Source organism: Streptomyces sp. SudanB182_2057 (assembly GCF_964272715.1).
Taxonomy (GTDB): domain Bacteria; phylum Actinomycetota; class Actinomycetes; order Streptomycetales; family Streptomycetaceae; genus Streptomyces; species Streptomyces rubradiris.
In genome coordinates this window covers 8,257,189-8,313,787 of record NZ_OZ186798.1, presented here as the reverse complement: position 1 = coordinate 8,313,787, position 56,599 = coordinate 8,257,189, and the positions used below count along the sequence as shown (strand labels likewise).

Here is a 56,599-nt window from a genome sequence, read left to right as displayed (position 1 = left end):
CGAGGGCCAGGGCCGCTCCGACGACTACTCCTTCCAGCAGGTGGGCATCCCCACCTCCGGCTACGCCACCGGTGCCTCGGCCGTGAAGTCCGCCGCCGAGGCCGCCAAATGGGGCGGCACCGCGGGCCGCGCCTACGACTCGTGCTACCACTCCGCCTGCGACACCACCGCCAACATCAACGCCACCGCGCTGAACCGCAGCGCGGACGGGATCGCGTACACGATCTGGAAGACGGCCGTCGGTGACGCGCCGGCACCGGCCGATGACTTCTCGATCTCCGCCAGCCCGGCCGCCGGCACGGTCTCGCCCGGCTCGTCCGCCACGGTGACCATCTCCACCGCCACCACCAGCGGAAACGCCCAGAGCGTCAGGCTGTCGGCGTCCGGCGCTCCGGAGGGTGTGAGCGTGTCGTTCAGCCCGTCCTCGGTGACCTCCGGCCAGTCCTCGACCGCCACTGTGCAGGTCGCCGCGGGGACGCCGGGCGGCACGTACACCCTCACCATCACGGGAACGGGCGGCACCAGCCACACCACCACCTACACCCTCACCGTGCCCGGCGATGGCGGCGGCGACACCACTTGGCAGGTGGGCGCCACCTACGCGGCCGGTGACGTCGTGACCTATGACGGCGTCAGCTACCGGTGCCTCCAGGGCCACACCGCCTACCCGGGCTGGGAGCCGCCGAACGTGCCCGCCCTGTGGCAGCGCGTCTGACGGTCGCCACCCGGCAGAACGCACACGCACGACCGCACACCCCGGCCCCGGCCGGTCCCCGTGGGACGGGACCGGCCGGGGCACGGTCACGCGCGGCCGCGACAGCGCGGCCGTTCCGGGCGATCTCCTCTGCGCCGGCGCGTGCATCGCCGTTCGGCGAGGTGACGGGCGGAGAGATGAGAATGAACCGGCCTGTGCACAGTGACCGTTCGGCAGAGCGGACGGGCTCTTCGTTCATCCGCTGTGCCCTTCCCTCACGGCGGTTCCTGCGGCAGAGTCGCGCACTGAGGCGATACACGAGATCTCGGTCGAACGGATCCTCATGCGATACATCACCGAGCCCGGGCGGAACACCGGCACCGACCGCGAACAGGCCCGGCCCGGCAAGCCCGTTCAGGGCTCCGGCGCGCGTGCGGCCGCCCTGCAACGGGCGGTCGGGAACGCGGCCGTGGCACGGATGATCGAACGCGAACGGGACCGGGAGGGTACCCACCGTGCCGCCGTGCAGGCGTCCGGGGGCGGCGAGGCGATCCGGGACGAGGCCGTGCGGGAGGCCGCGAAGACCGCCGGGCGCGGCGGCAGCCGGCTGCCGGACGGTGTGCGGGCGACCATGGAGAACGCCTTCGGCACCAAGCTCGACCACATCAGGGTCTCGGTCGACGAGCAGGCCGCCGCGGGCATCGGCGCCACGGCGTACACCGTCGGCGACAACATCGTCGTCCAGAGCGCGGGTGTCCTGCGCGACGTCGAGACGATGGCCCACGAGATCCACCACACCACCCAGCACGACGCCCCCACCGGCCTCAGCGATCCCGGCAACAGGTGGGAACGCGAGGCGTCCGACGTCGGAGCCAGGGTCGCCCGCGGCGAGAGCGTCCACCACCGCGCCGCCGACGGCGAGGAAGTGCCCGACGGCACCGTGCACCGCACCGCCGTCCAGCGCCGTGTGGGCTTCGAGTTCGAGTCGCAGTGGCGTGTGCGCGATCACAACGGCCTGACCCCGGAGGACGAACGGAAATACCAGAACGAGGTTTCCGAGCGGGACGCCGCCATCGGTGTGCAGGTCTTGGTGCGCATGGCCGATCTACGTCAGAACAGCGCTCTCCTGGACGAGACCGAGCGGAGCTCGACCAGCGAGAGGTTGAAGGAGAAGTGGCTCACGGGCAAGCCGGGGAACTACCAGGCCACGGACGAGGGCAGAGCACGGCTCGAGCGGGCACGGCGGGAATCCCCCGCCGTGTACGCACAACACATGGACTTCGCCACCCTGCCCCTGCTCCAGAACGGCCTGATCCGGGAGACCCCCATACCCGGCCGAGACGTCCCCAAGATGGGCACCGTCGGCCGCGGTACGGGCTACCGGCTCACCTCGGACGTCAGCCCGACGGGCGGCTCGGCCCTGGAATGGGTGACCGATCCGCTCACCACGAAGGACGAACTGCTCCGGGTCATGAACGAGATCACCCAGGTGTCGAGCGCCTTGGACGCCCGGAAGGACCGGGACTCCTTCCCGCTCCAGGAGGTCGACCTCGGCGGTTTCGAGGCCGTCCCCGGAATGATGGTGTATCCGCTGAACGGCGTTCTCGTCTACGCACCGCAGATGACCGCCGGGTTCAAGCTGGACGAGCTGCCCCGGCTGGTGAAGTACCTCGAAGTACCGGACAAGCGGCCCCTGCTCACCCTGCCCGGCGCCTTCGAACAGCGCAAGGAGGCGAAGCAGGATCTGCACCAAGTCAGCCTCCGCATGGTCGACAGGATCCGCCGGAACGCCAAGGCACAGGCCAAGGACCTCCCCAAGGAGGTCACCGGAGGCGGACCCACGGACGGGCTGGTCGGTCTCGTCACCTTGACCGGCAGCTATCTGAAGTACGGCGAGGACCTCGGGGACCGGGCGAACTCCAAGTCGATAGCGGGCGGTCTGATGTCGCGCACCTCCTTCGCCCACAACTTCACGCTGCTGCCCCCTCCCATGGTGCTCTACTACAGCGAACACCCGGCGGAGTTCGCCGCGTTCGTCCTGAGGGCGGCCGATCTCGACCCGGCCGACGAACAGGCCCTGGTGTACCCGAGGAGCGTCGAGCACGGGGACGCCGGGCACCGCGCCAAGCGGCAGATCCCGCTGACCCGCCACCGGTGGCTGATGGGCATACCGGCCGGCAAGGACCTGCTGCGGAACTACAAGCACCTGGACGACGAGGAGAAGACCGAGGTAGAGGGGAACGCGGAGGACTGGAAGCACATTCACCGCTCCCTAGGCGCGCTGGGCTCGGTGGACGACCGGGTGGGCAGGCCGGGCAAGGAGAAGGGCGCCCTGGTGGCCGAGCTGCGCCGGATGAAGGACGGGCTGCGCACCGCGGAACTCACCCCTCTCACGCTCGCCGCCTTCGACCTCGTCGAGCGCTTGAACGAGGGCAGGTCCCTCACGTACAAGAAGAAGAGCCGGTAGTACCGCGCAGGCAACTCTCCTGATATTCCGGTCCGTTCGGTGGTGCGTCGGCGAGGTCGGAGGTACGGTCGGCTCCGTGTACGGGGCCACGGCTGTCCGATCCCCGCGGCCGAGCCGGGCCACGTAGGCAGCCCCGACCACGCCGGCCTCCCGGGCCTCCCGCGGGTGGACGCGGCCAAGGTGCTCCGTGACCGCCGGCAGCGCGGCTACGGCGTCCACCACCGGCCCGGTCCGCGCCGCTCACACCGTCCAGGCCGTCGCCCGCATGCGTATCACCCTCGGCTGCCCACCCCCGGCGGGTCCGGTCAGCCACCGACTGCGCCGGGCACGCGCCGAGGTCGCCCCAGGCTGCCGGAGGACGCACTTCCCGGACCGCGGTCGACGGTGCTCCGGCTGATGGCGGTTGCCGTCGAGGCGTCCCGTGCCCGGTTCCGGTGACAAGGTGCGGCACGTGACGCGGGGGATCCCGCACTCCGCGGGGTGCTCCGTACCGGTCACGCGCGGGAGGCGGGGTGCCGCCAGTCGTTCCACATCTCCAGCCGCTCGCGACAGGCCGTCTCGACCACCGGATAGGGGTAAGCGCATCGATCACGCCGCGCCAACGATCAGGTCCTGCGACAGGTCCCACAGGCGCCGCGCGCCCGCCGGGTCGACGGCGTAGCGGGCCACGCCGTGCAGGGTACCGGAGCGGCGGTCGACGATCTCGGTCTCGTCGCAGTCGACGAAGTAGCGGCCGCCGATGCCTTCGAGCAGCGGTGAGGTGGCCAGGAGCGCTGACGTGGCGGCGCCCTGTTCCACGGTCTTGATCAGCTCGGCGGGGACGCGGCCGCTGCCCCGGCCACCGGTGTGCCGCTGCAGATTCGTGTAGATGGCGCCCGGCATCAGGGCGTTGGCGGTGATGTTGTCGTCGGCCCAGCGGCGGGTCGCCTCCACCGCGAACAGGACGTTGGCCGTCTTGGACTGTCCGTAGGCGAGCCACGGGTCGTAGGGGCGGAAGGCGAAGTTGACGTCGTCCCACACGATCGGTGACTGCTGGTGGCCGGAGGAACTCACCACGACGATGCGGGCGTTGCCGTCCGCGGCCAGCGCGCCGTGCAGGCCGGTGGCGAGGGCGAAATGGCCGAGGTGGTTGGTGGCGAACTGCCATTCCCAGCCCTGTTCGGTGTACCGCTCGGGGCAGGCCATGACGCCCGCGTTGTTCACCAGGACGTGCAGCGGGCCCTGCCAGGCGGCGGTGAAGGCCGTGATGGACGCGGGATCGGTCAGATCGAGGTGCGCGGCCCGAACGTCCTGGTTGCCGGTCGATCCGGTGATGTCCTTGGCGACGCGTTCGCCCGCCGCCACGTCCCGCACGGCGAGGGTGACGGCCGCGCCGGTCGTCGCCAGGGCGCGGGCCGTCTCCGCCCCGATGCCGGAGGAGGCGCCGGTGACGATCGCGCGGCGGCCGGTGAGATCGGTTCCCGACACGACCTCGTCGGCGGTGCTGGCGAAACCGAACGGGGTGGTGAGGGCACTCATGAGGGGGCTCCTTGCTGAAAGGGCTGGATGTCGAAGCGGACAGGGGCGCTGCGGGCGGGCGGAAGCAGGTGCGGTCAGGGGACGAGCATGGCGTCCTGCTCGACCGGAGGCGTCCCGTCGTGCCAGGGCAGGGCCTTGCCGAAGCGCACCAGCTCGCCGTAGAGCTCCGGGTCGACGTGCTCGGCGAAGACCAGATCGAGGACGGCCTCAGCGGCCCGGGCCGGCGACTGGGCCTGGCTGTAGTCACTGAACCACGGGCGTGAGGTCGCCGTGTCGACCATGCCGGGGCAGATGGCGGCGACGAGCGTGTCGTCTGCCAGGTCCCGGGCGCGGCGTTCGGCGGCGACGGCGCGCACGGCGGCGACCTGGGCCACCTTCGAGGGCACGTTCAGCCACAGCGGCCAGCCCGCTTCCTGCGCGGTCTTGTGGTGGATGGCGTCGCGCCACGACTCCACGGCGTACTCGACCTGGTCCAGGCTCGCGCCGTCGAACAAGTGGTGCAGCCGGCCGTCGAGGTGGCCGAGCGTCCCCAGGCTGCTGGCCACGACGAGCAGGCGCCCACCGGGACGCAGCACCGGGCCGAAGGAGCGCAGGATCGCGTGCGTGGCGGTGTTGGAGACGTCGATGAACTCATCGGCCCGCTCGGACTGCGATTCCTCGGGGAGCAGCCGGGCAACCGCGTTGGAGATGACGACGTCCACCCCTCCATGGCGGACCCTCAGGTGCTCGGCGAGACGGGCGATGGCCTCGGTGTCCGTGACATCCAGGACCCGGCCCTCGACCCGGGCACGGGTGGCGGGCAGCTGGGTGACGTCCCGGGCGGCGTCCGCCACACGCTGCTGACTGCGACCGGTGAGCAGGACCAGATCCTGTGAATTCATGCGGGCCGCGAGTCCCTCGGCGAAGGCCCGGCCGAGCCCCTGGTTGGCGCCCGTGACGAGAGCGATGCGTGAAGTGGTCATGCCTCCACGCTAGGAACCCGCCACCCATGCGTCCAACGAAAGTTTGGAACAGCTAGCATGCGTAAACATCATGGACTTCACTGATGTGTCACTGACTGCGTTGCGCGTCCTGCGGGCCGTGGCCGAACAGGGAACCTTCACCGCGGCCGCGGCGTCGCTCGGCTACACCCAGTCCGCGGTCTCCCGGCAGATCGCCGCGATCGAGCGCGCGGCAGGCACCGAACTGGTGGAGCGGCGGCGCGACGGGGCCCGGCTCACGCCCGCCGGCCGCGTCGTCATGCGCCGCGCGACGGTCGTGCTCGACGAGATCGCCGCGACCGCCAGGGAACTGTCGGGCCTGCCGGAGCAGACCGGAACGGTCCGGCTGGGATGGGTGCCCAGCGCCGGTGCCGTGCTGCTGCCCCGGGCCCTTGCCGCACTGCGTGAAAGCGATCCCGGACTGGAGGTCGCCGGCCGCGAGGGCGGCACCCCGGCACTGGTCCGCGCGCTACGGGCAGGGAGCCTGGACCTGGCCCTGCTCGCCTCGGCGCCACCCTTCCGCGCACCGGACACCGAGTCGCCCCCACTGGCCCTGCGGACACTCACCGAACGCCCGCTGCTTCTCGCGGTGCCCGCCACGCACCCCCTCGCCCGCGGCGCGTACGTGGACGTGACCGACCTGCGGGGACAGCGCTGGATCGCCGGGCCCTCATCAGGAGAGGACCGCCTGATGGGCGTGTGGCCGGGTCTGGACGAGCGTCCCGAGATCGCTTTCACCGCCCGCGACTGGCTGGCCAAACTCCACCTCGTCGCCGCAGGGTGCGGACTGACCACTCTTCCCGCCTCACTCGTCTCCGCGGTACCCCCCGGCGTGCGGGTCCTCCCCGTCCGCGGCGGCCCGCAAGAACAGCGGCGCCTGCTCCTGGCCCACCTGCCCGACCCACCCACGCCGGCCGTGACACGGGTGGCCGCCGTCCTCCGTGCGACGGCACTCGACGTCCACACGCCCCATCCCCCCGCTTGAGTGGTGCCGTGCCGCACCGGCCCGACGCGCACCACTCAGGACGTCTCGATCAGTTCCAGCAGATCGCCCGCCGGGTCGGCGACGTACGCGTGGCGCATGCCTTCACTGGCGCCGGGACAATACCCCTCAGATTCAGGCTTGTTCGGCTGGAGCGCGTCTCCGGGCGGGGGGAACAGCGCCTCGGGTACGACAAGAGGAAACCCTGCTCACGAGGTGGTGCGGGGGAGCTGACGCGCGGGTCGGAAAGTGACGGGCCGATCAGCCGACGGAGTCGGCGCGTGCGCCCCGAACGGGGGCAAGCAGGCGTGGTGCTCGCACTGCACCGCTGCCAGGGGGGTGGAGGCTGCTCAACGAACGGCCAGCAGGCCGTACAAGAGGGGGATCCTCGGCTCGGGCAGGCGCCACCAGCCGGAGTCCGTACGGACCATCCGCGGCCAGCGCGGCCAGGGAAGCTCGTCGCTCTCCCGTAGTCGCCGGACGGCCAGCCCCGCATCCGTCACCGCGTTCACGACCTCTCCCAGTCCGTGCATCCACTCGTAACTGTCCGTGGCGCCCTCGACGGCCGGGCCGTCGGTGTAGGTGTGGGTGGCATCCCGGCGCACCGGACCGGAACCCTCCAGGTAGTCGTGGCGCAGCAGCAGCTCCGGTCCCTCACCGGGGCCCGGTGTCGGGCCGAGCGCGTTGAGCAGCGGGTGGAACTCCACGACGTACAACCGCCCGCCCGGCCGCAGAAGCCTGGCCACGACATCCGCCCACCGGTCGAGGTCGGGCAGATAGCACAGGGCGCCCTTGCCGGTGTAGACGACGTCGAACCGCCGGCCCTCGAGCGCCGTCACGGCGTCGTACACGTTGGCCTGGACGTAGGTGACGTCGAGGCCCGACTTCGCGGCGAGGTCCCGCGCGGCCGTCACGGACGCCGTCGAGAAGTCCAGGCCGACCGCCCGGGCTCCACGCCGGGCGAGGGCGAGCGTCTCCGTGCCGAGGTGGCACTGCAGGTGCAGCACGTCCCGGCCGGACAACTCGCCGAGGTCCTCCCACTCGAACGCCGCGAACCAGCGCTCTGGATCCAGGCCCTCGTCCAGGCCGTAGAACCGGCTGGCGACGTGGACCGGAGTACGGGCGTCCCAGTTCGCCTGGTTGGCGCGCATCAGCCGCGCGTGCTCGGCGGAAGTCATGAGGACATCCAACCGCGCCCCGGCCGCGCGCGGGGAGGAAAACCGGAAAAGTGCCGCCAGGGTGACGACCTGGCAGCGGCACGCCCGGCGACATCAGCGGCCGGGGTGGCGTGGGCGGTGGCGGGCACGAGCAGGGCCGGCGAGGGCGGCGGCCCGGGCGAAGCGCACGACGAAGCCCTTCCGGAGATCACTGGTCGTGGTCAGGGCCGACCGCCCTGGCCTCCCAGGGCCTTCAGCGCTTCGTCCGTGAGCCGGTACACCGCCCACTCGTCCTGGGGGCGGGCGCCCAGTGCCTCGTAGAAGTCGATCACGGGCCGGTTCCATTTCAAGACCGACCATTCCAGGCGCTCGTAGCCGCGTGCCACACAGATGCGGGCGAGCTCCGTCAGCAGGGCCTTGCCGTGGCCGCCACCGCGGGCCTCGGGGCGGACGTACAGGTCCTCCAGGTAGATGCCGTGCACGCCCCGCCAGGTGGAGAAGTTGAGGAACCACAGCGCGAAGCCCACGACCTCGCCGTGGGCGTCCTCGGCCACGTGTGCGTAGGCGGCCGGGCGCTCGCCGAACAGGGCCTCGGTGAGCTGTTCCTTCGTCGCCTTGGCCTCGTCGAGTGCCTTTTCGTACTCGGCGAGCTCGCGAATCAGCGTATGGATGACGGGAATGTCGGCGGGGGTCGCGGTACGGATCATGCCCCGAGTCTCACACACGGTGCCCGCCGGGCCCGTCGGCCGGGTACCGCCCGGTCCTGGGCGGACCGGCTCCGGTGGCCTGAGCCCGCATCCGGCCGGCAAGCCCGCCCGGCACTCCGTGCTCGACCTCGCCGCTTGCCCGCCGCACATCCGTGCCCTCGCATGTGCCGTGGTCCTGCCCGCGCGGCTCTGGCAGGGTGCGGTTCGTGCGGGTATGACGGAGAGGTGATCGCTTACCCGTCGGAAGGATCATGATGCACGCCCATCAGCCGGAACGGACCACCGACGATCGCGAAAGGGCCAGGGGCCGGGTGACCGCGGCGCCTGCGAACACGCCCATGAGACCGGGATCCGATTCCCTGGCCGGGCTGCAGGGTGCCGTCGGGAACGCCGCCGTGGCGCGGATGGTGCGGCGCGCGGCACCGGACAGCCATCGGCACGAGGCGGGCTGCGGTCACGAGGAGGAGCCCGGGGTACAGCGGGAGGCCACCCGCGAGGCGGTGCGGCAGGCACCCGTGCACGACGTACTGCGCGGTGCCGGGCGGCCGTTGGACGAGCCGACGCGTACGGAGATGGAGAGCAGGCTCGGTGCCGACTTCTCCGACGTACGCGTGCACACCGACCGGGCGGCGAGGGACTCGGCGTCGCAGATGGGAGCCCGTGCCTACACCTCCGGCAGTCACATCGTGATCGGCAAGGGGGGCGGCGACAAGCACACCCTGGCTCACGAGCTGACGCATGTGATCCAGCAGCGCACCGGGCCGGTCGCCGGTACGGACACCAGTCACGGCTATTCCGTGTCCGATACTCGGACCGCTTCGAGCGCGCCGCGGAGGCCAACGCCCGCAAGGTGATGTCCGGACCCGCGCCGGGCGTGCGGCGGAGGCCCGATGACGGGGCGGGGGACGCGGGCGCGTCCCGGCCCGCCTCCGCCGACGCGGTGCAGCGGAAATCAGGCTCCGTGACCACGGAGGACGCGATCGTCTCGTCCTAGCCCCCACCAAGGAGGGCGCGGAGCCCCTCCGGGACCTGCCCATCAAGCGCCCCAAGGTGGTGAGGGGCGAAATCGAGAAGAAGGACACCAAGGGCCGCCCGCCCGCACCGGACCCGCTCGCCGTCATCAGTCTGTACGACGCGTACGTGGACAAGGCGGCGGAAGGCGCCGCGAAGCCGCAGAGGACGGACGTATGGCGGGACCTGTTCGGGGGCGCGGGTTACGACCGCGGGCACGTGATGGGCCTGGAGGTGGGCGGCGAGGACGAGAGCGAGAACATCGTCCCGCAGTGGTCGCTCAACCAGGGCACCGGCGTCTGGCGAAAGATAGAGCGGAAGCTCGCGGATCTGCGGAAGGGCACGCTCGAGTTCCACGTCGTCTACGCGAGCAACGCCGGCAACCACCGCCACGTGATGATCCCGGTCATGATCGACGTCTACCTCAATGGTGCCGTCTACGAACAGTGGGAGAACGGCCCCGACCCCAACGACCTGATCCGCTCCGGTGCCGACCCGAGCGACGCGGCCGAGTTCTACATGGCGACCAAGGCCGCGCTCCAGGGCCACACCACGCTGACCGAGGACGAGATGCAGAACTTCGCCTTGGCGGCGCTGAGCGCGGACAAGGCGGCCTTCATGGCCCTGGAGGACTACGTCGACAACGCGGCGCGGGGCCAGGCCCCCGGGGCCGGCACCGCCGACGCCCACCAGGCCGGGATGAGCAAGAGCGACATCCCCAAGAAGCGCCGGAACAAGCAGATCGAGCGGTACGTCAAGGCGGGCTGGGTGACCAAGAAGGGCAGCGGCAAAACAGCCGAGTACACCCTGCACGACGCGCCCCTCGACGTGGCGTCCGACAGCGAGAGCGACTCCCAAAACAGTCAGCAGACCGATGTCAGCATGACCAACGCGCCCTCACCCTCCCAGCATCAGCACATCGTGTCCATGACCTTCGACTCCGAGGGCAGCGGCTCCGACCCCGACTACTCCCCCAGCCTCTCCGACGACGACGATGCCATGTCGACCGGTTCCTGACCTCCTGACGGCCGGCATCGTGGACGCGCTCACCACCGTCGGACGGCCCTGCGCGACCGCATGGAGCGCGAGGTCAGGAAGCGCTGGCAGCCGCAGGTGCGGGCGAGGGGAAGGCGAAGGCCTCCGCCACCGACGGCCTGGTCGTCTCCACCCGCGCCCGGTTCGGTTTCACCGCCGCGCCGGGCACCACCGACGAGAAGACGAGGCCCCGTCCTCGAACTCCCGCCTGCGCCGTGCCCTTCGGGTACGCCACGGTTTCCTGAGCGCAACGCCGACGAAACACCGCCTGCCTACCGTCACCCCTGCACCGGTCATGGCTGCAACGGCCGGTGTGCGTCCGAGAGCAGGACTTGCCCGGGCGCTAACCAGCCGTCTTCCGCCGAGCTGTGAGGAGGAACGATGGCTGTTGTCGAGCATGCCGTCGCGCCCGCACACCAAGGACCTCACCCCGTCGATGTACGGCCGCCGTGGCGGCGGCTCGTGCCGCTGAGCCTGCAGCATCTGCTCGTCGCGTACGCGGGCATGGCCACGATGCCGTTGCTCGTGGGAACCGCGCTCCATCTGCCCGAGGACCGGACAAGGCTGCTCATCAGCGCGAACCTGCTGGTCAGCGGGGTCGCCACCGTGTTGCAGTCGCTGGGTCTGAAGTGGTTCGGGGCACGGTTGCCGATCGTGATGGGCTCCACGTTCACCGCGATCACCCCCGCCGTCCTCATCGGGCGGCAGCACGGGCTCGCCGCCGTGTTCGGGGCGACCGTCGTGGCCGGCCTGGTGACGCTGGCCGTCGCTCCCTGGTTCGGACGCTGTCTGCACCTGTTTCCGCCGCTGGTCACCGGTACGGTCATCGCTGTCATCGGGTTCTCGCTGGTGCCTTCGGCGGCCGGTCTTGTCACCGGGGAGGGGGCCGACGGCAGCGGTGGCCGCGGGCTCGCGCTCGCCACCGGAACGGTACTGCTCGTGGTCGTCGTGGAGCGCGTCGCGCCGCCCGCGCTCGCCCGGTTCTCGGTGCTTCTGGCCATGGCCGTGGGCACCGCGGCCGCGCTGCCGCTGGGACTGTTCGACGGGTCGGGGGTCGCGGACGCGCGCGTCGTCACGGCGCCCGATCCGACGGCTTTCGGGGCGCCCGCGTTCGTGGTGCCCGCCATCGCGGCGATGCTGGTCGTGCAGCTCGTGAACATGGTGGAGTCCGTCGGCGACACCCTCGCGGTCGGCCAGATCGTCGGCCGTGGCGACGACGCGCCCACCGTCGTACGGGCGTTGCGCGCGGACGGGGCCGCCACTGTGCTGTCGGGGGCGCTCGCCTCCTTCCCCGTCGTGACGTTCGGGCAGTCGGTGGGCCTGGTGAGCGTGACTCGCGTGCGGAGCCGTCATGTGGTGGCGCTGTCAGGGGTGTTGATGGTGGTGCTCGCGTTCGTGCCCGTGCTCGGGGCCGCCGTCGCCGCCGTGCCGGGGCCGGTCCTCGGCGGCGTCTCGCTGGTCATGTTCGGGACCGTGGGCGCCGTCGGGCTGCGCATCCTCGCACGCGCCGATCTGACCGAGCCGCGGAATCTGCTGACCGTCGCCCTCGCCTTCGCGCTCGGCATGATCCCCCTCGGCGCACCGGACTTCTACGCGCCGCTCCCCTCGTACCTGCGCACCGTCCTGGACAGCGGCATCGCCGTCACCGGGATCGTGGCGTTCCTGCTGCATCTGCTGTTCTCCCACACGGGAGCGGCCCGTCACCGGAAGGAGTTGGCCCGATGACACTCGGGACGATCACGGACGTCACCGTCCACACCGGGAGCCGCTGGCTGCCCGGGATGGATGTGCACATCGCCGACGGACGGGTCACGGCGGTCTCGGCGCACGGTGAACTGCCGTGCAGGGGCGAGGTCCTGGACGGGCACGGCGGACACCTGACGCCCGGCCTCGTCAACACCCACACCCACCTCTTCCAGGCGGGACTGCGCGGCATCGGCGAGGGGCTCGGGCTGCTCGCGTGGCTGAGTGCCGTCGGCGAGGAGGCGGTGCTGCTCACGCCCGAGCGGGCCTACGCGACCGCCGCCGCCGCGGCGGCCGAAGCACTGCGCAGCGGCACCACCACGCTCGTCGAGCACATGTGGCCGCACCCGTCGCCCGAGGTGCACGACGCGGTGCTGCGGGCTCTCAAGGACAGCGGCGTTCGTGCCGTGCTGTGCCGGGGCGTCGCCGACCGGGCCGACCGGAGCCGCAAGTGGGGCTTCGATCCGCGGCTGATGCAGCCATTGAAGGAGGCCCTCGCGCACACCGACGAACTGATCGCGCAGGCGCGCGGCAGCCGGGTGAACGTCGGCGTGGCCGTGCCCAATCCGCGGTGTCTGACGCCGGAGGGCATGGGCGCCGTGCGCACGTACGCCGAGGAGCGCGGACTGCCCGTCTCGCTGCACCTGCTGGAGACCACCACGGACGACACGATGTGCCGTGACCGTGCGGGGGTCGGCGCCGTCGAGTATCTGGAGCGGGCCGGGTTCCTGTGGGAACGGCTGCTCGCCGTGCACTGCGTGGAGCTCGACGCCGAGGGGCGGGCCACCCTCGCCCGGCACGGCGTCGGTGTCTCGTACAACCCGCTGAGCAATATGCGGCTCGGCAGCGGGATCGCACCGGTGCCCGAGATGCTGGAGGCCGGCCTGAGTGTCGGTCTCGGGGTCGACGGGGCCGCCAGCAACGACACGCAGGACATCCTGGAGGCGCTGCGCATCGGCGCGTACCTGCAGCGGGCCGCGCACCGCAAGGCGGATCTGTTCGGGTTCCCCGAGATGATCACGATGGCGGTGGGCGGCGCGAACCGGGTGCTCGGGATCGAGGAGAACCAGGACGGCGGGGTGCGGGTGGGGATGCGGGCGGACCTCGTCCTGCACCGCTTCGACCGGGACTACGCGTGTCTCCCGGTCCGCGATCCGGGGGCGACGCTGTTGACGTGCGCGGGCAGCAGGACGGTGGCGTCCGTGCTGGTCGGGGGCGAGGTGCTGGTACGCGACGGGGAGCATGTCCGGTTGCCGTCGCGGGAGTTGGCGGCCGGCCTCGCCCGTTGGAGCTCGTGCGGCGATTGACCGGCGAAGCCCCGAGACCTCGGCCGGGGCCGGCTTGGGTTTTACGGCTGTGTAACGGCGCGATCCCCGCCGGTAACGCACCCCGTGCATACTGGACACATCGCGTGCGGGCCCCGGCGACCGGGGCTCGCGCCAGCCCACGGCGCCGGACCCGCGAAGGGGTCCGCCGTGACCGTGCACGCGGGCGTCTGAGTGCCCGTGCTGGGGATGACAGGGGCGGTGACTGCATCCCGTACGCAACTCCGTGTCAGAGGAGCAACAGCCGCGATGACCAACACCACGTACACACTCGACGAGTTGGCGAAGGAGTCCCGCATGGGCGGGGCCGGGACGGAGACGTCCGCCCGGGAGATCCGCCGCATCGACCTCACCGACTTCGAGCGCCGCAAGGCGGAGATCACCGAGGAACTGTGGGCCGCCGCCACCGACATCGGCTTCTTCCAGCTGGTCAACCACGGCATCGAACCCGGCGTCGTGGACAGCGCGTTCGCCGACGCCGAGGCCTTCTTCGCCCTGCCGGAGGAGGCCAAGGCGCGGCACGCCCTGAAGAAGGGGCTCAACTCCGGTTGGGAGTCGATGTCCCAGGTGCGCCCCTCGATCGGGACGCCCGACCAGAAGGAGTCGTACCAGGTGACCCGCCCGCACATGGAGGGGCTGTGGCCGGACGACGTGCTGCCCGGGTTCCAGGAGCGCGTGCTGGCGTTCGAGACGCGCTGCCGGGATCTGGCGATGCGGGTGCTGTCCTGCTTCGCGGACAGGCTGGGGCTGCCCGAGGGGTTCTTCGCGCGCGCCCACGACCCGGCGAGTCCGCGGTACCAGTCGACCCTGCGGATGCTGCACTACTTCGCCGTGCCCGACGACGCCGTGATCCCCGCGAACGTGTGGCGGGCCGGGGCGCACACCGACTTCGACTGCCTGACGCTGCTCTTCCAGCGGGACGGGCAGGGCGGGCTGCAGGTGTGCCCGGGCAAGGAGGCCGAGGCGCAGGAGTGGACGCCGGTCGAGCCGGCGGACTCCGTGATCACCTGCAACATCGGGGACATGCTGATGCGGTGGAGTGACGACCGGCTCCCGTCGAACTTCCACCGGGTCAGGTCGCCGGGGCCTGACGAGGACAGGTCGGCCCGCCACAGCATCGCGTTCTTCGCGCAGGCCGACCGCGACGTGGTGATCGAGGGCCCGGAGGGCCGCTATCCGCCGATCACCGCGGGCGACTACATCCAGCAGCGGATCGCCGCGAACTTCGCCCGATAGGAACATGATCGACGTGACGATGCCTGCGAAGGACGGACGGCGGGCCGGTTTCGGGCGGCTCGCGGTGCTGGGGATCCAGCACGTGCTCGTGATGTACACGGGGTGTGTGACCGTGCCGCTGGTGTTCGGCGCCGCGGCCGGGCTCGATGCCGCGACGATCGCCGTCCTGATCAACGCCGATCTGCTCGTCGCGGGCGTCGTCACGATGATCCAGGGTGCCGGTGTCGGCCGCTTCCTCGGTGTGCGGATGCCGGTGATGGCAGGGGCCGCGTTCACCGCGGTGACGCCGATGATCCTGATCGCCGGGGAGTACGGCCTTCAGGCGGTGTACGGGTCGATGCTCGCGGCCGGAGTGTTCGGGCTGCTGATCGCCTATCCGTTCGCGAAGGCGGTCCGCTTCTTCCCGCCGCTGGTGAGCGGTGTGGTGATCACGGTGGTGGGGCTCGCGCTGATCGGCGTGGGCGTGGACCTGGTCGTCGGGAACGACCCGGAGGCCGCCGGTCACGCGGCGCCTTCGCGGCTCGCGCTCGCCGCGTTCGTCATCCTCGTGATCCTGCTGGTGGCACGGTTCGGGCGCGGTTTCCTCGCTCAGACCGGCGTACTGCTGGGCCTGTTGGCGGGGACGGCGGTCGCCGTTCCGCTCGGCCTGGTCGACTTCTCGGCGGCACGGGCGGCGGACTGGATCGGGCTCAGCGCCCCGTTCCACTTCGGCGCCCCGGAGTTCCCCGCGGTCGCCGTGCTGTCGATGTGCGTGGTGATGCTGGTCCTGTTCGCCGAGTCGACGGCCGATCTGATCGCGGTCGCGGAGCTGACCGGGAAGCGGCTGACCACCGCCGACCTGGCACGCGGACTGGCCGCGGACGGGCTCTCCGGGGTACTGGGAGGCGTCATGAACGCCTTCCTTGACACGGTGTTCGCGCAGAACGTGGGCCTGGTGACGATGACGAAGGTGCGCAGCCGGCACGTCGCGACGATCGCGGGCGGCATCCTCGTGCTCCTCGGCCTGGTTCCCAAACTCGGGGCGTGGGTCGCCGGGTTGCCACAGCCGGTGGTCGGCGCTGCGGGGCTCGTGATGTTCGCGACGGTCGCCGCGGTCGGTGTCGGCACGCTCCGCGAGGTCGACTTCGACGGCACGCACAATCTGCTGATCGTCGCGGTGTCGATCGGCGTCGGCATGGCGCCCGAGATGGCGCCCGACCTGTACTCGCGCTTCCCCGAAGGCGTCGGCATCGTCCTCGGCTCACCGGTGACGAGTGCGACGCTGCTGGCGTTCTGCCTGAACCTGGCGTTCAACGGCGGGACTTCACGTCGTGACGCCGGGCTCGTGCGGACGCCTGCGGCGGAAGGGGAGCGCGAGGCGCCGGCAGGGCGGACGAGAGTGTGACGGCAGGCCCTGGTCTTTTCTGAGGGCCGCGACCACCCCGCACCCGGCCGCACCCCGGCGGCGACGCCCGGGCCCACGTCATCGCCACCACCGGTGGACGACTCGGCAGCCGCCGATCAGCCAGCGGCAGGCTCCAGGGGCGGCCCTTGCCCACCGGGAGCCGCAATATAACCTGCCGCCTCGGCACTTCTCTCTACAGCGGAACCAAGTCCGTTGGAAAGGCGGCTCTGTACATGAGCCTCTTCTTTGTCAGCGGACGCCCGTGCGGCGGACGATGCCGTCGTATTCGGGTTTGCGCTTCCAATCGGGATCCGGTGGCACATAGCCGGGCCGCGGGCAGTGCCGGGAGTACTCTCCGGTCTTCCGATCATGCAGATAACGGGGGCAGTTCTCGAAAACCTCGCGTACGCGGATGTTCACCACCGCGTCGGCGCCCTCGAAGGCGGACAGGTCGGCCGGCCGGGTCGACACGGTCGCGTCACCGTTGACGCGCAGTTTGACAGGGCGTTCGTAGTCGATGAACAGCAGCCCGACCGCCGAATTCACCAGGACGTTTCCCAGGCTGCGGAACATGCCGTTTCCGTCGTAGCTGGGAAACGCCAGCGTCCGCCGGTCGAGAACCTGGACGAAACCGGGGCGCCCGCCCTTGTAAGAGCAGTCGGGGCGGCCCTGCGCGTCGGCGGTGGCGAGGAAGAAGCTGTCGGCATCGCCGATCAGTGCGACGGCGTCGTCGTCGAGCTCGTCGGACACGTACCGCTTCGCGATATGCGCGGCGAGCTCCTGGGTGTCGAGGCGGCGCTGCAGTTCAAGGGCGCCCTCATGGTAGAAGTCGCTCACGACATGCCTGCCAATCGCTCCCGGCCGACGCGGCGCTGCCCGGGTGACAGCCGGGACATCTCACGGTCGATCATGGTGAACCACGGCGTGGCCGCGACCGGCGCACGGGTGGCCAGCTCGATGTCCCACACCGGCAGTTCGGTGGCGGGAAGACTCACGGGTACCAGGCCGCGGGTGGAGGTCAGGCAGGAGGAGGGGACGAGGGCGACTGCCTGGAGCAGCGCGGCCATCTCCTGCATGACCTGCCAGTCGTTGCTGCGGGCGGCGGCGCGGGGCCGGAATCCCAGGTCGGCGCAGTGACCCACGATGACCTCGTGGCAGAAGGTCTCCTGGCCGGGCAGCACCCAGTCGGCGTCCTCGAAGGCGCGCAGCGCCCCGTCGGTTGACCGGGCGAGGTCGGGCGGGGCGATCAGGACGAAGGGGTCCCGGTAGAGGGGGTGGCTGGTGAGGGGGGAGATCTCGCGGCCGGGCACCCGGACGGCGACCGCGAGGTCGAGCCGCTCGGCCGTGATCTGGTCGTACGCCTCGTGAGGGACGGTCTCGAAGAGCTCGAAGGTCATCCCGGTCCGGGACCTCAGCCTGCGTACGACCGTGAAGAGCCAGCTGCGGTAGGCCGAGGGCAGGGCGCCGATCCGCACCGTACGCGCGGGCCGTTCGGCGCGCCGGCGCAAGGAGTCGACGGCGCTTTCCCAGCGAGCCAGGATCTCGTCGCCGAGCTCGGCCATCTCCAGCCCGCGAGGAGTCAGCCGCACGCCCCGGCCGCTGCGCTCGATCACCGCGAACCCACAGGTGCCGGCGAGGGTCTGGAGTTGCTGAGAGATCGCCGACGGAGAGAGGCGGAGCGATGCGGCCGCGGCGTTGACAGAACCGTGTTCCTGTACGGCGCGGAGTGCGCGCAGTTGGTTCGGGTTCATCGCGGTCCGAGTTGGCGCGCGCGATGTCATGACGGGGATGTTAAGTGGGCTACTTGGTTCATGTCATGCGAGTTAAGTCGACCGTGCAGATATCGTCAACTATCTCTCATTGCGATCTCGTGAAATGCCCGTGCGGGTCACGTCATCATGCGGTTCTGCTGAACAATCGTGGTGGCCTTCCGGTGGTGGACCCGACACTCGTGCCGAAAGATCCAAGCCACCGGAGCATCCGGCTGCGGTCGGCTGGTCACGGAAGGGATGTCATCTTGGCCGCCGCACTCACTGACAGGACGCCGGACACCGGCCTCCGAAGTGATCTCGACTCGGCCTTTCCCGTCGAGCCGCACGCCGTCGCCGACGAGGCCGTACGGCTGGGGCTCCTGCGCCGCCTGCACTCCCACTATGTCGCTTATATGGCAGGACCCGAGGACTACGCAAGAATTCCCCGACTGAACACAGACCCGGAGATCGGTGCGATCGAACGGGCCTGGCTCGGCTGGGAGGACATCCGGGTGAGCCAGGTGGCTCTGCCGAGCACGCCCGAGGAGTTCTACGACTGGTTCCTCGCCACCGCCGCCGACCACACTCAGCCCGAGTTCAACGCGTATCTGGCCCAGGAGGCGAACCTCGAGGAGATCGCGCTGTTCTTCCTCGCCGAGGAGCTGGTCGACAGCAAGTTCGACGACCTGATGGCACTGGTGCAGATCGGCACCGAAGGCAGGACGAAGCTCACCATCGCGGAGAACTACTGGGACGAGATGGGCGAGGGTGACCTCCAGCGCGTGCACACCCGGATGTTCGAGCATTCCGCGCAGTACATGCGGGCCCACCTGGACCGGGTCGGCGTCGACTACTCCAGGCTCCATTTCTCCGAGGCGTACGAGAACGCCGCCCTGCTGCTCGCCTACGGCATCCACCGGCACCTCACCCCCCGCGCGCTCGGCGCCATGGGTGTGCTCGAACAGAGCGCGTCGCCGCGCTTTCAGGCGATGGTCGACGGGTGCGAGCGGCTCGGCGTCCCCGACGACGTGATCGCCTACCAGCGCATCCATGTGCACGTCGACGCCGACCACGGTGCCGAGTGGACCGAAGGCGTCTTCGTCCCCCTCGTCGCGCGCTCCCCGGAACTGCTGCGCGAGATCAGCCTCGGCATCGTCACCCGGGTGCGGGTCGCCAACGGCTACTACGCCCGCGTCTGGGAGGCCATGAAGGCCCTGCGCGGCTAGCGCCGGTCCGGCAGAGCGAAAGGCAGATCATGACGACGGCGGCATCCGCTTCCCCTCTCTTCCAGCGCACCCGGGTCACCGGTCACGACCAGCGCGTCTTCCTCGTCAAACTCACCTTCGCGGGGGTACTCCTCGCGACCGGCGTCGTCCTGCAGTTCCTCGGCTCACTGGCCGGGACGATCGCCGGGATCGTCCTGCTCGGCGCGACCTACACCCACATGGTGGAACTCCAGCACCAGTGCCTGCACCACTCGGCGTTCGCCTCCGCGCGACCGCACCGGTGGGTGGGGATCCCGCTGGGACTGCCGCTGCTGGTGTCGTACAGTCACTACCGGGTGCGTCATCTGCAGCACCACCGCTATCTGGGCACGCCGGACGACTCGGAGTTCTTCGGGTTCGACACCCGGCAGCCGCTCACGTGGCGCGCGTTGCTGCGCGGCGCCTTCGACTATCCGCGGTTGCTCACCGTCGCCGCGGACATCGCGCGTAGCGCGCGCGGCACTTGGCGGTACGACCTCGGCCAGATATCCGAGCGGCGGCGCCGCGAGGTGATCGGTGAGTACCGGCTGATGGGTCTCCTCCTCCTCGCTCCCGTACTGGCCGCGGCCCTCGGGCAGGGAGAACTGGTCCTGCGGCTGTGGATACTCCCCGTGCTGGTGGCGTTCCCGATGCACTTCCTCGTGGAACTGCCCGAGCACATCCTGTGCGACGACGGCACCGACGACGTCCTGCGCAACACCCGGTCGATCACCGGCAGCCGGCTCAGCACCTGGTTCACCAACGGCAACAACCTGCACATAGAGCACCACGCCGCGATGACCGTGGCGATCAACCGGTTGCGGGAGCGGCACCCCGAGGTGCGCACCGCCGCCAAACACTACGCACGCGGTTACCCTTCGTTCTACTGGAGAGTCGTGCGCGAGGCGACCGCCAACTCTCTGGGCAGACGTGCGAACGCCCCGGACCGGTCGTGATCGCGACGCTCCGTTCTCCCTCTCGTCCCGGAAGACAAGGACGTCTCGAATGACGACACTCCACATCGGCAACACCCAGACCGAGGAGATGTCCGGCGATCCGGCGCTGCTCTCCGCCGAGCAGCTCCGTTTCTCCTCCGCCTCGTCACAACGGGTGCTGTGGTTCGCGCGCGACGGTGACGTCGCCGTCGTCCCGGTCGCACCGCAGGAGACTTATGTCGCCTACGTGACCGGACTGACCGGGGTCGACGCGTCATCGCTGCGGCTCGTCGTCCCACCGCCCGGGCACGTCGGCGGAACCGTACTGACCAGTGACCGGTTGGCGGACGCGGCGTTCCGGGCGGAGCTGCGCACCGCGCTGGGAGACCGGCCGCCGGCTCGCGTCCAGGCGTACTACCCGGACACCGCGGTCGTCTCGCTGGCGCGGGCACTGGGCGCGGCGGAGGCCGTACCGGGCCACGCCTTCCTGGCCCAGGGCGGCGCCGTGAACGCCAACAGCAAGGCGTTGTTCCGGGCGGTTGCCGCCGGGCTGGGGATCCCGGTGGCGCCGGGCGCGATCGCGGCCTGGCCATGGCAGGCGGAACGAGCCGTCACCGAGCAGTTCGAGGCCGGTTACCCGGTGATGCTCAAGCAGGAGCTGCACAGCGCCAGCGAGGGCAACGAGATCCTGAGCCCGAAGGACGGGCTCAGCCCGTTCGGCGCCGAGCGGGTCGTCGTCCTCCAGAGCCCCGAGGCCCTCCGCTCCTATCTGGACGAACGCTGGTCCTGGCTCACCGATGACGGGCGCGGCCGGGTGATCGTCGAACGCTACGTCGCGGGGGCGCGCGCCGGCTACGCCGAGTACCTGGTGACCGACGACGGAGTCGAGTTCACCGGCGAGGGCGAGCTCCTCATGGCGCCGCTCCTCGACGGCATCGTCATCCCGATTCCCGATCTGACCCCGGCGGCACGCACCGGTCTGCGTGAACTGACCCGACGGCTGTGCGAGGCGTACCGGGCGATCGGTTACCGCGGCACCATGAGCGTGGACGGTCTCATCACGCCCGAAGGCGGCGTCCTGCTGAACGAGACCAACAGCCGGCTCAGCGGCTCGACGCATCTGCACGGCGTCATCGGCCCGCGCCTCGCGGGACCTGACCGGACGTTGCTGGACCGCGGGGGCCTGGCCGTCCCCTCGTTCGCCGAGGCCGTCGCGCGGCTCGCGGACTCCGGTCTGGCCTTCGACCCTTCCAGCCGCACCGGAGCGATCCTCACCTGCGACTACACCCACGTGAACGGCACCGTCCGCTACTGCCTGGCGGCGGCGGACGCCGACGCGGCGCGGAACCTGGAACGGGAGCTCCGCGGAGTGTTCGCCATGGCCGCCCGGAACTGAGGATCCCGATGCGCATCATCGACCTGAGCCACGAGATCGCTTCCGGCGCCGCCGCCTACCCCGGGCTGCCCTCCCCCGTCATCGACACCTATCTGGACTGGGAGGGGTCCCACGGCACCTACGCCGTCGGAACGGAGTTCCGGATCGGCAGGATCACCCTCGTCGGCAACACCGGCACCTACCTGGACACCCCGGCGCACCGATACCGCGACGGGTTCGACCTCAGCGGTCTGCCCCTGGAGGCCGTCGTGGAGCTGCCCGGCGTGCTGGTGCGCACCGCGGACCGGGCGATCAGCCTCGGCGCGTTCGACGGTGTGGACGTACGCGGGCGCGCCGTCCTGGTCCATACGGGCTGGTGCCGCCATTGGGAGACCGAGCGCTACGGCGCGGACGACCACCCGTACCTCACGGCCGAGGCAGCCGATTGCCTCGCCGAGCGGGGCGCCGCCCTCGTCGGCATCGACTCGGTCAATGTCGACGACACCTCCACCGTGAGCGCCGGGCGACGGCCCGTCCACTCCACCCTGCTCGCGGCGGGCATCCCCATTGTCGAGCACCTGTGCCAACTCGACCGGCTCACGGCCGCGCCGTTCACCTTCACCGCCGTGCCGGTCAAGGTGAACGGCCTGGGCACCTTCCCCGTGCGCGCCTACGCCCGGCAGGGCGCGTCATGAGGCCGTACCGTGAACTCCTCCGCAGGCCGGGCCTCGTCCGCTGGAGCGTCGTCCGCCTGATCACCCGTTTCCCGGCGGCCGCCGCACCGATCATGTTCGTGATGTTGTCGAAGACGCAGCTCGGCGACTACCGCACGGGCGCGTGGATGGCGGCGGGCTGCGTGGCCACCGAGTGCGTGGCCGCTCCCCTTCTCGGGGCCCGGCTGGACGGGCGGCCGATGCTGAGGGAGGCGCGGCTCGCGCTCATCGTCACGGCAGCGGCGCTGGTCTCGATGGCGGCGGGCGTCAGCCGGCTTCCGACGGTCGTGCTGGTCGCATTGGCCGGGCTGGCGGGCGGCGCCATCGCCGGGCTGATCGGCGGCATGCGCACCCTCCTGACGCGCGTGCTGAGCGAGGGGGACGTACGGGTGGCGCTGAGCTGGGAGTCGGTGATCACCGACGTCGTCTTCGCGGTCTCCCCGGCCCTGGTCACCGGCCTCGCTCTCGGCGTCGACGGCCGTGTCCCACTCCTGCTTGCGGGCGCGGGCGCCGTCGTTTCCGCCCTGCTGCTCCCCGGACTTCCCGGCATCGCCGACACCCCCGAGAGTCCCCCGGGCCAGACGCACCGGACGGCGGGCTCGGCGCGCGCCCTGCTCTCCGCCTGGCCGATCTACCTCACCAGCGCCTCGGCCATGTACCTGTCGGCGACGATCGAGGTGGCCGTGGCTCCGCTGCTGGAACAACACGGCCTGGACATCGGCTGGGCGGGCGTGGTCCTCAGTGCGTTCTCGATCGCGGCCGTAGCGGGCGGACTGCTGTACGGGCTGCGCGCGTGGCCCGGCTCGTACCGCGCGCAAAGTCTCGTGCTGCTGACCACCGTGGTCGCCCTCGTCGCCCTCGCCGCGGTCGGCAGCACCGTCGGGCTGCTCGCGCTGGCGGCACCGCTGACCCTGGCGGGCGCCGCGCAGGCGGGCCTGATCACGGCGCGGAACCTGTCTCTGCACGAAGCGCTGCCCGAACATCACCACTCGGCGGGCAACTCCCTCCTCTACGCGGGCAGTTGCCTCGGCTACGGAAGCAGCGCCGCGGTCATCGCGCTCTTCCTCTCCGAGGGCGAGGCCACCGCGCTGGTCCTGATCTCCTGCCTGGTCACCCTCGGCTCGGCCTGGCTGGGCGCCGCGGCCGAGCGCGTCACGGCTTCTCCGGATCACCGTCCCCGTACAGGCCGGACTTCCTCTCACACCGCGCGCTGAACCACGCGGTATCGGGGAGCAGTCGTGATCAAGCCGCTTGAGGCGCCGTCCCCCGTCCCGACGGCCAGTGGTGCGGGAGGGGCCGTGAACCGGTGTCGGTGTCGTCGCTGCGGAGGGTGGCGAGCCGGACCGGCAGCGGGGGCGTCGGCGGTCGGCCGGGGTAAGGCCGCGGCCGGTACCGGCCGATAGCCTGACCGGCATGAGCGACGGCATCGCGTGGATAGGCGCACACCACTACACCCCTTCTTCGGCCGTGCCTGGCATGCTCGGCGGCATCTCGCTGACCCTGGCCCGAGGTATGGAGACGGACGAGTTCCTCATCAACCTGGGCGCCGACCTCGACGAACTGGCCACGCGCACCCCGTGCGGGGACTTGCGCGCGCCGGCCGGGCAGCCGGGCCGGCCCTCCCCCCAGGTCAACCGCGCGATGTACGGCAGATGCGGTGAGTGGACGTACGTGCTGGAGAACTGGGGCATGGCGACCTGGGCGACCGGCTACCAAGGCAAGGTGGAATCGATGATTCCCTACGAGGGCGAGGAGATCCTCTGCCTGACCGCCAACCGTTTCAGCCCCCCGGCCCTGATCATCCATGCGCCCGGTGCCCGCGCGTACCGGGCGGACTTCGGCACCGACACCGGGCAGGGCTCGGCCCTCGATGCCGCCCTCAGCGCCGCGGGCGCGGTGTTCCCGTCGATGCCTGAGGCCAGTGAGGCCGAGGTCGTCGGGTACTTCGAGGAGCATGGCGAGCGCCTGCCCGAGCTGGTGTTCACCGCCGTGGGCGCCTACACGGGCGTGGCCATCGACCAGGACGCCGTGCGGGCCGGTGACCTTCCCGGCGTGCTCATCGCCCCGGCCTGACCGTCCGCCGCGCGCATGGGACGGCTCGCACCCTGACCGCAGGGCCGATGCCGTTGAGGCCAGGAGTATTACGGCTTCCCCCTCGGACAGCCGGCCCTACTCCTGCCCCTACTCCTGTCCCTGCCCCCCGGCGCAGCGGCCTGCCCGGCCTGGCCTCCTCCCAGCCGACGACAGTCTGCCCGTCACAGCCCCCACGGGGTCAGCCGGATACCGTCCAGGCGGTCCACCGTCGGATGGCCTTCGATGACGGCGCCCCGCGGGTCCTCGGCCCGGCGCACTCCGACGGCCTGCCATCCGGCCGCCACGGCCGCGTCGAGTTCCTCGCGGACGTCGCTGAAGAAGAGGATCTCCGCGGGAGCCACGCCCAGGGCGCGGCTGATCGTCCGGTACGAGTCCGCCTCGCGCTTGCTTCCCGCGTCGGTGAGGTCGAAGTAGCCGTCCAGCAGACCGGTCAGATCGCCGAGGTCGCTGTGTGCGAACCAGTCGTGCTGCGCGGCCCGCGCGCCCGAGGAGTAGACGTAGCGGGCGATTCCCGCCCGTGCCCAGCGCTCCAGCGCCGTGGGCACCTCGGGATACACGTGCCCGTGAAGCGAGCCGTCGGCGTAGCCCTCGGCCCAGATCAGCGCTTGCGCGGACTTCAGCGGCGGGACCTTGGCGTCCTCGTCGGACCACGCGGTCAGGGCGCGGATCACGCCGGCCTCGTCGAGGTGCGGGTCGCCGGTCAGCCTCCTTGTCTCCCGCAGAAGTTCGGCGTACCGATCAGTGCCGCGCTGCTGTCGTACCCAGGCGGCCAGACGCTCACGTGCGTACGGGAACAGCACGTCGCGCACATGGGTGAGAGAGCCGACGGTGCCCTCGATGTCGAGGACCACCGCCGTCACCCGGCGCCCCTCGTCGGCCGCGCTACTCACCGGCACCGGCCAGCAGGGCGTCGAGCCGGGGGAAGTGCCGTGCGATGGGGTCGCCGGTGAAGTCCCCGACCCAGCCGTCCTCCCTCTCGAAGAAGCGCACCGCGCAGAAGTCGGGGCGCGGTCCCATGTCGAACCAGTGCGTCGTCCCGGCCGGCACCGACAGCAGGTCGCCCGCCTCGCACACCACCGCGTACACCTTGCGGTTGACGTGCAGGTAGAAGCACCCCGTCCCTTGGGCGAAGAACCGGACTTCGTCCTCTTCGTGCCGGTGTTCCTCCAGGAAGGCCGCGCGGGCCTTGGCCGCACGGTCCCTCCATTCGGGAGTGTCCTCGGGGTGGAGCCGCACGACGTCGACCAGGCGCAGCCCTTCCTCAGCGCACAGTTCGTCGACCTCGCGGCGGTAGCGGGCGAGAATCTGCTCCTCGGTGGTGCCGGGCCCGGCCGGGCCGTGTACCGGCCAGTCGCGCAGCCGCACCGGGCATTCCGCCAGGACCTCGGTGATCTTCGACCGGTCCCGGGTACGGAGCAGAACGCGGTCCGGCGCGTCGTCGGGCGTGACCTGAAGCAATGTCATCGGTGGACTCTCCTCCACGGGTCGAGGGCTCTCGGGTGCTGCCGGGTCCGGCGGAATGACAGGTGGAACCGCGGGGTTCGGGGCCGCCCGCGCTTCGTCAGCCGGGGTCACGGACCCGTATCTCGGCGGCGCCGATCACCAGGAGCTGGCAGATCGACTCCAGGCACTCGAGCCGGTTGCGGGCCTGGGCGAGGTCCTTGCCCCACGCGGTGACACCGTGCCCGGCGATCAGCAGGCCGGGCGGTGTGGCCGTGGCCTGCCCGTAGTAGTCGGCGACGTCTGCCGCGATGCGGGACACTTCGGCCCAGTTCGGGAACACCGGAAGCCCGGTACTCGTGGCGTCGGCCAGGCCCAGGCCCTTGAGCAGCTCGAAACGCTCCAGGTGTACCAGTGTCGTCCGTGTCTCCCGGCCGGCCCGGCAGGCGACGGCGGTGGCATACGGCGAGTGGACGTGGATGACCGCCCCGGCGTCGGTGGTGCGGTAGACCGCCGCGTGGATCGAGGTCTCCGCTGAAGCGCGCAGTGCCGTGGGCTCCACCGGGTCGCCCGTCCTGGCGTCGACCACCACCATGTCCTGGGCCGTCAGCTCGCCCTTGTCGCGGCCGCTCGCCGTGATCAGGGCTCGGTCCGGTGCGCCGGGCAGGCGGGCCGAGAGATTGCCGGAGGTGCCGGGCATCCAGCCGCGTTCGTACAACCGCGCAGAGAACGAGGCGAGTTCGTCCCCCACTCGACGGGTGCTCGGGTCGGAGGGGAAGGTCCGGTCGGTCACGCGGGCACCTCGCACAGAGTCAGCAGGCGGTTGCCGGACAGTCGCTCGGCCCCGCCCAGCCCTTCCAGTTCCACGAGGGCGACGAGCCCGGCCACCCGCGCGCCGCTCAGGGCGACGAGCCGGGCGGCGGCGGCCAGGGTGCCGCCGGTGGCCAGTACGTCGTCCACGCACAGCACCCGCTCGTCAGGGGTCAGAGCCCCCTTCCGCAGCTCCAGACGGTCGTGGCCGTACTCGAGCTCGTGACCGGCCTCGTACACCGGCCCGGGCAGTCTGCCGGGCTTGCGGGCGAGGGTCAGCGGCAGCCCCGTGCTCGCGGCCAGAGCGGCCCCCAGCACGAACCCGCGGGACTCCACGGCGAGGACGCGGTCGAAGCTCCCGTCGAACTCGCGGGCCACCCGGGCGGCGAGCCGGGCCAGCATGCCGGGCTCGGCATAGAGGCCGGCCAGGTCGCGGAAAAGCGTCCCCGGGGCGGGGTGGTCGGGGAACCCGGTCAGCAGGGCGGCGATCTCGGCCGGCTGCGGATCGGCCCCCCGCCCGGTGCCCGAGGTGTCCGCCGGGAGGGCCGGGCCTGGCCGGGTCACCCCCTTCTCGGAGACGAGTGCGGTGATCAACTCGGCCGGGGTGACGTCGAAGGCCGGGTTGTGGACCGCGGCACCGACGGGTGCGACCGTGATGCCGGCGAAACCGGTCACCTCGCCGGGGCCGCGGTCCTCCACGACGATCGCGGAGCCGTCGCGCAGGTCGCGGTCCCAGGTGGACTCGGGGGCGACGACGACGAAGGGAATACCGTGCCGGGCCGCCGCCACCGCCAGCCCATAGGTACCGATCTTGTTCGCCGTGTCCCCGTTGGCCGCTATCCGGTCCGCGCCTACCACCACGAGATCCACCATGCCCCGGCTCATCGAGGCGGCCGCGGCGGAGTCCACGCAGAGCCGGTAGGGCACGCCCGCCTCGCCGAGTTCCCAGGCGGTCAGCCGGGCGCCCTGGAGCAGCGGGCGGGTCTCGTCCACCAGTACCTCCTCGACCCGTCCGCGGCGGGAGAGTTCGAGGATGGTGCCGAGCGCCGTACCCACGGCGGCGGTGGCCAGACGGCCGGTGTTGCAGTGTGTCAGGATGCGCAGCCGCCGGTTCGGAGCCAGCGTCTCCACCAGGTCGGCAGCGTGCCGCACGGCGCGCCGGTTGACCGCGGCGTCCTCCTCCAGCATCGCCAGCGCCTCGGCGAGAACGGCGTCCGGGCCGGAACCGATGCGGGCCAGCGCGCGGCGGACGCCCCAGGCGAGGTTGACGGCGGTGGGACGGGCCTCGGCCAGCCGTGCGGCGTCGTGGCGGACGCCCTCCTCGTCCAGGCCGGTCCCGGCGGCGCCGGAACGACGCAGATGGGCGGAGAGCGCGACTCCCAGCGCGCCGGCGAGCCCGATGGCGGGGGCGCCGCGGACCGCCAAGCCCTGTATCGCATCGATGACTTGACCGACGGTCTCCATGCGCAGCAGGCGGTACTCGTGCGGCAGGGCCCGCTGGTCGACGGCGACGACCGCACCGTCGTCCCAGGTCAGCGATATCTCGGGCGCGAGGCGGGTCATCGGGCCCCCTCTCCCGCGGCGAGGCGGACGAGCCCCGGGAGCGCTGCGCGGCTCGTGTCGCCGATCCGGGCGGCCGTCTTGTCCGGGTGGCCCTCGGTCACGGACTCCAAGGTGAAGAGGCGGCGGGACATTCTGCTCCTTGCGCGGTGCGTACATGAGAGGGCTGACGCGGTGGCGCCGTGGGAAGACGGCGCTCGCGCGATCAGGTGGGACTCACACTTGCGGTTCTTCGCCGTCGCGGAATGGAACTCTGCCCTTCAAAGGGTCGCCTCAGCCCACGAGATCTCCGGGCGTCGCCCCTTGCGCCGGAGTGAGGAGCTGGGCCCGGCCCTCGGCGTCGAACGACCCGAGCAGCAGGAACTCGCTCCGGAAGCCGGCGATCCGCTTGGGCTTGAGGTTGACCACGCCGACGACCAGCCGGCCCTTCAGCACATCGCGGTCGTAGTGGGTGACCTGTGCGCTCGTGCGCAGGACGCCCGCCGGACCGAAGTCGACGGCCACCTTGTACGCGGGCTTCCTGGCTTCGGGGAAGTCCTCGACCTCGATCACACGTCCCACCCGCAGTTCGCACTGGAAGAACTGTCCGGCGTCGATCTTCTCCGTGGTCTGCTCGTCCCGGTTGGCTGCGGACTCGGTGGCTGTCATGGTCGTCATCCCTCAATTCCTGTGTGCGATCCGTCTGTTGGACGAGGACAGGCGCATCCGTACCTTACTCACGATCGTCGAGGATCAGTAAGCCGACACCGACCAGGACGATCCCGGCCCACCCGAGCGGGTCCAGGTGCTCGCCCGCGACCACCACGCTCAACACCGCGGCCGCCACCGGTTCCACCAGGATCAGGGTGGCCGCCGTGCTCGCCGTGACGTGGCCCAGGCCCCGCCCGAAGAGGAGGTAGGCGAGCGCCATGGGGACCAGTGCCAGATAGCCGGCCACCAACAGCCCCGAGCGCGTGCTCAGCAGCGGTCCTCCGGTGACCACGAGAACGGGCACGAGCATGAGGCCGCCCAGACCGAACATCAGCCCCATCACGGAACGGGAGGCGGCCCCGCGGCGGATGAGGCGTCCGGCGCTGTAGGAATAGACGGCGTACGCCGCACCGGCGAGCAGTCCCAGAGCGACGCCGACGGCGGTCTCCCCCGCGCCGTGCGGTCCGTCCGCCGGGTGTCGCTGTCCGGCGACGACGAGTGCGACGCCGGCCGTGGACACCGCGCTCGCCCCCACCCAGCGGGCGCGGGGCAGAGCCCGCTCCCCGATCACCTCGCACAGTTTGGTGAAAGCCGGGGTCGAGCCGACGGTGACCACGGTGCCCGTGGCGATGCCCGTGAGATGCATGGACGTGTAGTAGGCCAGCGGGTAGACCGCTACGGCGGCAGCGCCCCCCAGCACGGTGCGCCACGCGCGGGCCCCGCCCCTCAGCACCGGGAGCACGGAGCGGCCCGCGACGACCAGCAGTACGAGACCGCCGATGCCCATATTGGCCGCGCCCACGGAGAGGGCGGACGCACCGGCCGGGGCGAAGCTCGCCGCGGTGCCGGTGCTGCCCCACAGAAGTCCGGCCAGCAGGATGGGGAGGACCCCGGAGACGAAACGCTCGCTCCCGGAAGCCCTGTCCGCGCCGACCTCTCTCGGTTCAGTGCTCACCATGGCCCATGCGCCCGAGGGCGTCCTTCCGGTAGATCTCCAGCGTCGAAGGGCCCTGGAAGAGGTATTGGGGCTGGGGTTCGGCCATGACCGTGTCGACGCCGAACGTCGCGCAGTACTCCTGCGCGAAGTGGCAGCCGGTGACGGCGAAGATGACCAGCCGGGTGTCGTGTTCGGCCGCGGTCGCGATCAGTTCCTCCAGGGTCCGGCTCGCCAGCGTCTCACCGCACACCAGTGCCACGTCGCTCTCCGCGACCAGTCGCGCGCTCTCCTTGCCCGAGTACACCGGGACGCCGAGGATGCCGTTCTCGATGAGGTGGGGATCGAAGTCGCTCGCGGTGATGTCGATGTCCTCCCGAAGGAGATGCTGGATCAGATTGCCCATGACCCCGATCTGGGCGACCTTGCGGCCTCCGGAGCGGGTCAGCAGCCGCATCGTCTCGTCCACGGCGGTCTTCGCCCGGGCCAGCGCCTTGGCCTCCGGCGACCCGTCGACGGTGAGGACCTTGGCCGGACTGCGGGGCAACGCGCCGAACGCGGCATCCAGGATGGCGATGTCCTCTTCCAGCGTACGGCCGCGCACCAGGCGTGCGTCCTTCCCGATGAGCCCGTCACCGGACTCGTCGAGGCGGACGGACCCGAAGTCGGCGTAGCAACAGCCCTGCCGGACGGTCTGCGCGAGCACGAAGCTGTAGACCATGAAGCGCTCGTACTCGGTGGGCTGCGACCGGTAGTCGACGCTCCACAGGCTGCGCAGCCGGAAGTCGTCGTCGGGCACGTCCCGACCGCGTTCGGCCAGGATGTCTCGCAGGGTGCCCAGGATGTCGTTCATGTCGTGTGGCTCTCTCCGTCTGTGGGTTACGAGAACTCGGGCGCGGCGGAGTTGCGGATGCCGCCCCAGCGTTTGGCCGTCGACTCGTGGATGAACCAGATGTCGTCCTCGGACAGCCGGCGTGAGACGACTCCGGGGAATGCCTCCTCGAAGTAGATGTAGGGCGGCCGGTTGTCGACGTCCGGGGAGTGGTAGTCGAGACTGTCCTGCATGCCGTGGTCACGGGTGATACGGGTGGCCGGGTGGTACGTGAGGATGTTCGGGCTGGCCAGCATGACGAGGCCGTCGTCCACGAGCCGCCCCACCTCCTCGACGGTCTCCTCGATCGTCTCGCGGGTCTCGCCCTCGAGGCCGAACAGCACGGAACTGCCCACCGGTATGCCGGATTCCCGTATGCGCGTCAGGGCGGTGCGGACCTTCTTCTTCCAGGGCAGGTCCTCCACCCGGCGGATGTTCTTGTGGACGTGGTCCATGACCGTGCTCGACATGCTCTCGATGCCCATGTAGAGGTAGGTGCACCCGGCGTCACGCAGTGCGGACAGCATCTCGCGCACCTCGTCCTCGCCGTGCAGCGTGGTGAGCAGGTCGGCGGTCACCTGACAGCCGAAACGCAGCTCGCGCAAGCGCCGCCAGTCATCGTCACCGGTGATCCAGCGGCGGCAGCGCTCGGGGAGGTCCTCGGGGGAGGCTGCGGCGCGGGCAGCGCGCAGAGCTTCGCAGAACTCCCGGATGGCACGGAACGTACCGCTCCAGAAGATGGAGTCGTCGAAGAAGACGGCCTCGGCGCCGTAGCTGACGTACTCGCACACCCGCTCCAGCGCGGCCTCGGCCGGTGCCGCGCCGAAGCGCTTGAGTCCGCCGACCACGAGGGCCGACTCGGAGCAGAAGTCGCAGTGGTAGGGGCAGGCGTTGGTCACCGTCATATGGGCCGTGCGGGCGGGGCCGCCGTCGGGCAGCGGAAAGACCGGGAAGCGGGAGCGGATGGCGAAACCCTGGTACGGCGACGGCAGTTCGGCGAGGTCGTACTTCTCGCCCCTGATGGGAAAGGCGTGCACGGTCGCGCCGTCCCGCGCGCACAGAAGCGAGTTCCCCGGCAGGCGCAGCCCCGCGTCGCCGAGCAGGTTCAGCGTCTCGACCACGTCGTGGACGTGTGCCCGGGTGCGGTCCAGGTCCATGGCCAGGGCGATCGCCTTCATCAGCAGGTCGAGCGCGAAGTAGCCCTCGCCGCTGACGCAGAAGTCCACCACCGGCTCGGCGCGCCCGTCCTCGATGGCCCGCAGCGTGCTGCTGTACTGCAGTACGACGGACCGGTCGGCCGGGGCGTAGCGCATGGTCTCGTCCATGTGCCGTCCACCGAACACGACGAGGCAGTCGGGCAGTTCCTCCTTCACCACCCGGGCCATCTCCAGCGCGTAGCGGTGTGCCGGCGAGACGGTGCTGACGAGGAAGACCTTCGGGCGCAGCCGCCGGGTGAGCTTCCGCAGGCTGTCGCGGGCCTGATCGTCCCACACCCGTGGATCGAACACCGTGTCGTCGGGGGTGCCCACCGCTGTATCGGTCAGGCGCAGTCCGTGCCGCGCGGTCAGCCTCCGTTCCTTGCTCGGGGGACATCGCCAGTCGGGGCACAGGTCCGTGAACGGTATGTCGTCGGCGTCTTCCGCCCCGTGCCGGGCCGACTTCAGGGCGTTGTCGACGACGACGCTGAGTGCCGCGTACAGGCACATGGGGTCGCCAGGGTACGTGATCTCGCCTTCCGGGGAGGTCATCACCGGTGCGAGCGCGGCCAGTACGGGGAAGGCGCGGGTGCTCCAGGGCACTTGGCCGAAGCGCTCGCATCCGGCCCGCTCGATCAAGCCGTCGCGCCGGGAGCGGCGCAGTGCGGTGAGTGTCCCGGCCGCGGTGTCGTCTCTGTGCGGGGGGCGGTGGAAGACGTCATGAACGACGGTCTCATGTACTGCTGCGCGCATGGCGTTCCTCTCGTGGGTGGTGGGAGGCCCGAGGAGTGGACGGGGCTCAGGGCTCGAGGGGGTGGTAAGGGGGTGTCTCCGGGATGATGTAGAGGGTCACGGCGGCGAGGGCGAACGTCGCGGCGACGTAGCCGAAGAACCACAGCGGGTGTCCGAGGGCCGTCAGCCAGGCGGCCAGATAGGTGGCGGTGCCGCCGAACAACGCTGTCACCAGGGAGTACGCGATGCCGACGCCGAGCCCTCGGGTCTCGGCCCGGAACTGTTCGCTCATCAGCGCGGGGAACGGCCCGTGAAAAGCGGTGAGCAGGACGATGCAGCCGAGCAGGAGCGGGAGTGTCACCGCGACCTCGCGGGACATCAGAGCGACGGACGGCACCAGCACCACGGCCAGCGCCAGCGCGCTCCAGCCCATCACCGGACGCCGGCCCCAGCGGTCCGCGGCGAGACCGGCCAGGGGCGGCAGCACGGTGTAGACCGCCAGCACGACGCAGCTGACCATGAACGCGGTCGTGGGGCGCATGCCCTCCCGGAGCTGGAGATGGGTCGGCATGTAGACCGTCAGCGTGTAGAAGCCGACGGTCGCCGCGATACCGAAGCCGACGACGCGCAGCACGCCCCTGGCCTCGGCCCGGACGGTCTCGGCGGCACTCGCGGACCGTCGCCGGCCAGGCCCGGTGCGGCGCGCCGGCCCCGGATCGGGCCGCTGTGCGACGGCCGCCTCGGACCGGAGCACCCGGCGGCGCAGCACCAGTCCGACGAGGCCGAGCAGGGCGCCGGCGCCGAAGGCGATGCGCCAGCCGAAGCCCGCCATCTGGTCCTCGGTCAGGGTCGAGGTGAGAACCCAGCCCAGCAGGGATGCCAGCAGGACACCGAGCCCTGTGCCCACGAAGATCGACGATGCGTGGAAGGCCCTGCGCCCGGCAGGGGCGGCCTCGGTGGCCAGGGCCGTGCTCGCCGGCATCTCCCCACCGGCGGAGAGCCCTTGGACCGCGCGGGCGAGGATCAGCAGCACCGGTGCGGCGACACCGATCTGCCCGTAGGTGGGCATGACGGCGATGGCCAGGCTGCCGCCGGCCATCATGAGCAGCGTCAGGTTGAAGACGGCCGCGCGGCCGAGTCGATCGGCGAGGTGGCCGAGCGCCAAGCCGCCCAGCGGGCGGAACACGAAACCCACGGCGTACACGGCGAAAGCGTTCAGCAGCGCGGTCTTCCCGCCCTGACTCGCCGGGAAGAAGCGATCGGCGAAGAACACGGCGAACGACGCGTACAGGGTCCAGTCGAACCATTCGATGACCTGTCCGACGCCGATGGCCACGGTGACGTGGCGGCGCGCCGGCTTGTCCGGGAAGCGTGCCCGCGCTCGCGTCCCGTAGGGGCTCACCATGGGATCTCCCAGTCCGTCACGTGCGGTCACGGAGTGAACGGTGCGGCGGCACCGAGCCGCTCGCGTTCGGCGGAAACCTGCTCGCGTACCGAGGCCCGCAGCCGCTCGGCGTCGAAGATGACACCGCCCTTGATGACATGGCGCACGCCTCCCACGCGGGTCAGGGAGCCGTCCGTACGCATGCGCAAGTGGCCGTGTCCGTAAAGGACCTTCAGGTTGGCGAGCGGGTCCTCGTCGAGGATGAGCAGATCCGCGGCCTTGCCCGGTTCGAGCGTGCCGGTGTCGTGCAGGCCGAGCAGCCGGGCGCCGTTGGCGGTGGCGCAGCGAATGATCTCCAGCGGGTGCAGGCCGGCCTCGCGCAACAACTCCATCTCCTCCACCAGCCCGAACCCGTAAAGGTTGTAGATGAATCCGGCGTCGGAGCCGGTCGTGAGAAGCCCGCCGTGCTGATGGAAGTCGCGGACGAACGCCATCCAGAGCTGGTAGTTCTCCTTCCAGGCCACCTCCTCCTCGGTGCCCCAGTCGTAGAGGAACGAGCCGTGGTTCGCGGGGTTGGGCTGGTAGAACTCCCATGCCTGCGGGGCCGCGTAGTCACGCAGGTACTCGCGCCCGCGCGCCCGCGCGGCGTCCCGTGCGGCCGTGTAGATGACGAATGTCGGGTCGAGAGCGGTGCCCAGGGAGATCAGTTCGTCCCGCGTGTCGTCCCAGACGCGGCTTCCGGGTTCGGCCGCCTGCCGCCAGGACCGGCCGAGCTGGGCGAACCTGTCGTGCTCGTTGTTGTAGTTGTAGCCGCTGGGGAAGTGCTGGACCCGGCGGTCGGTGAACATGGCCTCCGGCAGGCCGTAGCCGTGTTCGATGCTGCCGAGGCCCCAGCGGGCGGTCGTCAGGGCGTTGACACGCGCCACGTCGGAGGGTGCGTGGTGGCAGGCGCTGCCCAGCCCGAGCCGCTCGGCCTCGGCGAGCGCGGCGCGGAAGATCTCCGGTGGCGCGCCGAAGAACTTGATGCCCTCCGCCCCGAGTTCGGCCTGCTGTGCCACCCACTTCTCGGCATCCCGGGCTGTCCGGAACGGCTCGGAGCGACCGGCGCCGAAGGCCGCGTACGGCGTGATGCGGGGTGCGGTGATCTCGTTCGCCGCGGCCCGCCGCGCCTCCCGAACGGTGAACTCCGTCCCGTTGCCCAGGCAACCGGTCTCCCGGACGCTGGTGATGCCGTGCCCGAGCCAGAGCCGGTAGCTGTAGTCGGCGTCGGGCCCCTGTTCGGCGGACGCGATGTGCGCGTGGGCGTCGATGAGTCCCGGTAGCACATAGTGGCCGGGCAGCTCCCACGAGTCGGTGCCGACGTCGACCTGTTGGCCGGCCTGTGTCATGTCGGTGTTGCGGCCCGCCGAGACGATCGCCGAGATGCGTCCGCGCTCCAGCACGACGTCGGCGGGGCCGTACGGCGGAGCGCCCGTACCGTCGATGACGGTGACGCCTCGTAAGACCAGCCGGTCGTACGGTCCTTTTCCAAGGCTGCCCGATGTCCCTGCCGCGTTCTGCCGCATCCGCATGGTGACTTGTCCTCCCCCGTCCGTCTGCCGTCCTCGGGTGACGTGGTCTACTCAGGAACGACCCACTTGTCCGTCGTCGGTATGAGAGCGCCGTTGCGCTTGTACGCGTGCAGCACGACTCGGATGTCGCAGCCCAGCAGGCCGTCGATCTCGGCGAGCGGACCGGCCAGGAAGTCCTCCAGGGCGCCGGTCGAACGGTGCACGGAATACCCGAGCACGTTGGACGGCCCGGTGAGGATGTACAGGGCGCGCAGCATCGGTTCGCACGCGAGGCGCCGCACCGCCGCCTCCAGGCTGTCGGGGCGCACTTGCAAGGTGAAGCGGGCCTCGATGGGGAAGCCGAGCAGTGCCGGCGGCACATCCGCCCTCATGTAGACGGCGCCCGACTCCGACAGCTTGCGCAGCCGCCGCTGCACCGTCGTCTCGTGCAGCCCGACCCGCTGCGCTATGCGCGCCGCCGACGTGCGCACGTCCTCGTCCAGTACCCGCATGATGGCCAGGTCGCTGTCATCCAGCTTCACGGCGACGGCTTCGCGCCTTCCGTCGATCACCCGCTGCCGCCGCGGGCTGCGCCAGCCGTCCGGGGCCCAGTCGGCGGCGGACAGCAACAGCCGCACCGCGACCTGGGTGTGCACCCACCGGACGCCGTCCAGCGTGGGCAACTCGTGTACGACCAAGGTGTGCAGGGTGCCCGGGTCGCGGGCGACGAGCTCCACGACCAGGTCGGCGTCCCCGGTGGCCGCGGCGACGTACCGGGTGTCGGAGCGATCGGCGAGCGCGTGCGCGACCTTGTCGACCGTCCCCGCACGGCAACCCACCTCCAGCTGAGCCGCGAGCCAGCCGTGAGTGTCCTCGCGCGCGATGGCGGCCGAGTAGGTCAGGACTCCGTCGTCCCGCAGCCGGCGCATGGCACGCCGAACGGAACGCTCATCCACATCCAGCGCGTCGGCAAGCGTCGCATACGGGGCCCGGGGATCACGCTGGAGAGCGACGACCAGCTTCTGTTCGAAGCGCGACAATCCCATGCGGAGCCTTCTCCAACGCTGCACTGACGCCGGTTGCCAACCTTTCCGCGGCTCCTGATGCTGGTTATCGGCATCTCGGGGCCCGGTAGGCAGGTCATCTTGGACAGTTGACAGGTACACCGTCAACGATCGTTCTCGGGCGGAGATAAAACTTCGGCCACTCGACGGGTCGGTTCCCGGCTTGTCACGGTCCGAGGGCGCGTTGCGTGCTCATCTACCGCACGATTCTGGTTTTCCCCGACCCTGGCGGGGCTTCCGTCCCCCGTACATCCCACGTTGAGTGCCCGCGCCAGGACGAGAGTTCGACCGCACTCGTCCCGATTCGCGTGACGGACGCGAGCCCACCGCACGGCTTGATTCGCTCGGCGACGTTCGCCGAGGTGTTCACTCTCTACGCGTCGACCACGACCGTGGTGGGCTGCGCGGCTGCGCCCGTGAGCCTGCCGTTTCTTGTCATGTAACAGGTCGTGGACCTGCCGGTGCCGAGGGCGCAAGCCGGTCCGGATCACACAGCCGCGACACCGCCACAAGGCCCTCCCCGGCTTTCGAACGCTGCCGGCGCCGGCATTCCGCGTCGTCCCCGCCCTCAGGCCCCGGCCCCGGCGATTCGGCCGTCTCCCGCACCCGGGCCATAGGCGTCCGGGGTGTTGGCCCGGGTGTCGTACGCGGCGCGGGCGGCGTCGATCTTCGGCAGGTGCAGGACGCTCCATTCCAGCAGGGGTGCCGTGGCCTGGCGCAGGGTCCTGCCCATCGGGGTGAGTTCGTAACTGACGTGAGGCGGCATGACGTTGCGGACGGTCCGGGTGAGGATGCCGTCGCGTTCCAGATCGCGCAGGGTGACGGTGAGCATGCGCTGACTGATGCCGTCGACGGCGCGCTTGAGTTCGGTGAAGCGGCGCGGCCCCTGGCTGAGGTGGCGCACGACCAGCAGTGACCACTTGTCCCCGACGATGTCGAGCACTTCGCGGGTCCGGCACGGGTCCTCCCGCCGTACCGGCCGCGACGCGTCACCTGCTGTGCTCATGGTTACCTCCACAGAACCGGGGCACCGCGAAGTGCCCTATTGATCGGGGTGCGGCGGGTGCACCACGATGATGACGGTTTCCGAAGAGTACCGAGGCATGAAAGGGAACCGCTGTCCACCGGGTTCTCGCGCCTCGGCCCCGAGAGAGAAAGGGCCGTTCTCCATGCCCACATTCCTGCTGGTGCACGGTGCGTGGCACAGCGGCCGGTGCTGGGAGCGGGTGGTCCCACTGCTGGAGTCGGCCGGGCACCGCGTGCTCGCGCCCTCGCTGACCGGCTACGGCGACACGGCACACTTGGCCGGCCCCGGGGTCGGGCTCGACACACACGTCGAGGACGTCGTCGGCCTGATCCGGGCTGAGGACTTGAGTGAGGTGGTCCTCGTGGGACACAGCTACGCCGGGCTGGTCGTCTCTTCCGCGGCCAACGCGGTCCCGGAGCGGATCGCGCATCTGGTGTACCTGGACGCGATGGTGCCGGAGCACGGCGAGACCGCCGTCGACGTGATGCCGGTGACCCAGCGGCTGATCGACCTGGCCGAGCGGTCGGAGAGCGGCTGGCGTGTTCCGCCGCCCGTCGAACTTCCCCCGCCGCTCGGCCTGTTCGGGGTCACCGACGCGGCGGACATCGCCTGGCTGCGCACGCTGTTGTCGGATCAGCCGGTGGATTGCCTGCGGCAGCCGGTACGGCTGGACAACCCGGCCGCGCGCGCGATCCCGCGCACACACATCCACTGTGTCGGCGCCCAGCCGGAAGGCATCACCCGCCGGCCCGTCCCCCCGGTACAGCCCAATGGCTCTCCGGCCCGCGTGTGGCAGCTGCCGACCGGACACGACTGCATGATCACCATGCCTGCCGAACTGAGCGAACTCCTGCTCCGACTCGTCCCGTAGGGGCCGGGCGGCCCGAACCCGCCTTCTTACCCAGGCCGTTGGGACCGTGGCGTGTTCGAGTACCACGGCTGGGTCACGGTCAGAAGGTCCGCGACCGACGACGGGGACGATGTCGGCTGCGGCGGACCTTCGCGGAGCATGCGCCGCTGCACGACCTGGAGCAGCTACCGCCGGGCGAACTGCGGGAGCGGCAGGCGACTCTCGGCCCCCGGCCGCTGCTCGCGGTGGTCCGCCCGGACGGTCGGCTCGCGCGGCTCGGCTCCGTCTCGCGGCCCTGGGAAGCGGCGGACTACCTGCGCTGGCTGCGTCCCCGTCCGAAGGACGGACCGTGGACGGACCAGGGACCGGGGACGGACCCGTGGCGCGGCCCTCGCTCACCTCCGCCCGAGACAGGCACGGGGCGTCGCGGGCCCGGCCGGGCGGGCGAAGAGCATGCCCGACGCACGACCTGAGCGGCAACACCACTGGCGGGCGACCCGGCACAGCCACGGCTGGGCACCCGCGCCACCCGGCGTCCCCACGCGGGAACCCGCCGTCCTCGCGCCGGTCTACCGGCAGCTCCGCAAAGCCCTTGAGGACGGCCGCAACGAACCGGGTGCGGCCGACTTATACTACGGCGAAATGGAGATGCGCCGCCACGGCACCACCACACCCCGCGGCGAGCGGACACTGCTCCACCTGTACTGGGCCCTCTCCGGATACGGCCTGCGCTCCACCCGCGCCCTGGCCTGGCTGGCCCTGGCCATCACGGCCACCATGCTCACGATGATGCTGTGGGGACTGCCCCGCACCGATCCGGACCCGGTCAGCACCGGAACCACCGACGGCCGCCGAGTCACCCTGACCACCAGGAAACCGCCCCCTGTCAACCCACAAGAGCCTTACACAGAACGCCTGACGACCACACGGTTCGAGAAATCCCTGAGAGTGGTGGTCAACTCGGTGATCTTCCGGACCTCCGGGCAGGACCTGACCACCACCGGAACCTACGTGGAAATGACAGCCCGCCTCGTCGAACCCGCCCTGCTCGGACTCGCCGTGCTCGCCGTACGCAGCCGCGTCAGACGATGAGCCGCGGCCACCCCCGCGAGGACGACGAGGCATAGGTGCGGGCCCGGTCAAAGTGTGAGCAGGGTGCGCAGGTCGATGATGTCGTAGCCGCGGTCGGTGAGCGCGTCGATGATCCGGGGCAGGGCCCGGGCATCGATCACCTCGGTGCGGCCCTGTGAGGTTCCGACGTGCATCTGCAGAATCGCTCCCGGACGCAAGGCGTCCAGTGCCCTGCCCACCGCACGGTCCACCGTCATGCCGCCTTCGGTCCCCTTCCACCCATTGGTGTCGGTGGTGAACTCGATGTCCGCGTACCCGAGGGCGTTCACCTCCCCGATGTGAGCGGGAGTGGTCTCGCTGTACGGGAACCGGAAGAACGGCGTCAGCGCGCGGCCCGCCCCGGCCGCGCGAAGAGCCCGCTCCGCCGCCACCACTTCGCGCCGCCGTCCGGTCACGCCGAGGTCCTTGAAGTAGGGGTGGCTGAAGGAATGGTTGCCCAGTCCGTGACCGGCTGCCGCGATCCTTCTCACCACCGCGGGACAACGGGCGGCGAAGTCACCGGTCAGGAAGAACGTGGCGGGTGCGCGACGGCGGGCGAGTTCACCGAGGATGCTGTCCAGACCGGCGTCGTTCCAGGCCGCGTTGAACGTCAGGGCGACCACTCGCTCGCGCGTACGGATCACCCGATTCTCCGATCCGAACAGCGCTCGCAGTCCTCCCTCACCGTCCACGGCCGCCGCCAGGTGCGGCGTGACGGTTTCGGCCGGCCGGGACGCCGGAGCCTGCGCGAGTACCCCCAGCAGGACAGCGGACAGTGCGGCACTTGCCCCGAACAGGCGCCAGGAGAAGGAACGGTGATACGTGAACACAGACAGTGAGTGCAGATGCATGTCCCAGCTATCGGCCAACGGCTCCCCGCCCTTGAAAGGGTGGTGCACCAACTTGCGCGTGTGACGCGAGCGGGCGGCACATTGGTATGCCGGTATGCCACTCATTGTCCCTTCGCCGGGGGTTCTGCCGCCATCGGAAAACATCTTCCGTTCATGTGGTCACGCCTCTTGCCGGATGGACGGGCAGGCCATTACGGTCCCAGCCAGTGATCATCTACGCGCGTCACATCACCAGGGAGAGCTTCATGCGCATGCGCAAAACCGTCCTGACCACCATCGCCGTGCTCTGTGCGGGAGGTGCCGTGGCCGCCGGCACGGGGGTGACCGTGGCCCGGACGAGTGGCGCGCCGGCGCTCGCAGCCACCGGATGGACTCAGGTCGGCCACGACGTGAAGAGCGGCGTCAGCGGACTCGCCGTCACCTCGCGCACGGGCAACACCTACCGGGTCCTGGTCGCCCTGGACAACAAGCGCCCCGGAGAGAACCGCATAGCTCAACTCGACTACCGCGCGGGTGAGTCCGTCCCAACGAGCACCATGCGGCCGCTCGAATGGAAGGGCGGTGCCGAGCCGATCGACGTGGAGGCGATCGAATCGGTGCCGGGCACCTCCGACGAGTACCTGGCCGTGTCGAGCCGGGGCCTCGTCTACCACCTCGGGGTCACCGACGACGGGAAGGCGGTCCAGGTCCAAGACCTCGCGCCGCTCCCGGCGATCGGTCAGGGCGACGATTTCGAGAGCTTCACGCTCGTCTCCCGGCACAACAAGCTGGCGGCGGTCTGGGCCGACCGCGGCGAAGGCGACGGCCGACCCGCGACGCTCTACGCGGCACCGCTGTCGTTCAACCAGTACGGGGAGACGGTGTTCGGCGCGGTGACGAAGGCCGCCTACCGTGCGCCGTATCCCACGCAGGACGTCCGTCACGCCTCCGACATCTCCGTCACCGACTCGGGCCGGCTGCTGATCGCCTCGGCGTCGGACGGGGGGAACGACGGTCCGTTCGACTCGGCGGTGAGCGACGCCGGCTCGGTGTCGCTCGACCGCTCGGGCCGGGTGCGGCTCACGGTGGCCCATTCCCCGCAGGTCCTGCGGAAGTTCGAGGGCCACAAGGTCGAGGCCGTGGACTGCGTGTCCGGCTCCGACACCGCGGTCCTCGGCACGGACGACGAGAACGCGGGCGGCGCCCTCACCACCGCCCGCCTCTGCCACTGACGACCCGGCTGGATCCAGGAACCGGCCGGCCGCGACGATCGCCGTGCCCTTCGCCCTGCGCACCGCCGAGAGCGGATGCACAGGGCCTGCCTACGGCACGGCCGGTCCGGCGGTATCGGCGCGCCGGGCGTCAGGGGAGACCAACGGCGGCTCGGCCCACACGCAGACGGTTCTGCCGACGAGCAGTTCCTCGAAGAATCGGCCGACGGTGCTGGCGGTGGCCTCCGGTTCGTCGGCGGCGATGGACGCCGCGTCCAGCAAGTGGAGACGCCGCGTCATAGACGCCAGTGCCTTTCTCCCGTCAGCATTGAGCACGTCGGTTGGAACATCGCAGACAGTGACCAACGCACCGCAGACGGAGGGGCAGCATGCATCGCATGAGAAAGAGACTCGGAGTCGTCCTCGGTACGGCCGCCCTGTTCGCCGGCACCGCGCTCGTCAGCGCCGAGCCGGCAGCGGCAGCCGAAATTCCCTCCCTGGACGAGTTCTCTTTCACGCCCACGTGGCCGACATGGGGGCGCATCGTCATGGTCAATCTGACCGGCGGCATAACCGCCGGGTACGCGGAGTGGCGCCAGGACCCGCTGAACGGGAACCCCGGTGACGCCATGCGTGTGCACGACATGAACGCGGACGGGTACGGAATCGAGGCCGTCCTCACCTACGACAACCGGAAGGCCACCACCCGGGGTCACGATTCGCCCTACACCAGCCCATGGGCCACGGGAAATCTGCCGGAAGATCGGAACTATCGCATGCGCGTGTGCGTAGTCAGGGGAGACGCTGAGAAGTGCACCGACGCCACGGTCACTTCCTGACTGTCCAGGAACGCGACTGTGCCGTAGAGCGTATGAGCCGGCAGCGGGTGCTGTCGGCTCTTGCTGCGAGGCCATGGCACGACTCACCGAGCGCGGCTACGCAGCCGCCGCCCAGGGCGGCGGCATCACCCTCTACCGCGCCGTCAACGCCCGCCCAGCCGACGGCTGCCCTGCGGCGGCAATGCCGACGCAGGCCGCCGTGCCGGCCGCCGTGCGAAGGTCGAACAGGGCGTCAATTGGCGGGTGGAGGAGTAGCGCGTCGCGTCGGGGCGCTCAGCTTGGTGGGGTCGAGGATCCGGTCGCGTGGCGGTGGGGTGGTGTCGACGGGCTTGCCCTGATCGGTGAAGGTGATGTCGAAGGGTTCGTCGCCGCCCGTGACCGTGATCCTCAAGGGGTAGGGCTTGCCCTTCTTGGCGACGTACTCGGTGTTCGTCTCGGTGATAGTCCTTTCCACCAGCACGGCGGCGGGCCGGCCGTCCACGGCGGTATCGCTTTCGCGGGTGAGGACCCCGTCGGATGAGAGGCTCAATGCCTCGGTCTGAGCACGGACGATGTCACACATGCTCCCCAGGACCTTCGACATGCCCCTGGGAGGCTTGACCCAGCGGTCTTTGAAGGTTCCGACCATCTTCTCGGTCTCTTCCGCCGTCATTTCGCGGCTGAAGCTGGTCTGCCAGAACGCTTCCTCAGCCTTGAAATAGACGAGGGAGCCCTTCTTGATGATGTGCATGACCGAGTCTCGGTTCACCGTGCCGTTGCAGGATCCATGGACATCCACAGCCAGGTCGACGTCCGTCTGTCGGCCGTCGCTGGTGAACGTGCCGACCCAGCGCATGCTCGGAGCGTTCTTGAAAGCAGCTACGGACTGGTGGTGGATCCGCTCGGGCGACATGGTGTCGAAGGGATGTTCCGGCGCGCCCTGGTTCTTGACCGTCGGCCCGGTGCCCGTAGCTCCGGTCTCGGCACTGTCCGTGCTACAGCCGGTGATGATCACCGTGGTGGCGGCGCACAGCAGCGCGTTGGCGGCGCGATTGCCGGGGTTGTGCTTCACGTGCGAGTTTCCTCCCCTGTTGAACCACCTGACTGTATGCGGTCAAGGCAGGGCACGGACAGGGGTTGGCCGGTGGTGCACGCCGCCGTGGCGGGGGCCGTACGGATGGGCGGGCAGCGGTGGTCACTGGCCGGCCTCCGTCCGCTCGTCGCGGAACTCGGTGAACCCGCGGCCGCCGCGGGTCACGGCGTCCCCCGGAACGCGGCCCCTGCGATGCGAGCTGGGTCCACTTCGGCGGCACGGGGCAAGTGAACCTCGACTCTCGGGGGCGCGAGGTGCCTCCCGGAGGCGGGACACCGGAAACAGGTCTCCGACGGTGTGCGGCGTTCCCCGCACCCCGGCGCGGCTCTTCAGCCACCATGGGTGGCGTGGAGATCGCCGAACTCATTCTCAAATACGTTCAGGCCCTCGTGTGGCCGCTGATCACACTCACCCTCGTATACGTCCTGCGCGCGCACCTGACAGCCGCGTTCGCGCGCATGACGCGGGTGGAGACTCCGGCCGGGTCCATCGAGTTCGCGGTGGAGGCGCGGGACGTGCTGAACCAGGCGGAGAGCGTCGGCGACGGCGCAGGACCGGCATCGGCGTGGAGGAGGTCCCCCCAGCAGGCCCACGGTGTGCCGGCACCCGCCGGGCCGCCCTCCGGCAACGGCCAGACCACGGACTATCCCCTGCCCGCCCCGGCAGGATCCGGACACGGCTTCCCCCCGCCGGGACAGGCTCCAGGCGGAGCCGGGCATGGCCACCCTCAGCCGGGCCAGCCTGCCCAGGGCGGGCCCGCGTACGGCTACCCCCAGCCGGGGCAGCCCGGTTCCTTCGGGCCAAGCGTCGTCCAGCCCGGGTCCGCCGTGCCCCAGTCGGCACAGCAGAGCCCCGGATCGGTGTGGCGGGACGGGTTCCGCGTCGCCAGGGGCATGGCCGACTCCGTGCCGGCAGCGGCCGTCGTCGCAGCGTGGGACGTGCTCGAGCGGCTGTGCCGGGACGTCGTCCTCGCCCGCGGCCTGGGCTGGCAGCCGGCGGACGTGGCATCCCTCGGCAGGGCACTGATCGCCTGCGGGCTGCCCGCCGCCAGCGCGGACGTCCTGACGCGCCTGCGCGGCCTGCGCGACCGCGCCCCACACCTCTCCACCGGTGTCACACCCGGCGCCGCACGCGACGTCATCGACGCCTGCCTCACCCTCGCCCGCGAGGTCGACGCACTGCGCTGAGCGTGACCGAACGGGTCGCCGTGCACACCGGCGCATATGACCAACTTGCCTATGGCAACAGCAGGTAGCCGAGCTGCGACGGCGTACGTGAAAGGTGTGTGGCGGCACGGTGTCGCGTCATCCGGCGCCGCTGAGTCGGCAGCCCCAACGTCGTCGCGTCGGCGGTCGGAAGCGTGGTGTGAGGCGGCGTGGCAGGAGCATCGTCGAGCACCGCGATCGGCATGTGCTCCGCGTTCGGGTGGGGGCTGACGCCGAGGTCGCGGTCGTGGCCCGGGCCGCCCGGGCGATGCTCGGCCTCACGTGGTGGCCGGCCGCACGTCCGGCTTCACCGCCTGCGACACCTCGGCCAGGAGGGTTTCGACCTCCGCGCCCCAGCGGGAGCTGACCACCAGGTCGCGGGCCGGGTCGACCCACAGCAGATGGCCACCGCCGTTGCCGCGGGCGCAGCGGCCGGTCGACGGGGCCGCGGGCCAGACCGTGCGGTCGTCGTTCAGCCACCAGGACAGGCCGTAGTTCGCCTTGACCCGGCAGGGCGTCCACATCTGCTCGATCCACCGGCGGGAGACGACCTGCCGGTCGCCCCACGTCCCGCCGCGGAGGCAGAGGTGGCCGATACGGGCCAGGTCGAGGGCGCTGATCCACAGGCCGCCGCCCCAGTGCGCACCACCGGACACCACGGGCACGCGGGTGCCGCCGAGGTCCACGACGGAGTCGGTGTAGCCGTGCCAGGACCAGGACGGCGACGCGCCGATCGCCGTCATGATCCGCTCCCCCAGGACCTCCGGCAGGGAGCGCCGCAGCAGCACCGTGAGAGCCAGCGCGGTCAGGTTCACGCGGACGTCGTTGTACGCCCAGCCCTCCCCCGGCGGACCGCCCGCCGACTCCGTGCCCTCCCGGGTGCTCTGCGCGTCCACCGACGTCGGCTTCCCCCACAGCTCGCCCTCCCACTGGCTGGTCTGATCCAGCAGGTGGCGCCAGGTGACCGCACGCCCGTGCGCGTCCGCGAACTGCGGCAGGGCCAGGGAGGCGGACACCGGCTCGTCCAGCCGTAACAGCCCGTCGTCGTAGGCGATCCCCGCCACCAGCGACAGCACGCTCTTGGTCGCGCTGTACGCCATCTCCTCCCGAGTCGGATCCCCCCACGCCGCGATCACCGTGCCGCGCCGGACGACGACGCCACTGGCACCCCGCCCGTTCAGCAAGGGGCCCACGACCTCCCGGTGCGAGGTGTCCGACACCTGCGCCGCCAGATAGGACGCCATGTCCTCCACCCCGGGCACGGGCCGCTCGGACTGCTCGCGAACGGCCCGCTCCAGACCGGCCGCGTCCACCCCCTCCCACGGATCACCGAGGACAACGTCCTTCTCCAGAACCTCCAGGCCCACGCCCATTCGAAGCCCCCACGGTCACCCGGTGACGTACCCGCCCCGGCTCAGTATGTGTCGATCAAGATGAGCCTTGTAGCGGCGACGGCGGGTGTCAACCGTACGCCCCCTGGCGGGCAGCACCTCGGCCTTCTTTTGCGTGCGGTGCCGTGGGGCAGGCGCCGGCAGGGCCGAGTGTGATCAGCGCGTCGACGCGTTCCTGGCCGGCCCTCGTGCCGTCTGCGGCCGATGCGGCCGCACCCCGCCCCACGGGGCCGCAGCCGTTCGTCTCAAGGGCTCGGGCGGGTCCGGGTGCCCCGCTGCCGCGCCGGGGTTCAGGCCGGCTTGAGGCCAGGCGTGCCGGCTTCCGTGACGAAGGACGCCGCGGTCGTGACGGGTGCGCCCGGCCTGGTGACGTACGGGACCGTCTTGAAGTCGGCGCGGGCCGCTTCCTGTCCGAGCGTGACGGTCACGTAGCCGCGCCGTCCGTTGTAGAACTTCATGTGCGGGTTGGCGGCCAGGTACGTGGCCCAGTTGCTCGGCCGGTCCGCCCCGTCGCGTCCGCTGGTGATCGACGTGGTGACGATCTCCGTGCCCACGGTCCGGGAACCGGGGTCGTCGAAGTCGCGCTTGATGTCGAACGCGTAGTGCACGTGCACGTCGCCGGTGAGGACCATGAGGTTCTCCACCCCTGCGGCCTCGGCCCCCGCCAGGACCCGCTCGCGGGAGGCCGGGTAGCCGTCCCAGGAGTCCATGGAGACCTTGGACGGCGTGGCGGTGCTGTTGTACCGGCGGGAGAAGGTGACCTGCTGCGGTACGACGTTCCACAGCGCCCGCGAGGCACGCCAGCCGTCGATCAGCCACCGCTCCTGCGTGGCGCCGGTGAGCGTGCGCGCCGGGTCCTCGGACTCCGGGCCGGGGTACTGCCAACCGTCGCCGTAGGCCTGGTCCGAGCGGTACTGACGGGTGTCCAGGACGTCGAACTGGGCGAGCCGCCCCCAGTGCAGGCGGCGGTAGAGCCGCATGTCGGAGCCGGTGGGCAGCTGGGGCCGGCGCAGCGGCTGGTTCTCCCAGTAGGCGCGGTAGGCGGAGGCGCGGCGCAGCAGGAACTCCTCGGAGGAGCCGCCGTTCTCCGGGGTGTCGTCGGCGTAGTTGTTCTCCGTCTCGTGGTCGTCCCAGGTGACGACGAAGGGGTGCGCGGCGTGCGCGGCCATCAGGTCCGGGTCGGACTTGAACAGGGCGTAGCGCAGCCGGTAGTCCTCCAGCGTGACCGTCTCACGGTTGTAGTGGGCCGGCAGGGTGCGGTCGGTGTACTTGCGCTCGTTGCCTGTGGCGTTGACGGCGTACTCGTACAGGTAGTCGCCCAGGTGGAAGACGACGTCCACGTCGTCCTCGGCGAGGTGACGGTAGGCGGTGTAGTAGCCGTCGGCGTAGGCCTGGCAGGAGACGGCGCCCAGGGTGAGCGCGGCGGGGCGGGCGCCGGGCAGCGGGGCGGTGCGGGTTCGGCCGGTGGGGCTCAGCCAGGAACCGGCCCGGAAGCGGTAGAAGAACACGCGGTCCGCCGGCAGGTGGGGCACCTCGACGTGGACGGTGTGGCCGAACTCGGGGTGGGCGGGCGCGGTGCCGCGCCTGACGATCCGGCGGAAGTTCGCGTCGTGGGCCAGCTCCCAGTGCACGGTGACGCGCCGCGCGGGCAGTCCGCCGTCGGGCTGGTACGGCTGCGGGGCCAGCCGCGTCCACAGCAGGACCGAGCCCGGCAGCGGGTCGCCGGAGGCCACGCCCAGGGTGAAGGGGTCGGCCGTGATTTTCCGGGCGTCGAACTCGGCGGCGGCGGCCGTACCTGCGGCCGGCAGGTTCACGGCGAAGGCGAGCGCGGCGGCGGCGCCGGTGCCGGTGAGGACACGGCGGCGGCCGAACTGCCGGGCGGCGGCGCGCAGTTCGGGGGCGTGCTGGGACGGGTGGGCTGCGGGTGTCATCCGGTCTCTCCCCTGTCGCGGTCGGTGCAGGGGCAGTTGACAGGGCCGTGACCACAGCGACGGGGCAGGAGCCTGGCAGGCTCATGACGCTCACATGACGGAAGCACGCGTTCCGCCACCGAGCGCACCACCCGGCCGACCACGCCACCGTCGTCACCGGCGCCGGCTCCCGACCGTGAGAGCCGTCCCCGCCGCGACGGCGACCCTCTGCCACGAGGCAGCCGATGGCGCGACCCCGACGACCGCGAAGAACCGACCGCACCAGCCACGGCAGAAGAACGCCGGGCCAGTCCACCGGCGGTCCCGGTCGGCGAGCCGACGCCACAGGCCGAAACCATCTATCAAGCCAGACCGGCCCGCATCGGCCTGCGCCGGTCCGCCCGGCCGCGCCGGCCCGCACCGGCCCGCACCGGCCCGCACCGGCCCGCACCGGCCCGCACCGGCAGCATCCTCGGGACCCACCTCATCACCGCCCCGAAGGGCCATCCCCCTCCCCCGGTGACCTGTCTCCAACAGGACACCGGCCCTCACCAGTTCGCGCTTCCGCTCGCGCATCCCGGTGGGTGGAAGGGGCCCGCCGCCAGCTCGGCGTCAGTGGTCGGACATGCTCTCGTCCGACGAGGACGACGCCTCCAGGATTGTCTCGACCTCGGGCGAGGCCCGCCGCGCCTTGCCCGCTCGGACGCGCTTCTCGTGCTGGGCCCCACCGATACGAGCCTGTGGGAAGTCGTTGAGAAACTCCGGTGCTTCGTGCTCCGGGTCGGCCTGCCGCCGGAGCGCGCTGCGGATGTGCTTGATCGCTCCGGGCTCACGCACGGCTTCGGCTTTGGCGATACCCATAAGCATCGCCGCCGCCCGGCACTGCTCGTCGCTCAGTCCGTCGATCTGCTCCTTACTCAGCTCACCGTCTTTCAGCGCCTGGACGAGGGGGTAGAAGTGCTCGGCGTCGAGTGCGGGGATCAGGCCGGTGAACTCGTTCCCTTCCTCGCGGACGTAGCGGTCGTCGCCCTGGGTTCCCGGGTACTGGTCCTTGTTGCTGCTGATGAACGGAGCCCCGCCGCGCCCGGGGCGCTCGTTGTACGGCCCGAACGGGGTCTGGTGCGTCGTGAAACTCGACGCCGGCTGGGTACCGCCGCGCTTGGTGTCACGCTTGGCCCAACGCTCTCGCCGGGCGTTGGCCTTCTCGCGGTCCTCGTCGGTCACCCTCTGCACGCGCGCGGCGGCGACGGCGTTCCCCGCCGTGCGCTGGACCGCGAAGAGGGACGGCTGCCCGCCCCGGCGGTTCCCCAAGAAGGGCGCCGCATCGGTGTTCTGGGGCGCTGAGGTCCGAGGCGACAGAGTCCTGTCCTCCCGCTCGCCACGCTCCTTCTTCCTGTCGTGTCCCAAGTCTCAGCCGCTCCCTTGTAGTTGGGCCGGATAGTGAGTACGAAACCCTGCCTCCGACCGTTGTGCCGGTCGCCTTCGACGGTATGCGCGGCGGAGACGTCCGTACACGTCCATCAGCGAGAAATCCGCAGCGACTTGCTTCCTTTTCCACACATCGTCGACCTCACGCCTGTCACGCGCGATGTCGCGGCCTCGTCGTAGGGGCTGGTCAGCGACGGTCGGCGGGGGCGGGGCCGGGGGCCGTACCGGCGTCGTCCCCCTCCCCAGGCGCCTCGGTCCTAAACCGCGGCACGCTCGGCTCGGCCAGGGTGCGCAGAAGCAGCCAGCCCAGCAGGGGCATCAGGACGATGGGTGCCAGGGCGGTGCGCAGGGAGGTGGCGTCGGCGAGGCCGCCGATGGCGGGGCCGGCCAGGCCGCCGATGCTGACGGCCAGGCCGAGGGTGACCCCGCTGGCGGTGCCGACGCGGGAGGGCAAGTAGTCCTGGCCGAGCGTGACCTGGAGAGAGAAGGGTACGTACAGGCCGGTCGAGGTCAGTGCCACGAACAGGTAGAGGGCCGGGCCGGGCACCCACACCACGCCCGCGATGGCCGCGGCCGTGATCAGGTACGACCAGCGTGCGACCGTCACCCGGTCCCAGCGGGCGGCCAGGGACCCGCCGAGTACCGAGCCGATCGCACCGCCGAGGTAGAGCACGGTCAGGGCCGCGGTGCCCGCGGCCGTGCCGCCGCCCAGACGCTGACGGGCGTACAGCGAGATGAAGGTGCTCAGACCGATGAACGCGATCGACCGGAAAGCCACGGCCAGTGACAGTTTCACGAAAGAGGCGATGTCGTCGCTTCCGGCGGGCACCGTCATGCGGGGTCCGGTGGTCTGCCCGCGCCGCACAGCGCGCACCACGGGCAGGCACATCGCGGTACCGGCGAGGGCCGGCAACACCAGCAGGGGCGTCCAGCTCAGTCCTCCGGTGGCCATCACGGCGGCGACCATGAGCGGGGCCAGCGCGAAGCCCATGCTGCCGCCCGTGGCGAACCAGCTCATGGCGCGGTCACTGCCCCGGCCGGCGATGCGCGCGACCCGGGCGGACTCGGGGTGGTAGGCGGCCACCCCGATCCCCGATATCGCGACACACGCGAGGGTGAGCGGGTAAGAGCCGCTCAGGCCGCTCAGCGCGATACCGACACCGCCGGACAACGTGCTGACCGGCAGCAGCCAGGGCATGGCCCACCGGTCGGTGAGCGCGCCGAACACCGGCTGCACCACCGAGGACAGCAGCGAGGCCGCCAGCACGATGCCCGAGGCGACCGCGTAGGTATAGGCACGCTCGGCGACGAAGAACGGCACCAGGGCCGCCACGGCACCTTGGTAGATGTCGACACACGCGTGACCCACGGACAGCAGAACGATCGATGTGTTCCTTCGCACCCCGTCATGTTCCGCGCCCGGCACCGTGTCGCGCTTCCGATAAACTGCCACATGATGACGGAAATCCGCCACGAGCCCGTAGCCCCGACCCGCACCCAGTCGCTGACGCCCGGCGGCTCGATCGGTGCGCACAGGCACGACGACCACCAGATCATCTACGCGGGCCGCGGCGTGCTGGCCGTCACGACCGGCGAGGGAACCTGGATCGCCCCGGGCACCCGGGCCATCTGGGTGCCCGCCGGCACCGTGCACGCGCACCGGGCCCACGGCGAGATCGACCTGCACCTGCTGGGGCTGCCCGCCACCGAGAACCCACTCGGGCTCGACACACCGACCGTACTGGCCGTCAGCCCACTGCTGCGCGAACTGATCATCGCTTACACGCGCGCCGAGGACGACGACAGCCCCGAACGGGCCCGGCTGCGCGCGGTGCTCCTCGACCAGCTACGGGCGTCTCCTCAGCAGCCGTTGCACCTGCCCACCCCCACCACACCCCTGCTGCGCGCCCTGTGCGACATCCTGCGAGCCGCTCCGGGCGACAACCGCACCCTCGCCGAACTCGGACGCGAGGTCGGGGCGAGCGACCGCACCCTGTCCCGGCTGTTCCGCGACGACCTCGGCATGACCTTCCCCCAGTGGCGCACCCAACTGCGGCTCCACCACGCGCTGGTCCTCCTGACCGAGCGGATGCCGGTGACCGCGGTGGCACACCAGTGCGGATGGTCGTCCACCAGCGCCTTCATCGACGTCTTCCGCCGCACCTTCGGCCACACCCCGGGCTCCCACCCGACGGGCTGAGCGCTTCCGCGCACGGGAGCCGGGTTGTCGGTGGGTGACCGGGCAGCGGGTCGGTCCGGGGAAGGCTGCGTGGATGCCGGCCCCGCGCCCCTGGAAGGCGAGGCGGCATCAAGCCAGCGGGTCATGGCCCCAGTTCATCAGGGAGTGCCGCCACCGGGTGTCCCGTACGTCTCCCGACGGCCGCTGGGCCAAGTGGCGGCGGATGTAGCCCACCACCTTGCGCATGTGCAGATAGTCGTCGTCCGTGAGGTCGCTCTTCCTCGCCCGCAGGATCCGCGTGATGCGCCGGCCGGACGCGTGCCCGGTGGACTCCCCTCCCCCTTTGTGCTGCCCGGCGGCGCGGGACTCCTCCGACTCCAGCCACGTGTCCAGCTCGGCCGGTGTCATGTTCACCAGGTTCCGGAAGCCGTCCCAGACCTCCTTGCGTTCGTCGTCGTCCACGCCGCCTCACTTCCTCTTCCTCAGCGCGGACGGCTTGTGGACCGCGGACCTGCCGGACTTGTCGCTGCGGACCTGGTACTGCGGTTCGTCCGGTGACGCGTCCACCGTGCGGCCGGCCGCCTCGGTACGTTCCGTGATCTTCTTCTCCACCTCGCCCTCGGCCTGGCCGCCGTGGCTCTTCCAGGCCACCTTGTCGCCCTTCTTGAGCTCGCTGCCCTCGTCTCGTCTCTTCGCCATCGAGCATCTCCTTCGCGAACGCGGGGCCACTCCTCCAGCGTGAGGGCACCACGCCGTGTTCGCAGCGGGACCGTGTCCGCCGCGTCCGGGAAGCGCCTACGGCTGCCGCCTCGAAGGCGACGAGTCCAGGCGCCCGCCCGCGTCAGTGCGCCCGCCCGCGTCAGTGCGCTCGTGCGCGGGCGGCGGGCGGGCGTCCCCACGTGGCCAGGGCCCTGAGGAGGGTGCCGCGCCCGCGGTCCGGCACCGTCCACAGTGACTGGCCCCGCACGCCCCACCGCTCCAGCAGGGTGTTGGCCGCGAGGAAGCCGCTCGTGGCGGCCCGTTCCATGAGGGCCACGGGCAGGCCGGTGCGGACCAGGTCACCGGCCACGACCAGCCGGGGGTGCGGGGTGCGGACGGTGGGGCGGTCGCCGTAGCCGCCCACCGGGAACAGGGGGCAGTCCTCGTGCCACTCGTGGCGGGCGTCGAGGACCGTCGCCGGGCCGGTCTCCGGGTAGACGAGGCGCAGTTGTTCGAGCAGACGCTTCTCTTCGACGTCCCGGTCGGCTCCGGGCGGTACGGCGTAGGCGTGCAGTTCGACGACGGAGCCTCCGGTGCGTGCGCTCCACCGGGCCGCCTCGTCCTCGTAGCGTTCCGGCACGCTGACGTTGTCCAGGGTGCCGAAGCCGCTGGTACCGAGGAAGCCGGGCCGGTCGCGTGCGACGGGCCGGTCCAGCCACAGCCGGCTGACCAGGAAGGGCGGGGCGGTCCGCAGCCGTCCGATCCGCTCTCGCCAGGGCGCGTCGCCCAGTTCTCCGCAGCGGCCGACCAGTGAGCGCAGCCCTGCGGTGTCGAGGGCGAGGACGACCCCGTCGTAGCGGCGCTCGTCGCGTCCGGTGGCGGCCACGAAGCCGCCGTCCCGGGTGGGCGCGATGTGCTCGACGGCTGTCGCGGTGCGCACCTCGGCACAGTGCCGGGCCAGGTGGCGGGCGAGCGGATCCCACAGCGCGGCGGGGAAGGGCGCACGGGGCACGTCGAACAGCAGTCCCTCGGCGGAGCCGAGGAAGTAGATGTGGAACATCAGCGCCATCTCGGCCGCCGACAGCTCACGCGGATCGGCGAAAAAGCTACGGGAGAACACCTCGAAGGCCAGGTGGCGGGCGCTTTCGGGGAAGCCCACGGCGTCCAGGAAGGCGTGCGCGCTGGTGCCGTCCAGGCGGTCGTACACCCGCGGCACGCGGACGTCGAGCAGGGGCAGGGCCGTCCGCGGGTTCATCGCGCGCAGGTCCGCGAACCGGAAGGAGGGGCTGAGCGCCACGAAGCCGAGCGCGCTGAGCGGCGGGGTGCGCGGGACGTGCCGGAAACTGTCGCGCAGGCCGGTGGCATGGCGCAGCGGGTAGTCCGGAAGGCCGGTGAGCCGCTCCAGGCCGGGGTCCGTCCGCCGCAGCAGCCCGCGCAGGTTGTAGTACTGGCGGAAGAAGGCGTGGAAGCCGCGGCTCAGGGTCACCGCGGTGCCGTCGCGCAGTTCCGTCGGCCATCCGCCGACCCGTCCGCCGAGGTAGGGCCGTTTCTCGTACAGGGTGACGCGCACCCCGCGCTCGGCGAGGACGGTGGCGGCGGCCAGGCCCGCGATCCCCGCGCCGACCACCGCCACCGACGGCGGGGCTCCCTGCACACGGGGGGCGCCAGGCGGGGCGGGTACGACGCGGGCCCGCCGGTCGCGGCCCGGGCGCGCGGCACGCCGGCCCGGGGTGCTCACGCGTCCTCCTTCGGGGCGTGCGCCCGGCGGGCGACGAAGGTGTGGGTGATGCCCGTCTGCCAGCCCGGCAGCGGCAGGGCGCGGACGTGGTCGAAGCCGGCCGCGCCGAGCCTCCGCGCGAACCGCCCGGCGGTGTCGAAGTCCACGACGCTGCGCCACAGGTGCCGGTACAGCGGCCCGTCCCCCAGCAGGGTCGCGGCGGGTTGTACGACACCCCGGCACACGAGCGTCCACACCGCGCGGTCCGTGCGCCGCCCGCGGAGGGTGTACTCGTGCACGCCGAGCCGGCCGCCCGGCCGCAGCAGTCCGCGCACGGTGGCGAGTACGGCGTCGGGGTCGGTGACGTTGCGCAGGAGATAGGCCGCGAACACCGCGTCGAACGGGCCGGTCACCCCGGCCTCGCCCAGCCGCTCGGCGGGGGCGTGCACGAAACTCACCCCGCCCGCCCACGGTTTGGCCGCGGCCCGCCGGAGCATGCCGGCCGAGGCGTCCACGGCCGTGATGCGGGCGGCGGGCAGGACGGACCGCAGCGCGGCCGTGGAGGCGCCGGTACCGCAGCCGAGGTCGAGCAGACGCAGTCCCTGACCCCTTCCGGGCAGGCCGAGCCGGCGCACCGAGCGGCGCAGGTGGGCGTGGTAGCCGGGGTTGGCGGCCACGAGCGTGTCGTAGCCGCGGGCGGCGTGGTCGAAGGCGGCGGCGAGCCGCTCGTCGCGCAGCAGTGTCATGCGGTCTCCGTCGGGGGGAGGTGCGGGGTGGCGCGGGGCGCCGGCGGACGCGGTGCCGGGGGCAGGTCGTGGGGGCGGCGGGGCAGGCGGGGCAGTTCCAGGGCGGAGCGCAGCATCGGTGCGACGGGTGTGCGCAGGCCGATGGACAGGTCCTCGTAGGGGCGGGTGTCCCCGTCGAGGAAGCGCAGCAGTCGTGCCATGGGCACGCGGGTGAAGAGGCGGCCGAACAGGTCCGGGCCGTCGGCCCGGCCGCTGTCCAGGGCGCGCAGCAGGACGGCGTCCATGCCGCGGTGGCGCGCCGGGTGGGCGGCGGGCGGCACGGGGCGGCGGCCGCGGCGCAGGGCGGCGGCGACCGCCCGGGTCTGGCGTTGCAGTCCGGCGAAGGTGTACCCAGTGGCGGGGCGGGTCGCTCCGCCGGCGGCGCCGATGCGGAAGACGGAGGCCCCGGTCTGCCGGGCGATCGGCGCGTCGGTCATCGGGATGACACCGGTCTCGGTGGCCAGGACCTGCCATGTGCCGAGCCGCAGCACCTCGTCGGCGTAGTGCCGCACGGCGGCCTCGTAGCGGTCCGGTTCTAGGGTGCGCCGGGAGAACTCGGTGTATTCGACGAGCGCCTCGCGGGGCCCGGTGGGCAGGACGTAGCCGAAGGACAGGCCGTGGGCGGGCTGCGGGGTACGGAAGTCCATCAGTTCGGCGGCGGCCGGGTCGAAGACGGGCCGGGCGGTGCGCACGAACCAGCCGTGGAAGTGCTGGAGCAGGGTGGTACGGGCGGCCGGGAGGCTGCCCAGGGGGCGGGAGTCGAACACCCAGCGGGCGCTGAGCACCCGCGTCCGGCCGTCGGTGTCCCTGAGGTGGACGTGCGCGCCACCGGGCACGTCCTCCACCGTGTCGACGGTCGCTTCGAGGCGCCGGACGTTGGGGCTGCGGGCCAGGTCCCGGGAGACGAGTCGCTCGAAGTCGTCGGAGCGGATCATGCGGTACCGCAGCGGGTCGATGTCGCCCTCGACCGGGTCGCCGGTGGGCGGGCGCACCCTCAGCCGCCGCCACTGGGCCCGCACCGCCGCGTCGAACCGTCCCGTTCCCGCCGTCCAGTAGCACCACGTCCGCGGGGGCGGCCGCAGCGGGCCGGGCGGCGCGTCGACCAGTACCACGGTCGGTGTCCGCAGGCCGGGGACGTGTCCGGCGAGCCGGTGGGCCAGCGACAGCCCGGCGGCGCCCGCGCCCACGACGGCCACGTCCGTGTCCGGCACGGCGTCTCCTCTCCTCGGTGTACTTCCTGGTCGCGGATCGTCGCGGCACCGGCGAGTGCCCGGACCGGCCGCCGGGGGACACGTCGTCCCGGCCCGGTATCGCGGATTGTGTACCCCGGCGGATGCAGGGCACCCCCTGGTGGCGAGCGGCCGGGCGCCGGACACGGCACGCTGAGGGGGCGGGTCCCCGGTGATCCGGGCGATCGCGCGCCGCGTGCACGTGTCCGCCCGCGTGCGGGCGAACGGGTGACGGCACGACGGGTACGGACACGACGGAGGGAAACCGGGATGCGGCCTGGCCACGCGAAGGACCACCCGGCGACGGCGCCGCCGGGCGCGGCGGGGCCCGTGGGGTCGCCGACGCACGGGGCGGTGGCCGACGACGGGGAGGGATGCCGCGTCCGGGGGGAGGGCGTTCTCCTGCCGGCCGGGCCCGCCGAGGTGCGGCGGATCGACGCCGACGTGCCCGGTGCCGTCGGCCGGGTGCTCGGCCAGGTGCTGGCGGAGCGGCTGCGCCGCGCCCTGCGGACGGATGCCCTGTTCGGCGAGGAAC

General features: G+C 71.2%; 53 protein-coding genes and 1 pseudogene (2 of these 54 running past the window's edge). 23 read left to right on the top strand and 31 right to left on the bottom strand.

Annotated elements, in window-relative coordinates; translation table 11 throughout:
* Both ACSURM_RS36895 and ACSURM_RS36890 read left to right on the top strand, forming a co-directional pair.
* Positions 1-715, top strand: the end of a protein-coding gene (locus ACSURM_RS36895; RefSeq protein ID WP_436960476.1) for a M20/M25/M40 family metallo-hydrolase. Its footprint begins 2,495 nt before the window's first position; only the last 715 of its 3,210 coding nucleotides appear in the window; the start codon falls outside the window, past its left edge; its stop codon occupies positions 713-715.
* Positions 716-1,037: 322 nt separating this feature from the next.
* Positions 1,038-3,161, top strand: a complete 2,124-nt coding sequence (locus tag ACSURM_RS36890; protein WP_436960474.1) for an eCIS core domain-containing protein — start codon at positions 1,038-1,040, stop codon at positions 3,159-3,161.
* Between the two features lie 588 nt (positions 3,162-3,749).
* Here ACSURM_RS36890 and ACSURM_RS36885 read toward each other — a convergent pair.
* Entirely contained in the window at positions 3,750-4,679 is a 930-nt protein-coding gene (locus ACSURM_RS36885; RefSeq protein WP_436960472.1) for an SDR family NAD(P)-dependent oxidoreductase, read from the bottom strand.
* Between the two features lie 74 nt (positions 4,680-4,753).
* Positions 4,754-5,641, bottom strand: a complete 888-nt coding sequence (locus ACSURM_RS36880; protein WP_436960470.1) for an SDR family NAD(P)-dependent oxidoreductase — start codon at positions 5,639-5,641, stop codon at positions 4,754-4,756.
* Between the two features lie 70 nt (positions 5,642-5,711).
* On the opposite strand from ACSURM_RS36880, the gene ACSURM_RS36875 reads away from it, so the two are divergent.
* Positions 5,712-6,644 (top strand): LysR family transcriptional regulator, encoded by a 933-nt coding sequence (locus ACSURM_RS36875; protein WP_436960468.1) that lies wholly within the window; start codon positions 5,712-5,714, stop codon positions 6,642-6,644.
* Positions 6,645-6,991: 347 nt separating this feature from the next.
* Here the strand turns inward: ACSURM_RS36875 and ACSURM_RS36870 are convergent, their stop codons facing one another.
* Both ACSURM_RS36870 and ACSURM_RS36865 read right to left on the bottom strand, forming a co-directional pair.
* Positions 6,992-7,819, bottom strand: a complete 828-nt coding sequence (locus ACSURM_RS36870; protein ID WP_436960466.1) for a class I SAM-dependent methyltransferase — start codon at positions 7,817-7,819, stop codon at positions 6,992-6,994.
* 200 nt (positions 7,820-8,019) lie between these two features.
* Positions 8,020-8,505, bottom strand: a complete 486-nt coding sequence (locus ACSURM_RS36865; RefSeq protein WP_436960464.1) for an N-acetyltransferase family protein — start codon at positions 8,503-8,505, stop codon at positions 8,020-8,022.
* 338 nt (positions 8,506-8,843) lie between these two features.
* On the opposite strand from ACSURM_RS36865, the gene ACSURM_RS36860 reads away from it, so the two are divergent.
* The 7 genes and pseudogenes from ACSURM_RS36860 (at position 8,844) to ACSURM_RS36830 (ending at position 16,239) form a co-directional block, all read left to right on the top strand.
* On the top strand, positions 8,844-9,359 hold the full coding sequence (locus ACSURM_RS36860) for an eCIS core domain-containing protein (protein WP_436960462.1): 516 nt from the start codon (positions 8,844-8,846) through the stop codon (positions 9,357-9,359).
* A 199-nt stretch (positions 9,360-9,558) separates the two neighbouring features.
* A complete protein-coding gene (locus ACSURM_RS36855) occupies positions 9,559-10,533 on the top strand; it encodes a DNA/RNA non-specific endonuclease (protein ID WP_436960460.1) in 975 nt (324 codons plus the stop codon).
* A gap of 54 nt (positions 10,534-10,587) precedes the next feature.
* Positions 10,588-10,730, top strand: a pseudogene (locus tag ACSURM_RS36850) (telomere-protecting terminal protein Tpg); the annotation flags it as partial.
* 202 nt (positions 10,731-10,932) lie between these two features.
* Positions 10,933-12,276 carry a uracil-xanthine permease family protein gene (locus ACSURM_RS36845; protein WP_436960458.1) on the top strand — a complete coding sequence of 448 codons (1,344 nt, stop codon included), beginning with the start codon at positions 10,933-10,935 and terminating at the stop codon, positions 12,274-12,276.
* Complete coding sequence (locus ACSURM_RS36840; protein ID WP_436960457.1) at positions 12,273-13,601, top strand: amidohydrolase family protein; 1,329 nt, start codon at positions 12,273-12,275, stop codon at positions 13,599-13,601. The genes ACSURM_RS36845 and ACSURM_RS36840 overlap by 4 nt, the downstream gene beginning before the upstream one ends.
* A gap of 267 nt (positions 13,602-13,868) precedes the next feature.
* Complete coding sequence (locus ACSURM_RS36835; protein ID WP_436960456.1) at positions 13,869-14,855, top strand: isopenicillin N synthase family dioxygenase; 987 nt, start codon at positions 13,869-13,871, stop codon at positions 14,853-14,855.
* 4 nt (positions 14,856-14,859) lie between these two features.
* Positions 14,860-16,239 carry a nucleobase:cation symporter-2 family protein gene (locus ACSURM_RS36830; RefSeq protein WP_436960454.1) on the top strand — a complete coding sequence of 460 codons (1,380 nt, stop codon included), beginning with the start codon at positions 14,860-14,862 and terminating at the stop codon, positions 16,237-16,239.
* A 249-nt stretch (positions 16,240-16,488) separates the two neighbouring features.
* On the opposite strand, the gene ACSURM_RS36825 is transcribed toward ACSURM_RS36830, so the two are convergent.
* Positions 16,489-17,076: a pyridoxamine 5'-phosphate oxidase family protein gene (locus ACSURM_RS36825; protein ID WP_436960452.1), complete on the bottom strand. Its 588-nt coding sequence runs from the start codon at positions 17,074-17,076 to the stop codon at positions 16,489-16,491.
* Positions 17,073-18,020 carry a LysR family transcriptional regulator gene (locus ACSURM_RS36820; protein WP_436960450.1) on the bottom strand — a complete coding sequence of 316 codons (948 nt, stop codon included), beginning with the start codon at positions 18,018-18,020 and terminating at the stop codon, positions 17,073-17,075. The genes ACSURM_RS36825 and ACSURM_RS36820 overlap by 4 nt, the downstream gene beginning before the upstream one ends.
* Before the next feature lie 236 nt (positions 18,021-18,256).
* On the opposite strand from ACSURM_RS36820, the gene ACSURM_RS36815 reads away from it, so the two are divergent.
* From ACSURM_RS36815 to ACSURM_RS36790, 6 genes are all read left to right on the top strand, one after another.
* Positions 18,257-19,216, top strand: coding sequence for an iron-containing redox enzyme family protein (locus ACSURM_RS36815; protein ID WP_436960448.1), 960 nt, complete (start codon positions 18,257-18,259; stop codon positions 19,214-19,216).
* A 29-nt stretch (positions 19,217-19,245) separates the two neighbouring features.
* Positions 19,246-20,190 carry a fatty acid desaturase family protein gene (locus tag ACSURM_RS36810; RefSeq protein WP_436960446.1) on the top strand — a complete coding sequence of 315 codons (945 nt, stop codon included), beginning with the start codon at positions 19,246-19,248 and terminating at the stop codon, positions 20,188-20,190.
* A gap of 49 nt (positions 20,191-20,239) precedes the next feature.
* Entirely contained in the window at positions 20,240-21,565 is a 1,326-nt protein-coding gene (locus ACSURM_RS36805; protein ID WP_436960444.1) for a peptide ligase PGM1-related protein, read from the top strand.
* Between the two features lie 8 nt (positions 21,566-21,573).
* Positions 21,574-22,239 carry a cyclase family protein gene (locus ACSURM_RS36800; RefSeq protein WP_436960443.1) on the top strand — a complete coding sequence of 222 codons (666 nt, stop codon included), beginning with the start codon at positions 21,574-21,576 and terminating at the stop codon, positions 22,237-22,239.
* Positions 22,236-23,471, top strand: a complete 1,236-nt coding sequence (locus tag ACSURM_RS36795; protein ID WP_436960441.1) for a hypothetical protein — start codon at positions 22,236-22,238, stop codon at positions 23,469-23,471. The genes ACSURM_RS36800 and ACSURM_RS36795 overlap by 4 nt, the downstream gene beginning before the upstream one ends.
* 199 nt (positions 23,472-23,670) lie before the next feature.
* On the top strand, positions 23,671-24,330 hold the full coding sequence (locus tag ACSURM_RS36790) for a hypothetical protein (protein ID WP_436960439.1): 660 nt from the start codon (positions 23,671-23,673) through the stop codon (positions 24,328-24,330).
* A 182-nt stretch (positions 24,331-24,512) separates the two neighbouring features.
* Here ACSURM_RS36790 and mtnC read toward each other — a convergent pair whose 3' ends face one another.
* The 13 genes from mtnC to ACSURM_RS36725 all read right to left on the bottom strand — a co-directional run bounded on the left by mtnC (position 24,513) and on the right by ACSURM_RS36725 (position 37,588).
* Positions 24,513-25,247, bottom strand: a complete 735-nt coding sequence (mtnC, locus tag ACSURM_RS36785) for an acireductone synthase (protein WP_436960438.1) — start codon at positions 25,245-25,247, stop codon at positions 24,513-24,515.
* Positions 25,234-25,815, bottom strand: a complete 582-nt coding sequence (locus ACSURM_RS36780; RefSeq protein ID WP_436960436.1) for a 1,2-dihydroxy-3-keto-5-methylthiopentene dioxygenase — start codon at positions 25,813-25,815, stop codon at positions 25,234-25,236. The genes mtnC and ACSURM_RS36780 overlap by 14 nt, the downstream gene beginning before the upstream one ends.
* Positions 25,816-25,912: 97 nt before the next feature.
* Positions 25,913-26,584, bottom strand: a complete 672-nt coding sequence (gene mtnB, locus ACSURM_RS36775; RefSeq protein WP_436960434.1) for a methylthioribulose 1-phosphate dehydratase — start codon at positions 26,582-26,584, stop codon at positions 25,913-25,915.
* Entirely contained in the window at positions 26,581-28,164 is a 1,584-nt protein-coding gene (gene mtnA, locus ACSURM_RS36770) for an S-methyl-5-thioribose-1-phosphate isomerase (RefSeq protein WP_436960433.1), read from the bottom strand. The genes mtnB and mtnA overlap by 4 nt, the downstream gene beginning before the upstream one ends.
* On the bottom strand, positions 28,161-28,295 hold the full coding sequence (locus ACSURM_RS36765; protein ID WP_436961281.1) for a hypothetical protein: 135 nt from the start codon (positions 28,293-28,295) through the stop codon (positions 28,161-28,163). Before ACSURM_RS36765 ends, mtnA begins: the two co-directional genes overlap by 4 nt.
* 139 nt (positions 28,296-28,434) lie before the next feature.
* Positions 28,435-28,818, bottom strand: coding sequence for a tRNA-binding protein (locus ACSURM_RS36760; RefSeq protein ID WP_436960431.1), 384 nt, complete (start codon positions 28,816-28,818; stop codon positions 28,435-28,437).
* A gap of 55 nt (positions 28,819-28,873) precedes the next feature.
* Positions 28,874-29,809, bottom strand: a complete 936-nt coding sequence (locus ACSURM_RS36755; protein ID WP_436960429.1) for a DMT family transporter — start codon at positions 29,807-29,809, stop codon at positions 28,874-28,876.
* Positions 29,796-30,638 carry a Rossmann-like domain-containing protein gene (locus ACSURM_RS36750; RefSeq protein ID WP_436960427.1) on the bottom strand — a complete coding sequence of 281 codons (843 nt, stop codon included), beginning with the start codon at positions 30,636-30,638 and terminating at the stop codon, positions 29,796-29,798. Before ACSURM_RS36750 ends, ACSURM_RS36755 begins: the two co-directional genes overlap by 14 nt.
* Positions 30,639-30,664: 26 nt before the next feature.
* Positions 30,665-32,605, bottom strand: a complete 1,941-nt coding sequence (locus ACSURM_RS36745; protein ID WP_436960425.1) for a B12-binding domain-containing radical SAM protein — start codon at positions 32,603-32,605, stop codon at positions 30,665-30,667.
* Between the two features lie 46 nt (positions 32,606-32,651).
* On the bottom strand, positions 32,652-34,019 hold the full coding sequence (locus ACSURM_RS36740) for an MFS transporter (protein ID WP_436960423.1): 1,368 nt from the start codon (positions 34,017-34,019) through the stop codon (positions 32,652-32,654).
* Complete coding sequence (locus ACSURM_RS36735) at positions 34,016-35,539, bottom strand: amidohydrolase family protein (protein ID WP_436960421.1); 1,524 nt, start codon at positions 35,537-35,539, stop codon at positions 34,016-34,018. The genes ACSURM_RS36740 and ACSURM_RS36735 overlap by 4 nt, the downstream gene beginning before the upstream one ends.
* Positions 35,540-35,586: 47 nt before the next feature.
* The gene (locus ACSURM_RS36730) at positions 35,587-36,564 is read right to left on the bottom strand and encodes an Lrp/AsnC family transcriptional regulator (protein ID WP_436960419.1); all 978 of its coding nucleotides are present in this window, start codon (positions 36,562-36,564) and stop codon (positions 35,587-35,589) included.
* Positions 36,565-37,150: 586 nt separating this feature from the next.
* Positions 37,151-37,588 carry a winged helix-turn-helix transcriptional regulator gene (locus ACSURM_RS36725; RefSeq protein WP_436960417.1) on the bottom strand — a complete coding sequence of 146 codons (438 nt, stop codon included), beginning with the start codon at positions 37,586-37,588 and terminating at the stop codon, positions 37,151-37,153.
* Positions 37,589-37,751: 163 nt separating this feature from the next.
* On the opposite strand from ACSURM_RS36725, the gene ACSURM_RS36720 reads away from it, so the two are divergent.
* On the top strand, positions 37,752-38,480 hold the full coding sequence (locus ACSURM_RS36720; protein ID WP_436960415.1) for an alpha/beta hydrolase: 729 nt from the start codon (positions 37,752-37,754) through the stop codon (positions 38,478-38,480).
* 432 nt (positions 38,481-38,912) lie between these two features.
* Positions 38,913-39,551 (top strand): hypothetical protein, encoded by a 639-nt coding sequence (locus ACSURM_RS36715; protein WP_436960413.1) that lies wholly within the window; start codon positions 38,913-38,915, stop codon positions 39,549-39,551.
* Positions 39,552-39,598: 47 nt separating this feature from the next.
* Here ACSURM_RS36715 and ACSURM_RS36710 read toward each other — a convergent pair whose 3' ends face one another.
* Positions 39,599-40,525 (bottom strand): polysaccharide deacetylase family protein, encoded by a 927-nt coding sequence (locus tag ACSURM_RS36710; protein ID WP_436960412.1) that lies wholly within the window; start codon positions 40,523-40,525, stop codon positions 39,599-39,601.
* 140 nt (positions 40,526-40,665) lie between these two features.
* On the opposite strand from ACSURM_RS36710, the gene ACSURM_RS36705 reads away from it, so the two are divergent.
* Positions 40,666-41,631 carry a hypothetical protein gene (locus tag ACSURM_RS36705; protein WP_436960410.1) on the top strand — a complete coding sequence of 322 codons (966 nt, stop codon included), beginning with the start codon at positions 40,666-40,668 and terminating at the stop codon, positions 41,629-41,631.
* A 90-nt stretch (positions 41,632-41,721) separates the two neighbouring features.
* Here ACSURM_RS36705 and ACSURM_RS36700 read toward each other — a convergent pair whose 3' ends face one another.
* On the bottom strand, positions 41,722-41,910 hold the full coding sequence (locus ACSURM_RS36700; RefSeq protein ID WP_436960408.1) for a hypothetical protein: 189 nt from the start codon (positions 41,908-41,910) through the stop codon (positions 41,722-41,724).
* Positions 41,911-41,999: 89 nt separating this feature from the next.
* Between ACSURM_RS36700 and ACSURM_RS36695 the strand changes: the two genes are divergently transcribed.
* On the top strand, positions 42,000-42,449 hold the full coding sequence (locus ACSURM_RS36695) for a hypothetical protein (protein WP_436960406.1): 450 nt from the start codon (positions 42,000-42,002) through the stop codon (positions 42,447-42,449).
* A gap of 232 nt (positions 42,450-42,681) precedes the next feature.
* Here ACSURM_RS36695 and ACSURM_RS36690 read toward each other — a convergent pair whose 3' ends face one another.
* On the bottom strand, positions 42,682-43,500 hold the full coding sequence (locus ACSURM_RS36690; protein WP_436960405.1) for a hypothetical protein: 819 nt from the start codon (positions 43,498-43,500) through the stop codon (positions 42,682-42,684).
* A gap of 368 nt (positions 43,501-43,868) precedes the next feature.
* On the opposite strand from ACSURM_RS36690, the gene ACSURM_RS36685 reads away from it, so the two are divergent.
* Entirely contained in the window at positions 43,869-44,708 is an 840-nt protein-coding gene (locus ACSURM_RS36685; protein WP_436960403.1) for a hypothetical protein, read from the top strand.
* Positions 44,709-45,004: 296 nt separating this feature from the next.
* Here ACSURM_RS36685 and ACSURM_RS36680 read toward each other — a convergent pair whose 3' ends face one another.
* From ACSURM_RS36680 to ACSURM_RS36665, 4 genes are all read right to left on the bottom strand, one after another.
* Positions 45,005-46,099, bottom strand: a complete 1,095-nt coding sequence (locus ACSURM_RS36680; RefSeq protein ID WP_436960401.1) for a serine hydrolase domain-containing protein — start codon at positions 46,097-46,099, stop codon at positions 45,005-45,007.
* 308 nt (positions 46,100-46,407) lie between these two features.
* A complete protein-coding gene (locus ACSURM_RS36675) occupies positions 46,408-48,048 on the bottom strand; it encodes an alkaline phosphatase D family protein (RefSeq protein ID WP_436960399.1) in 1,641 nt (546 codons plus the stop codon).
* A gap of 591 nt (positions 48,049-48,639) precedes the next feature.
* Positions 48,640-49,251 (bottom strand): hypothetical protein, encoded by a 612-nt coding sequence (locus ACSURM_RS36670; protein ID WP_436960397.1) that lies wholly within the window; start codon positions 49,249-49,251, stop codon positions 48,640-48,642.
* A 391-nt stretch (positions 49,252-49,642) separates the two neighbouring features.
* Positions 49,643-50,857: an MFS transporter gene (locus tag ACSURM_RS36665; RefSeq protein ID WP_436960395.1), complete on the bottom strand. Its 1,215-nt coding sequence runs from the start codon at positions 50,855-50,857 to the stop codon at positions 49,643-49,645.
* Positions 50,858-50,911: 54 nt separating this feature from the next.
* On the opposite strand from ACSURM_RS36665, the gene ACSURM_RS36660 reads away from it, so the two are divergent.
* Entirely contained in the window at positions 50,912-51,655 is a 744-nt protein-coding gene (locus ACSURM_RS36660) for an AraC family transcriptional regulator (RefSeq protein ID WP_436961259.1), read from the top strand.
* A 108-nt stretch (positions 51,656-51,763) separates the two neighbouring features.
* Here ACSURM_RS36660 and ACSURM_RS36655 read toward each other — a convergent pair whose 3' ends face one another.
* The 5 genes from ACSURM_RS36655 to ACSURM_RS36635 all read right to left on the bottom strand — a co-directional run bounded on the left by ACSURM_RS36655 (position 51,764) and on the right by ACSURM_RS36635 (position 56,046).
* On the bottom strand, positions 51,764-52,096 hold the full coding sequence (locus ACSURM_RS36655; RefSeq protein WP_436960393.1) for a DUF3140 domain-containing protein: 333 nt from the start codon (positions 52,094-52,096) through the stop codon (positions 51,764-51,766).
* Positions 52,097-52,102: 6 nt separating this feature from the next.
* Positions 52,103-52,333, bottom strand: coding sequence for a DUF2945 domain-containing protein (locus tag ACSURM_RS36650; protein ID WP_436960391.1), 231 nt, complete (start codon positions 52,331-52,333; stop codon positions 52,103-52,105).
* A 160-nt stretch (positions 52,334-52,493) separates the two neighbouring features.
* Positions 52,494-54,071: an FAD-dependent oxidoreductase gene (locus ACSURM_RS36645; protein ID WP_436960389.1), complete on the bottom strand. Its 1,578-nt coding sequence runs from the start codon at positions 54,069-54,071 to the stop codon at positions 52,494-52,496.
* Positions 54,068-54,796 (bottom strand): class I SAM-dependent methyltransferase, encoded by a 729-nt coding sequence (locus ACSURM_RS36640; RefSeq protein ID WP_436960387.1) that lies wholly within the window; start codon positions 54,794-54,796, stop codon positions 54,068-54,070. Before ACSURM_RS36640 ends, ACSURM_RS36645 begins: the two co-directional genes overlap by 4 nt.
* Entirely contained in the window at positions 54,793-56,046 is a 1,254-nt protein-coding gene (locus ACSURM_RS36635) for a lycopene cyclase family protein (protein WP_436960385.1), read from the bottom strand. The genes ACSURM_RS36640 and ACSURM_RS36635 overlap by 4 nt, the downstream gene beginning before the upstream one ends.
* 288 nt (positions 56,047-56,334) lie before the next feature.
* Here ACSURM_RS36635 and ACSURM_RS36630 point away from each other — a divergent pair, with 288 nt between their 5' ends.
* A protein-coding gene (locus ACSURM_RS36630) for a polyprenyl synthetase family protein (protein WP_436960383.1) crosses the window boundary here: on the top strand, positions 56,335-56,599 show its 5' end (the start). Its footprint extends 1,034 nt past the window's final position; the window shows 265 of its 1,299 coding nt (coding positions 1-265); its start codon is at positions 56,335-56,337; its stop codon lies off the right edge, out of view.

Coding starts and splice junctions, on each gene's coding strand:
- ACSURM_RS36890 (WP_436960474.1), top strand. CDS start 1,038: ATGCGATACATCACCGAGCCCGGGCGGAACACCGGCACCGACCGCGAA.
- ACSURM_RS36885 (WP_436960472.1), bottom strand. CDS start 4,679: ATGAGTGCCCTCACCACCCCGTTCGGTTTCGCCAGCACCGCCGACGAG.
- ACSURM_RS36880 (WP_436960470.1), bottom strand. CDS start 5,641: ATGACCACTTCACGCATCGCTCTCGTCACGGGCGCCAACCAGGGGCTC.
- ACSURM_RS36875 (WP_436960468.1), top strand. CDS start 5,712: ATGGACTTCACTGATGTGTCACTGACTGCGTTGCGCGTCCTGCGGGCC.
- ACSURM_RS36870 (WP_436960466.1), bottom strand. CDS start 7,819: ATGACTTCCGCCGAGCACGCGCGGCTGATGCGCGCCAACCAGGCGAAC.
- ACSURM_RS36865 (WP_436960464.1), bottom strand. CDS start 8,505: ATGATCCGTACCGCGACCCCCGCCGACATTCCCGTCATCCATACGCTG.
- ACSURM_RS36860 (WP_436960462.1), top strand. CDS start 8,844: ATGAGACCGGGATCCGATTCCCTGGCCGGGCTGCAGGGTGCCGTCGGG.
- ACSURM_RS36845 (WP_436960458.1), top strand. CDS start 10,933: ATGGCTGTTGTCGAGCATGCCGTCGCGCCCGCACACCAAGGACCTCAC.
- ACSURM_RS36840 (WP_436960457.1), top strand. CDS start 12,273: ATGACACTCGGGACGATCACGGACGTCACCGTCCACACCGGGAGCCGC.
- ACSURM_RS36835 (WP_436960456.1), top strand. CDS start 13,869: ATGACCAACACCACGTACACACTCGACGAGTTGGCGAAGGAGTCCCGC.
- ACSURM_RS36830 (WP_436960454.1), top strand. CDS start 14,860: ATGATCGACGTGACGATGCCTGCGAAGGACGGACGGCGGGCCGGTTTC.
- ACSURM_RS36820 (WP_436960450.1), bottom strand. CDS start 18,020: ATGACATCGCGCGCGCCAACTCGGACCGCGATGAACCCGAACCAACTG.
- ACSURM_RS36810 (WP_436960446.1), top strand. CDS start 19,246: ATGACGACGGCGGCATCCGCTTCCCCTCTCTTCCAGCGCACCCGGGTC.
- ACSURM_RS36805 (WP_436960444.1), top strand. CDS start 20,240: ATGACGACACTCCACATCGGCAACACCCAGACCGAGGAGATGTCCGGC.
- ACSURM_RS36800 (WP_436960443.1), top strand. CDS start 21,574: ATGCGCATCATCGACCTGAGCCACGAGATCGCTTCCGGCGCCGCCGCC.
- ACSURM_RS36795 (WP_436960441.1), top strand. CDS start 22,236: ATGAGGCCGTACCGTGAACTCCTCCGCAGGCCGGGCCTCGTCCGCTGG.
- ACSURM_RS36790 (WP_436960439.1), top strand. CDS start 23,671: ATGAGCGACGGCATCGCGTGGATAGGCGCACACCACTACACCCCTTCT.
- ACSURM_RS36780 (WP_436960436.1), bottom strand. CDS start 25,815: ATGACATTGCTTCAGGTCACGCCCGACGACGCGCCGGACCGCGTTCTG.
- mtnA (WP_436960433.1), bottom strand. CDS start 28,164: ATGACCCGCCTCGCGCCCGAGATATCGCTGACCTGGGACGACGGTGCG.
- ACSURM_RS36765 (WP_436961281.1), bottom strand. CDS start 28,295: ATGTCCCGCCGCCTCTTCACCTTGGAGTCCGTGACCGAGGGCCACCCG.
- ACSURM_RS36760 (WP_436960431.1), bottom strand. CDS start 28,818: ATGACGACCATGACAGCCACCGAGTCCGCAGCCAACCGGGACGAGCAG.
- ACSURM_RS36755 (WP_436960429.1), bottom strand. CDS start 29,809: ATGGTGAGCACTGAACCGAGAGAGGTCGGCGCGGACAGGGCTTCCGGG.
- ACSURM_RS36750 (WP_436960427.1), bottom strand. CDS start 30,638: ATGAACGACATCCTGGGCACCCTGCGAGACATCCTGGCCGAACGCGGT.
- ACSURM_RS36745 (WP_436960425.1), bottom strand. CDS start 32,605: ATGCGCGCAGCAGTACATGAGACCGTCGTTCATGACGTCTTCCACCGC.
- ACSURM_RS36735 (WP_436960421.1), bottom strand. CDS start 35,539: ATGCGGATGCGGCAGAACGCGGCAGGGACATCGGGCAGCCTTGGAAAA.
- ACSURM_RS36730 (WP_436960419.1), bottom strand. CDS start 36,564: ATGGGATTGTCGCGCTTCGAACAGAAGCTGGTCGTCGCTCTCCAGCGT.
- ACSURM_RS36725 (WP_436960417.1), bottom strand. CDS start 37,588: ATGAGCACAGCAGGTGACGCGTCGCGGCCGGTACGGCGGGAGGACCCG.
- ACSURM_RS36720 (WP_436960415.1), top strand. CDS start 37,752: ATGCCCACATTCCTGCTGGTGCACGGTGCGTGGCACAGCGGCCGGTGC.
- ACSURM_RS36715 (WP_436960413.1), top strand. CDS start 38,913: ATGCCCGACGCACGACCTGAGCGGCAACACCACTGGCGGGCGACCCGG.
- ACSURM_RS36710 (WP_436960412.1), bottom strand. CDS start 40,525: ATGAGTGGCATACCGGCATACCAATGTGCCGCCCGCTCGCGTCACACG.
- ACSURM_RS36705 (WP_436960410.1), top strand. CDS start 40,666: ATGCGCATGCGCAAAACCGTCCTGACCACCATCGCCGTGCTCTGTGCG.
- ACSURM_RS36700 (WP_436960408.1), bottom strand. CDS start 41,910: ATGACGCGGCGTCTCCACTTGCTGGACGCGGCGTCCATCGCCGCCGAC.
- ACSURM_RS36695 (WP_436960406.1), top strand. CDS start 42,000: ATGCATCGCATGAGAAAGAGACTCGGAGTCGTCCTCGGTACGGCCGCC.
- ACSURM_RS36680 (WP_436960401.1), bottom strand. CDS start 46,099: ATGGGCGTGGGCCTGGAGGTTCTGGAGAAGGACGTTGTCCTCGGTGAT.
- ACSURM_RS36675 (WP_436960399.1), bottom strand. CDS start 48,048: ATGACACCCGCAGCCCACCCGTCCCAGCACGCCCCCGAACTGCGCGCC.
- ACSURM_RS36660 (WP_436961259.1), top strand. CDS start 50,912: ATGACGGAAATCCGCCACGAGCCCGTAGCCCCGACCCGCACCCAGTCG.
- ACSURM_RS36650 (WP_436960391.1), bottom strand. CDS start 52,333: ATGGCGAAGAGACGAGACGAGGGCAGCGAGCTCAAGAAGGGCGACAAG.
- ACSURM_RS36640 (WP_436960387.1), bottom strand. CDS start 54,796: ATGACACTGCTGCGCGACGAGCGGCTCGCCGCCGCCTTCGACCACGCC.